Origin of the sequence: Phenylobacterium sp. (assembly GCF_036563385.1) — a bacterium.
GTDB lineage: Bacteria > Pseudomonadota > Alphaproteobacteria > Caulobacterales > Caulobacteraceae > Phenylobacterium.
Window position 1 is genome coordinate 1 of sequence record NZ_DATCML010000017.1, and the last position, 57671, is coordinate 57671.

The 57671-nt window shown below is 66.0% G+C and carries 48 protein-coding genes and 1 pseudogene; 18 read left to right on the forward strand and 31 right to left on the reverse strand.

The window, feature by feature from the left end; translation table 11 throughout:
* Together VIL67_RS18615 and VIL67_RS18620 are read right to left on the reverse strand one after the other, a co-directional pair.
* Positions 1 to 684: pseudogene (locus VIL67_RS18615) on the reverse strand (hypothetical protein); the annotation flags it as partial.
* 814 nt (positions 685 to 1498) lie between these two features.
* Positions 1499 to 1873 carry a hypothetical protein gene (locus VIL67_RS18620; protein ID WP_332050421.1) on the reverse strand — a complete coding sequence of 125 codons (375 nt, stop codon included), beginning with the start codon at positions 1871 to 1873 and terminating at the stop codon, positions 1499 to 1501.
* Between the two features lie 174 nt (positions 1874 to 2047).
* Between VIL67_RS18620 and VIL67_RS18625 the strand changes: the two genes are divergently transcribed.
* The gene (locus tag VIL67_RS18625; RefSeq protein WP_332050422.1) at positions 2048 to 3523 is read left to right on the forward strand and encodes a recombinase family protein; all 1476 of its coding nucleotides are present in this window, start codon (positions 2048 to 2050) and stop codon (positions 3521 to 3523) included.
* The gene (locus tag VIL67_RS18630; protein WP_332050423.1) at positions 3520 to 4866 is read left to right on the forward strand and encodes a recombinase family protein; all 1347 of its coding nucleotides are present in this window, start codon (positions 3520 to 3522) and stop codon (positions 4864 to 4866) included. The genes VIL67_RS18625 and VIL67_RS18630 overlap by 4 nt, the downstream gene beginning before the upstream one ends.
* Before the next feature lie 978 nt (positions 4867 to 5844).
* Here VIL67_RS18630 and VIL67_RS18635 read toward each other — a convergent pair.
* The 3 genes from VIL67_RS18635 to VIL67_RS18645 form a co-directional block, all read right to left on the reverse strand.
* On the reverse strand, positions 5845 to 7905 hold the full coding sequence (locus tag VIL67_RS18635; RefSeq protein WP_332050424.1) for a hypothetical protein: 2061 nt from the start codon (positions 7903 to 7905) through the stop codon (positions 5845 to 5847).
* Positions 7906 to 8550: 645 nt separating this feature from the next.
* Positions 8551 to 8979, reverse strand: a complete 429-nt coding sequence (locus VIL67_RS18640) for a response regulator (RefSeq protein WP_332050425.1) — start codon at positions 8977 to 8979, stop codon at positions 8551 to 8553.
* 139 nt (positions 8980 to 9118) lie between these two features.
* Positions 9119 to 11446, reverse strand: coding sequence for an ATP-binding protein (locus tag VIL67_RS18645; protein WP_332050426.1), 2328 nt, complete (start codon positions 11444 to 11446; stop codon positions 9119 to 9121).
* 538 nt (positions 11447 to 11984) lie between these two features.
* On the opposite strand from VIL67_RS18645, the gene VIL67_RS18650 reads away from it, so the two are divergent.
* The 3 genes from VIL67_RS18650 to VIL67_RS18660 all read left to right on the forward strand — a co-directional run bounded on the left by VIL67_RS18650 (position 11985) and on the right by VIL67_RS18660 (position 13401).
* Positions 11985 to 12620 carry a nucleotidyltransferase domain-containing protein gene (locus tag VIL67_RS18650; RefSeq protein ID WP_332050427.1) on the forward strand — a complete coding sequence of 212 codons (636 nt, stop codon included), beginning with the start codon at positions 11985 to 11987 and terminating at the stop codon, positions 12618 to 12620.
* Complete coding sequence (locus VIL67_RS18655; RefSeq protein WP_332050510.1) at positions 12572 to 12901, forward strand: HEPN domain-containing protein; 330 nt, start codon at positions 12572 to 12574, stop codon at positions 12899 to 12901. Before VIL67_RS18650 ends, VIL67_RS18655 begins: the two co-directional genes overlap by 49 nt.
* Before the next feature lie 254 nt (positions 12902 to 13155).
* Complete coding sequence (locus tag VIL67_RS18660) at positions 13156 to 13401, forward strand: hypothetical protein (RefSeq protein WP_332050428.1); 246 nt, start codon at positions 13156 to 13158, stop codon at positions 13399 to 13401.
* Between the two features lies 1 nt (position 13402).
* Here VIL67_RS18660 and tviB read toward each other — a convergent pair whose 3' ends face one another.
* Entirely contained in the window at positions 13403 to 14686 is a 1284-nt protein-coding gene (gene tviB / locus VIL67_RS18665; protein ID WP_332050429.1) for a Vi polysaccharide biosynthesis UDP-N-acetylglucosamine C-6 dehydrogenase TviB, read from the reverse strand.
* Between the two features lie 104 nt (positions 14687 to 14790).
* Between tviB and VIL67_RS18670 the strand changes: the two genes are divergently transcribed.
* The 4 genes from VIL67_RS18670 to VIL67_RS18685 all read left to right on the forward strand — a co-directional run bounded on the left by VIL67_RS18670 (position 14791) and on the right by VIL67_RS18685 (position 19557).
* Complete coding sequence (locus VIL67_RS18670; protein ID WP_332050430.1) at positions 14791 to 15801, forward strand: NAD-dependent epimerase; 1011 nt, start codon at positions 14791 to 14793, stop codon at positions 15799 to 15801.
* Between the two features lie 370 nt (positions 15802 to 16171).
* Positions 16172 to 16816: a class I SAM-dependent methyltransferase gene (locus VIL67_RS18675; protein WP_332050431.1), complete on the forward strand. Its 645-nt coding sequence runs from the start codon at positions 16172 to 16174 to the stop codon at positions 16814 to 16816.
* 12 nt (positions 16817 to 16828) lie between these two features.
* Complete coding sequence (locus VIL67_RS18680) at positions 16829 to 17722, forward strand: class I SAM-dependent methyltransferase (protein ID WP_332050432.1); 894 nt, start codon at positions 16829 to 16831, stop codon at positions 17720 to 17722.
* Positions 17723 to 18276: 554 nt separating this feature from the next.
* Positions 18277 to 19557, forward strand: coding sequence for a sugar transferase (locus VIL67_RS18685; RefSeq protein WP_332050433.1), 1281 nt, complete (start codon positions 18277 to 18279; stop codon positions 19555 to 19557).
* Positions 19558 to 19569: 12 nt separating this feature from the next.
* On the opposite strand, the gene asnB is transcribed toward VIL67_RS18685, so the two are convergent.
* The 16 genes from asnB to VIL67_RS18765 form a co-directional block, all read right to left on the reverse strand.
* Positions 19570 to 21507 carry an asparagine synthase (glutamine-hydrolyzing) gene (gene asnB / locus VIL67_RS18690; protein ID WP_332050434.1) on the reverse strand — a complete coding sequence of 646 codons (1938 nt, stop codon included), beginning with the start codon at positions 21505 to 21507 and terminating at the stop codon, positions 19570 to 19572.
* 43 nt (positions 21508 to 21550) lie between these two features.
* On the reverse strand, positions 21551 to 22783 hold the full coding sequence (locus VIL67_RS18695) for an O-antigen ligase family protein (RefSeq protein WP_332050435.1): 1233 nt from the start codon (positions 22781 to 22783) through the stop codon (positions 21551 to 21553).
* On the reverse strand, positions 22773 to 23903 hold the full coding sequence (locus VIL67_RS18700) for a glycosyltransferase family 4 protein (protein ID WP_332050436.1): 1131 nt from the start codon (positions 23901 to 23903) through the stop codon (positions 22773 to 22775). The genes VIL67_RS18695 and VIL67_RS18700 overlap by 11 nt, the downstream gene beginning before the upstream one ends.
* The gene (locus VIL67_RS18705) at positions 23900 to 25006 is read right to left on the reverse strand and encodes a glycosyltransferase family 4 protein (RefSeq protein ID WP_332050437.1); all 1107 of its coding nucleotides are present in this window, start codon (positions 25004 to 25006) and stop codon (positions 23900 to 23902) included. The genes VIL67_RS18700 and VIL67_RS18705 overlap by 4 nt, the downstream gene beginning before the upstream one ends.
* Positions 25003 to 26049 (reverse strand): glycosyltransferase, encoded by a 1047-nt coding sequence (locus VIL67_RS18710; protein WP_332050438.1) that lies wholly within the window; start codon positions 26047 to 26049, stop codon positions 25003 to 25005. The genes VIL67_RS18705 and VIL67_RS18710 overlap by 4 nt, the downstream gene beginning before the upstream one ends.
* 14 nt (positions 26050 to 26063) lie before the next feature.
* Positions 26064 to 27053: a glycosyltransferase gene (locus tag VIL67_RS18715; protein WP_332050439.1), complete on the reverse strand. Its 990-nt coding sequence runs from the start codon at positions 27051 to 27053 to the stop codon at positions 26064 to 26066.
* Complete coding sequence (locus VIL67_RS18720) at positions 27046 to 28038, reverse strand: hypothetical protein (protein WP_332050440.1); 993 nt, start codon at positions 28036 to 28038, stop codon at positions 27046 to 27048. The genes VIL67_RS18715 and VIL67_RS18720 overlap by 8 nt, the downstream gene beginning before the upstream one ends.
* The gene (locus VIL67_RS18725; RefSeq protein WP_332050441.1) at positions 28035 to 29738 is read right to left on the reverse strand and encodes an AMP-binding protein; all 1704 of its coding nucleotides are present in this window, start codon (positions 29736 to 29738) and stop codon (positions 28035 to 28037) included. The genes VIL67_RS18720 and VIL67_RS18725 overlap by 4 nt, the downstream gene beginning before the upstream one ends.
* Positions 29735 to 31072, reverse strand: coding sequence for an oligosaccharide flippase family protein (locus VIL67_RS18730; protein WP_332050442.1), 1338 nt, complete (start codon positions 31070 to 31072; stop codon positions 29735 to 29737). The genes VIL67_RS18725 and VIL67_RS18730 overlap by 4 nt, the downstream gene beginning before the upstream one ends.
* A gap of 146 nt (positions 31073 to 31218) precedes the next feature.
* Positions 31219 to 32436 carry a glycosyltransferase family 4 protein gene (locus tag VIL67_RS18735; protein WP_332050443.1) on the reverse strand — a complete coding sequence of 406 codons (1218 nt, stop codon included), beginning with the start codon at positions 32434 to 32436 and terminating at the stop codon, positions 31219 to 31221.
* 123 nt (positions 32437 to 32559) lie between these two features.
* Positions 32560 to 34797, reverse strand: coding sequence for a polysaccharide biosynthesis tyrosine autokinase (locus VIL67_RS18740; RefSeq protein ID WP_332050444.1), 2238 nt, complete (start codon positions 34795 to 34797; stop codon positions 32560 to 32562).
* Positions 34798 to 34904: 107 nt separating this feature from the next.
* Positions 34905 to 36299: an outer membrane beta-barrel protein gene (locus tag VIL67_RS18745; protein ID WP_332050445.1), complete on the reverse strand. Its 1395-nt coding sequence runs from the start codon at positions 36297 to 36299 to the stop codon at positions 34905 to 34907.
* A gap of 72 nt (positions 36300 to 36371) precedes the next feature.
* Entirely contained in the window at positions 36372 to 37022 is a 651-nt protein-coding gene (locus VIL67_RS18750; RefSeq protein WP_332050446.1) for a hypothetical protein, read from the reverse strand.
* A 91-nt stretch (positions 37023 to 37113) separates the two neighbouring features.
* Positions 37114 to 37692: a hypothetical protein gene (locus VIL67_RS18755; protein ID WP_332050447.1), complete on the reverse strand. Its 579-nt coding sequence runs from the start codon at positions 37690 to 37692 to the stop codon at positions 37114 to 37116.
* On the reverse strand, positions 37689 to 39029 hold the full coding sequence (locus VIL67_RS18760) for an O-antigen ligase family protein (protein ID WP_332050448.1): 1341 nt from the start codon (positions 39027 to 39029) through the stop codon (positions 37689 to 37691). Before VIL67_RS18760 ends, VIL67_RS18755 begins: the two co-directional genes overlap by 4 nt.
* Positions 39030 to 39058: 29 nt before the next feature.
* Positions 39059 to 39649 (reverse strand): transglutaminase-like cysteine peptidase, encoded by a 591-nt coding sequence (locus VIL67_RS18765; protein ID WP_332050449.1) that lies wholly within the window; start codon positions 39647 to 39649, stop codon positions 39059 to 39061.
* Positions 39650 to 40152: 503 nt separating this feature from the next.
* Here VIL67_RS18765 and VIL67_RS18770 point away from each other — a divergent pair.
* From VIL67_RS18770 to VIL67_RS18780, 3 genes are all read left to right on the forward strand, one after another.
* The gene (locus VIL67_RS18770) at positions 40153 to 40719 is read left to right on the forward strand and encodes a polysaccharide biosynthesis/export family protein (RefSeq protein WP_414696224.1); all 567 of its coding nucleotides are present in this window, start codon (positions 40153 to 40155) and stop codon (positions 40717 to 40719) included.
* Between the two features lie 205 nt (positions 40720 to 40924).
* Positions 40925 to 41293, forward strand: coding sequence for a nuclease (locus VIL67_RS18775; RefSeq protein WP_332050450.1), 369 nt, complete (start codon positions 40925 to 40927; stop codon positions 41291 to 41293).
* Positions 41294 to 41732: 439 nt separating this feature from the next.
* Positions 41733 to 42728, forward strand: coding sequence for an AGE family epimerase/isomerase (locus VIL67_RS18780; protein ID WP_332050451.1), 996 nt, complete (start codon positions 41733 to 41735; stop codon positions 42726 to 42728).
* 126 nt (positions 42729 to 42854) lie between these two features.
* Here VIL67_RS18780 and VIL67_RS18785 read toward each other — a convergent pair whose 3' ends face one another.
* The 3 genes from VIL67_RS18785 to VIL67_RS19650 all read right to left on the reverse strand — a co-directional run bounded on the left by VIL67_RS18785 (position 42855) and on the right by VIL67_RS19650 (position 45441).
* A complete protein-coding gene (locus tag VIL67_RS18785) occupies positions 42855 to 43220 on the reverse strand; it encodes a hypothetical protein (protein WP_332050452.1) in 366 nt (121 codons plus the stop codon).
* A 1001-nt stretch (positions 43221 to 44221) separates the two neighbouring features.
* On the reverse strand, positions 44222 to 44701 hold the full coding sequence (locus VIL67_RS18790; RefSeq protein WP_332050453.1) for a response regulator: 480 nt from the start codon (positions 44699 to 44701) through the stop codon (positions 44222 to 44224).
* A 509-nt stretch (positions 44702 to 45210) separates the two neighbouring features.
* Positions 45211 to 45441, reverse strand: a complete 231-nt coding sequence (locus VIL67_RS19650; protein ID WP_414696225.1) for a helix-turn-helix domain-containing protein — start codon at positions 45439 to 45441, stop codon at positions 45211 to 45213.
* A gap of 447 nt (positions 45442 to 45888) precedes the next feature.
* Between VIL67_RS19650 and VIL67_RS18795 the strand changes: the two genes are divergently transcribed.
* Together VIL67_RS18795 and VIL67_RS18800 are read left to right on the forward strand one after the other, a co-directional pair.
* Positions 45889 to 46128, forward strand: coding sequence for a hypothetical protein (locus VIL67_RS18795; RefSeq protein WP_332050454.1), 240 nt, complete (start codon positions 45889 to 45891; stop codon positions 46126 to 46128).
* Positions 46129 to 46380: 252 nt separating this feature from the next.
* Positions 46381 to 48225, forward strand: coding sequence for a M10 family metallopeptidase (locus VIL67_RS18800; RefSeq protein ID WP_332050455.1), 1845 nt, complete (start codon positions 46381 to 46383; stop codon positions 48223 to 48225).
* A gap of 846 nt (positions 48226 to 49071) precedes the next feature.
* Here VIL67_RS18800 and VIL67_RS18805 read toward each other — a convergent pair.
* On the reverse strand, positions 49072 to 49500 hold the full coding sequence (locus VIL67_RS18805; protein ID WP_332050456.1) for a Ros/MucR family transcriptional regulator: 429 nt from the start codon (positions 49498 to 49500) through the stop codon (positions 49072 to 49074).
* Between the two features lie 1337 nt (positions 49501 to 50837).
* Between VIL67_RS18805 and VIL67_RS18810 the strand changes: the two genes are divergently transcribed.
* Complete coding sequence (locus VIL67_RS18810) at positions 50838 to 51140, forward strand: nitrate reductase associated protein (RefSeq protein WP_332050457.1); 303 nt, start codon at positions 50838 to 50840, stop codon at positions 51138 to 51140.
* A gap of 32 nt (positions 51141 to 51172) precedes the next feature.
* Here VIL67_RS18810 and VIL67_RS18815 read toward each other — a convergent pair whose 3' ends face one another.
* Together VIL67_RS18815 and VIL67_RS18820 are read right to left on the reverse strand one after the other, a co-directional pair.
* Positions 51173 to 51310 carry an NAD-dependent epimerase/dehydratase family protein gene (locus VIL67_RS18815; RefSeq protein ID WP_332050458.1) on the reverse strand — a complete coding sequence of 46 codons (138 nt, stop codon included), beginning with the start codon at positions 51308 to 51310 and terminating at the stop codon, positions 51173 to 51175.
* A gap of 57 nt (positions 51311 to 51367) precedes the next feature.
* Positions 51368 to 51814: a hypothetical protein gene (locus tag VIL67_RS18820; RefSeq protein ID WP_332050459.1), complete on the reverse strand. Its 447-nt coding sequence runs from the start codon at positions 51812 to 51814 to the stop codon at positions 51368 to 51370.
* A 1078-nt stretch (positions 51815 to 52892) separates the two neighbouring features.
* On the opposite strand from VIL67_RS18820, the gene VIL67_RS18825 reads away from it, so the two are divergent.
* On the forward strand, positions 52893 to 53783 hold the full coding sequence (locus tag VIL67_RS18825; RefSeq protein WP_332050460.1) for a hypothetical protein: 891 nt from the start codon (positions 52893 to 52895) through the stop codon (positions 53781 to 53783).
* Positions 53784 to 53835: 52 nt separating this feature from the next.
* Positions 53836 to 54009 carry a hypothetical protein gene (locus VIL67_RS18830; protein ID WP_332050461.1) on the forward strand — a complete coding sequence of 58 codons (174 nt, stop codon included), beginning with the start codon at positions 53836 to 53838 and terminating at the stop codon, positions 54007 to 54009.
* Here VIL67_RS18830 and VIL67_RS18835 read toward each other — a convergent pair.
* The gene (locus VIL67_RS18835) at positions 54006 to 55715 is read right to left on the reverse strand and encodes an ATP-binding protein (RefSeq protein WP_332050462.1); all 1710 of its coding nucleotides are present in this window, start codon (positions 55713 to 55715) and stop codon (positions 54006 to 54008) included. The two genes, VIL67_RS18830 and VIL67_RS18835, sit on opposite strands and share 4 nt — an antisense overlap.
* Before the next feature lie 96 nt (positions 55716 to 55811).
* Between VIL67_RS18835 and VIL67_RS18840 the strand changes: the two genes are divergently transcribed.
* Positions 55812 to 56273, forward strand: a complete 462-nt coding sequence (locus tag VIL67_RS18840) for a response regulator (RefSeq protein ID WP_332050463.1) — start codon at positions 55812 to 55814, stop codon at positions 56271 to 56273.
* Positions 56274 to 56372: 99 nt separating this feature from the next.
* Here VIL67_RS18840 and VIL67_RS18845 read toward each other — a convergent pair whose 3' ends face one another.
* Both VIL67_RS18845 and VIL67_RS18850 read right to left on the reverse strand, forming a co-directional pair.
* Positions 56373 to 56513 (reverse strand): hypothetical protein, encoded by a 141-nt coding sequence (locus VIL67_RS18845; RefSeq protein ID WP_332050464.1) that lies wholly within the window; start codon positions 56511 to 56513, stop codon positions 56373 to 56375.
* 101 nt (positions 56514 to 56614) lie between these two features.
* Positions 56615 to 57448, reverse strand: a complete 834-nt coding sequence (locus tag VIL67_RS18850; protein WP_332050465.1) for a flagellin — start codon at positions 57446 to 57448, stop codon at positions 56615 to 56617.
* Between the last annotated feature and the right edge of the window lie 223 nt (positions 57449 to 57671).

Below are 57671 nucleotides of genomic sequence, written 5' to 3' on the forward strand. Positions count from 1 at the left end.
GCTGTTGAACTCGTCGTGGAAGGTGAGGTCGCCGAGCTTGGACGTATCCAGCGGGAGCAGGAACTGGCGGTCCTGGAAGCTCGACAGCGTCTCGTCGCGGAAGGTCAGGGTCTCGCTGGCGTTCAGGCGCAGCACCACGTCGGCGCCCTGCTGGCTCATGGCGGACTTGATCTCGGCCGCCGTCTTGAAACCGTAGCCGTGCAGCTGCAGCTGGCTGTTGCCGTTCCAGTTGTAGATGACGTCCGAGCCTTCTCCGGCCCGGACCATGAAGGTGGTCTTCTGGGTCGCGCCGCCCACCAGCACGTCGTCGCCGCCCGCGCCCCACATGAAGTGGGTGTTGTCGTCGACGATGATCAGATTGCCGAGGTTGTTGCCGATCGCATAGTTCAGCTGGCCGTTGACCTGCAGGTTCTCGACGTTGTCGGCCAGCTTCAACGAGGTCCAGCCGATCATGGTGTCGACGCCGCCGCCCGCCTGCTCCACCACCCGGTCCTTCGGGTCGGTGATCCAGTGGCGGTTGTCGAGGTTGTTGCCGATCAGCAGGTCGCCGCCGCCCTCGCCCGAGAGCGACGAGTGCCCGGCGGGCGCATTGATCGTCTCGTTGCCCACGGCGGCGCCCGCCACGCGCGCCTGTTCAGGCGCGCTGACCGGCATCGCGACGCCCCGCGAGCTGTAATAGGTCATCCACTGGCTCCACTGACCGCGGCCTCAACCCGGAAGAGGGAGCTTCGGTTCACAGCTGGGCAGCACCCGGCCCGCACTGCAAGCATCACCCAGGGGGCAGCGTAGCGCCTTTGCCAACGTGGGACTCGGGTCTACGCTCCATCGTCGACGGAGAGATTGCAAAACCTCCCCGCCGGCCCTCCGGCCCGGCGTCGTCGACCCACCGCCGGGCCGGAGCAGAGAGGTCTTAAGCGACAACCCGGCGCACGACGCGCTCCGGGCCGTTGTTCGGCGCGCAAGCAGGGAAATCCCGCGCGCCAAGCGCCGGCGACGTCGCACGCGATCGGGTCCTGATTTCGATGACCTTGGACTCGCCAGGGGCCAGGCCGAGCCTGGTTCTGCGGATAGGCGCAGTCCCGTTCCCCGGGTCTCACCCGGAAGCCGTTGCGAGGCGTGAGGCGCACGCGGCTCGAGCGGCCGCGTCGCCGGTTCTGGATCTCGCGAGCATGCCGCCGATGAGGTGGCGCTGGTCCTCTCCCGAGGCGGCAAGAGCAGGAGGCGCGGCCGACATCCCAGGCGCCGCCGCCTGCCGAACCTCGGACATGGGCTCGCCTGTCAGCGACCGAGGGGGCGGCCGCCTAGTCGGACGTAGGTCTCCCAGTTGAGCCGCTTCTGTCGCCAAGCCAGGAAACCCGCGATGTCATCCGGCGAGAGGTCAGGCCGCGCCAGTGTTGCGATCCAGCCGCGCGCCTCGCGCTCCGCAAGACGAACCGAGAAGGGGACCGGGTCAGTCACTTCGCTGGCCAGCCGCCTGCGCTCGAGAGACGCTGGCGGCTCACCGCCGTCCACCGCCGGCGAGCACGACCCCGGCGAGGAACAGCGTGCAGCCCACAAGGCAGATCATCATGCGGTTGCAGACCCATCGCAGGTCGTGGGCCGCGCCGCCCGCTGGTTCGTAAAGAAAGGCGATCACGGCGAGCGTGAGCCCCGCGCCGCTGAGGATCCAGGTCGCCGCCTCGCGAGGCGAGGGGATGTCAGCGTTGGAGCGCAAGAGCGTCGGGCGCTCGGCGGGACGGGGGGGCGCCTCGCGGCCGTTGGCCTTCACCCAGTCTGCGCTGAAGCGGTCGGCCGCCGCGAAGCTTCCCGCCTCCAGCAGCGCCTGATAGCGTCGCCAAGCCTCGTACGTTGAGAGTCCTTCAACCCGGTCCACGATGGTCCGCCGATCCTCCGAGCCGCTCCGAGAAGTCGGAGACCATGGGGGATATCGCGGATTTCGGGGCCGGAGGTCAACGGGGGGACGGTCGGCCGGCTCTGCGCCAGAGCCTGAGGCCTTGGCGGCGCGTGAAGCCCCCCGCGGCGCGCGCGTCCCGGAGGAGGGAGACCGATGGAGACGATCGCAGAGGTGCGCCGTGCGCGGCCCGCCGCGCAGTACCTCCGGATGTCCACCGAGCACCAGCGGTACTCGCTGGCCAACCAGAGCGCGCTGATCGCCCGTTTCGCCGCCGAACACGGCTTCCGGATCGTCGCGACCTATGCCGATCCGGGCCGCAGCGGCCTCACCCTTGAAGGCCGGCCAGGACTGAAGCGGCTGCTGGCGGACGTGATGGCGGAGGGCCGCAGCTTTTCAGCGGTGCTGGTGCTCGACGTCAGCCGCTGGGGGCCGTTCCAAGACCCCGACCAGGCTGCGCACTACGAGTTTCTCTGCCGCAGCGCCGCAGTACCCGTCATCTACTGCGATGAACCGTTTGGCCAAGACGGAAGCCTGACTGACACCGTGATGAAGCACCTGAAGCGAGTCATGGCCGCCGAGTACAGCCGAGAACTCTCCGAAAGGGTGCATGCAGCCCAGCTTCAACAGGCTGGCATCGGCTTCAAGCAGGGCGGCGCTCCCGCCTACGGGGTCCGGCGCGTGGTGGTCGGCCCCGCCGGCGACCGGCGCCGCGAACTGCGACGCGGAGAGCGGAAGGGCCTGCATGAGGAGCGCGTCGTGCTGGTGCGTGGGCCACCGGAAGAAACGCGCGCGATCCATCGCATCTTCCGGCTGTTCGTGCGGGAGCGGCTGAGCTTGAGCGCCATCCGGCGACGGCTGAATGCGGAGGGTACGCCCGCCGCCGAGGGCGCCCGGTGGTCCGACGCCCGGGTGCGCTCGGTGCTGACCTCCCCCCTGGCGATCGGCGTCTATGTCTTCAATCGCCGGACGCAGCGCCTGAAATCACTCTCCCGCGCGAACCCACCGGAGCGCTGGGTCCGCGTACGGGTCATGCCACCGGTGGTGAGCGTGAGTCTCTTCGAGGCGGCTCAGCAGAGGCTCGCCACGCGAAGGAGGCAGCGGTTCAGCGACGGGGAGCTCCTCGACATCCTCCGCGAGCTCTGGCGGCGCGAGGGGCATCTGAGCGATGCGCTGATCGACGGGAACCCCGACACGCCTCACTCGGCGACCTACCGGCAACGGTTCGGCAGCCTTGCGGCGGCCTATGAACTCGTCGGGTTCCGGCCGGCGCGGCGCTGGCGCGCCGGAGGCGATCGCCCGGCCACGGATGACGAGCTCCTCGATCGGCTTCGGCGGCTGCAGCGCGAGCATGGCCGCGTGACCGCGAAGCTGATCGCCGCCTCGCCGCTGACACCCAGTCCCGAGGTCTATGCGGCCCGGTTCGGCTCGCTCCGGCAGGCCTATGGCCGCGCCGGCCTGCCGCACGATCTCTTCAACCTGCTCAGCGCCGGGCATCGACGGAGCCTGGAGCTTCGGCGTGAGGCCGACGGACGAGGCGAGGAGGCCTCGCCGGCTGGCCTGGCGCCCGGGCAGACGCCCGCGCCCACAGGCGAGCCGGCGGAGCGCCGCTGTCGCAGGCCGGCCCGATGACGGCGGCGGTCCAGTATATCCGGACGTCCACCCGCGGCCAGTCGCAGTCCGGCCCGCATCAGAAGGCTCGCAATCTCGCCTATGCGGCCGCGCACGACCTGCGGATCATCCGCACCTATGAAGACATAGGCGCAAGCGGGCTGCGCCTGCAGGGGCGAACTGCTCTCGTGCAGCTCTTCCGTGATGTTCTGGCCTGCGCGCGCGCGTTCGAGGTGATCCTCGTGCACGATGTCAGCCGGTGGGGCCGCTTTCAGGACTGCGACGAAGGAGCGCACTATGAACAGCTGTGCCGTGAAGCGGGCGTGGCGGTCGTCTACACGGCGGAGCCCTTCCAGGTTGGCGCGGGGCCGGTGTCGACGCTGCTGAAGCAGCTCAAGCGCGCAATGGCGGCGGAGTACAGCCGCGTGCTGTCCGCGCGGGTTACGAGCAGCCGAGCCCGCCTCGCCACGGAGGGCTGCTGGCTTGGGGGCACATGCGGTTATGGCCTGCGCCGCGTGGCGCGTGCGGAGGCGGGTCCGTCCCTTGGAACGATGGAACTCGGCCAGCGCAAGGCGGTGCGCACCGCGCGCACCTTGCTGGAGCGCGGGCCCACGCAGGAGCATGGGATCGTGCTCCGGATTTACCGTCTGTTCGTGGACGAGGAACTCTCGCCCACTGCGATCGCCCGGATGCTCAATTCAGAAGGCGTACCTTCGGAGCTCAGAGGTCCATGGACCCGCGCCCAGGTGCGGCAGATCCTCGCCAATGAGAAATACGCGGGTGTGCAGGTCAGCGGGCGCTCGGCCACGCAACTGGGACGATCCGAGCGGCGGCCGCCGGCTGAATGGCGGCGATCCCACCTGCCGTTCGCGCCCATTGTGCCGCCCGGGCTGTTCGCGAGAGGCCGGCGGCGGCTGATAGCGCGGAGCCGCCGCCCCTCGGACGCAGAGCTGCTCCAGGACCTTGCGCGGGTGCTCGCCTGCCACGGCCGAATCTCGGCCGGATTGATCCTCGCCGATGCCGCGTGCCGGCATCCATCCACCTATAGTGATCGGTTCGGCGGGCTGATGGCCGCCTATGCCAGGATCGGCTATGCGCCTGACGCAGGCCAGGTTCGCGCCATGACATCGGCCCGGACGCACCGCCCGCATACCGCGCGCCGCTATCAAAGACCGTCGCGAGACCGGCTCATCAACGCTCTGCGGGTCCTGCTGGAAAGGCACGGCCGGTTGAGCGCCGAGCTGATCCGCGCCGCGCCCGGGGCTCCGCATCCGAACGCCTTTCGTTTGCAGTTCGGGAGCTTGAGGGAGGCTTATCGCCAGGTCGGCTACGATCCGCCACCACGGGGCCGGCGTCCCGTCTGACGGACCGCGGACGGCAGGCATCATGGTCCCTGTGCGCGCGCGCGGAGGTGAGAGGCGACTTGCAGCGGGTCGGTCGGGATGGCAAGGGCAGGATCCGCCGGAGGGTCCATCCTGTGACTGATGCGCCGCGACGACCGATCCTGTCGCTCAAAAGGCCCCCGGCGGCACGCCCAGACGCGCTGATCTCGCCGCCAGCGCGGGCCATGGCGCCGGTTTCGCCATGGAAATGCAAGCCCTGCGGCGCCCGGGTAGAGGTATCAGCGGAGGCCGGTCCGACCGAGATCATCCGCTGTCCCTCTTGCAACGCGCGGCTCGGGCGAGCTGCGCAGTTCTTGAGCGATCCGCCCGGCAAGGTTCGCGCGCGGCCCCTCTGACGCGATGGCTGTAAGCCAGGAGTGCTCCTTTGTCTGGCGATGATGTCGTCTTGAAGCGGGGCGGATCCAGCTTTGTCATCGACACCCGCGCTGGCGACAATCTGGTCTTCGGCGCCGGCTCTGACCGCGGAGCTCCTCAGCGCCTGCTAAGTGCGTCTGACGCAGCAGCAGCGGCGATCGGTGACGGTGCTGACAACCTGCAAGGCGGCAGCGGCACGGATGTGCTTCCTGCGCCCTTGGTCAGCAGGCCATAACCGCCGATCTGCAGGCGGGAACCCCCGTTGGAGACGGCATCGGGCAGGACAACGTCTCAGGCCCTGCGCTTTACTGAACGTAGTCTGTCTATGATCAGCGGCGGGACACTGGCTGCGGTGACGGCCGAGTTCGAGAACATCCTGCGCCGAGCACCGCCCTCCAGGCGTGACTTTCCTGAGCGGCCTGAGCACAGCTGCCGATGCTGGGATTAGGACCGCGGGAGGAGAGGCCATCAACAAACTTGTGACGGGCCTCGCCGACGACGCGGAGACAAGGGTTGGCCTTATTGGCAAGTCTGGGAGCGGCGACTTCGTGCATTATGGAACTGGCGCTTGACGGCCCCAGCCATCTACCCCCCGTAGACGAACTCCGCTCGCCCATAGACGCCAATTAGGTCCACCGCCCAGGCCGCTCCATCGGCGAGGTCCGTCAGGAAGGCGGCGTTCGATCGCGCGTAGGACCCGAGATCCGCTTTTTCCGCCTCGGCCAAGAGCCAGCCGACCATAGCGGCTTTTGTGCCGATGCCGTTGGGACCGTCGCGACCGTATGACTCAAAATACTCGGCTCGGGTCATGGTGACGCCGTTCAGCGTGAAAGCAGGGTCCAGCAGCGCGTCGACTTTGGCGTCGGTCGGAGCCGCTCCGAAGATCAGCGCGTAAGCCTTCTTGGTCGCCTCTTCCAGGGTAAGCGCCCCAAACTCCGCGCCAAATTTCTGCTGGCCTTCGCCGAGCTTCCCGAGATTGACCGCAAAGTTGATATAGCGGTTTTCCAGGTTGAAGCTCTGATAGTACGCCGAGTTGATGTTGTTGGGGTTTGGTCCTGTGGGCGAGACTAGGTAGTCGATCCCGCCGGGGCTCGGAATTTTGCCGGTGAAGAACTGGTAGCTGAGCGTCGCAACAGACGTCGTGGCGTCTGCGGCCTTTACGACTTCGGCCAGAGCGGAGGAGGCTGTGAGCGCGCCAGAGTTCACCAGCGACGAAAGCTTCGTCGCCAGGGTGGCGGCGGTAGCGTTGGAAAGACCCGCTCGCAGGATGTTCTGGACGGCGCCGTCGATGCCGACGGAGACGGACAACTCCACCGTGCGGTCACTGAATTGCAGCAGTTCCACCGCGGTGAGAACGTCGGCGCCGTCCACTCCGGACTGCTGAGCGCGCACTCGCCACGAGCCGTTCGACTCTCGCCACCACTCGTAGCTATTCGACGCGCCCGCGAAGGTCGCCACATCGGCGCCTGCCCCGCCGTCGAGAAAATCGTCCTCCGCCCCCCCTGACAGGGTGTCGGCGCCGGCCCCCCCCGCGAGCAAGTCCCGGCCGAGGCCGCCGCGGGCGAAACCGCCCGCATCCCCGAGGACGATCAGGTCGTTACCATCCTCGCCGTCCACAACCGCGCCCGGGGCGAATGCAACGGCGACATCGTCTCCTCCGCCCAGCCGCAGGTCGCGACTGTCATGGCTGTAGATGATCTGCTTGGCGGCATCGAGTTGAACCGGAGCGCCCCGGCTTTCGAAGATGATAGCCGGCCCTGTCGAGGCGGGCAGTTGCGTCACGCCGTGCACGGTATAGTTCTCGCTCCCGATGACCAGCGTCTTCTGGAAGCTTGTTTGCCGGAGGTCATAAAAGGCGACCCCGGTGGCGGAGGCCGCCGCACCGCTGACCAGGGCCTGAACACCGCTTTGCGGCGCGTAGCCCGGCGGCAGGTACTGGCGCCAGCCGTTATTCAATCCGGCGACTTCCCCTTCGAAGAGAGCCGCTAGCCCACCAGGGGGCGTAGTCGGCGCGCCATCGGTGCTGAGCCATTCTCTGGCAGGAGGGAAGAGCTTTAGAGCCTCGTAAGGCAGGGCCACCCCTGCAGCGCGCGCGGCGTCGAGGTTCAGCATGAAGTTCTCCCAGCTGCTGTAGTCGACCTGCTGGGATTGCACGCCGATGATGTACCTTTCGGCATCGCGCGCTTCGAGATTGTCTGATTGTGGATCGTTGAATGCCCCGCGGAAGTCCACGACCACAACGCCCTTCGCCTGCTGCAGGAATTGGGTCGTTTCATTGTTGGGATTGTAGACGTTCGCCGCGCTGCTGAACGCCGCTCGGATGTAGTCGTCGCGGCTGGAGCGGTCGAGGATCTTGATGTTCACCGTGTAGTTGGTGGTCTCGCCGTCATCCACCTCAATGACCGTGTAGGAGAGCGTTTCCGCTTTCTCGGCCTTGTGGTCCTGCGTCGCGAAGAAGGTCAGTTTTGACCCTAAGGGCGGATTATTCACCGTGCCCTCGTCGAAGGGCGTGATGTGAAAGTCCGCTCCCTTCGTTGCGGTCCCCCCGGGGTTCATCGACCAAGTGTACCGGGTGTCCACCGGAGACTCGACGACCAAGACGTCTCTAGAATCGCCTTCTTTGATAACGACTTCGATCGTAGGCATGAGGCTCCCCCCGCGTTGGCCTACGTTAGGCAGGACACCGGCGCGCCAACCAGCGTTTTCTCTAGTCAAGCTGCTCGCAAGGCCATCAGGACGTTCAGGACTGTTCACCGCGCCTCGGCGTTACGGGGGGCGCCGTCCAGTCCCCCCAGACCGTCGGGGCTCTCCGGAGCGGAGGCGGCGCGCCGGCTGGCGGCTTAGGGTCCCGACAAGATTGTGCAGCGCAGCGCCAGCGCTTGAATGCTGTGCTCAGATGCCCGGGTGCGTAACGCGCCTGCTGAACGGGCGGCGCAGAGCTCGGCGGTCGGGCGCGGCTGAAAGCCGCCTGCCGTCCTTGCGGTCGCGCTCAGCTTCCGGAGGACGCGACCCGTGGCAGCTCGCCGGTGCTCCGGGAAGAAAATGGGGCGAGCTGAAGTGGCGCGTGGACTGCGGGGAGACCGCGTCGTTCGTGGCGCCAGGAGCGGCCCCGGACATGCGGGAAGCGTGGCCTGAGGAGACTGGCCATTCTCCGCTCCAGACGCTGTCCCGCAGAGCTCCGCACAAGAACCGATCAGCCCCACCCGCCTGAGGAGTGCTGCCGACCTGGACGCTCCCGCACTTCCATGCGCGTGGGGAGGGCGGTCCCCCGCAGGGCTCCCGCGCGAGGGCTCAGGCCCTGTGCTGCGGACGCGTGGTCGTGGGCCCCGACCCGGAAAGCGCCTCGAGAACCCCACGGCTCAGGGTTTTGAGGCTGACCGGCTTGGCCACCAGGCCTGAGAACCCCATGAACCTGTACTGCGCGGCGTCTAGCCCGTCGTCCGCAGTCACGGCCACGACGGGGGTGCGGGCGTTCGGGCCGGAGCCCGCGCGGAGCGCCGCCAGGGCTGCGATGCCGTCCATGCGTGGCATTTGAATATCAAGTAAGACAGCGTCGTATGGCTTCGTCGCGAGCATGGTGAGGCCGCTGGCTGCATCGTCGGCGCAATCAACCTGCAGCCCCACGTGCGCCAGCATGTCCCGAACGACCCGCAGGTTCATCGGCTCGTCATCGATGTAGAGAACCCGCGGGGCGTCCCGCGCCTGATCCTGCCGTTCCATCTGCAGCCCGTCGCGCCCCCGTGACGCGCCGCGAAGCTGTCATGCGCCGGTTAAGCCTTCAGAAACGGGCGACCGCTGTCGAGCAGGCGGCGTACCGCGCGCTCAATTCGCGCCTGTACAGCGTTGCATCTCGGAGACGTCATGGCGACGTCGCCACGGCGATCGCGTTCAGCAGGGCGGCCAGATCGATAGGCTTGCCGACGCACCCGTTCATCCCCGCTGCTTCGTATTCGGCGACCTGATGCGCCATCACGTTCGCCGACAACGCAAGGATCGGGATCGGAACGCGGCCCTGCGCGTGCTCAATCCCCCGGATCACGCGGGTCGCATCGAGGCCGTTCTTTACCGGCATCTGCACGTCCATCAGGATCAGATCGAACGCGCCCTCGCGGTAGAGCATGACAGCCTCGGCGCCGTTGCTCGCGAACACCAGGTCAAGGTCGAGGGGCTCAAGGAGCGCGCGAAGGACCAGCTGGTTCGTCAGATTGTCCTCGGCGGCCAGGATCCGAAGCGGACGGACCTGCGCGCCTTGCGCGGCGATCCCTTCGACTCGCGCTGGCGGCTCCTGAACTGCGCGGCGCATCGGCAGCGTGAAGCGGAAGGTCGCGCCACGATCCGGAGCGCTCTCCGCCAGCAACTCGCCGCCCATGAGCTGCACGAGCCGTCGGCAGATCGGCAAGCCAAGGCCGGTGCCCCCGAAGCGACGCGTGATCGACGAGTCCGCCTGGCTGAACGGATCGAAGATAGAGGCGGCTGCCTCGGTTCCAAACCCGATGCCCGTGTCGGACACCAGGAAGCTGAGTCCCTCCGATGTGCGGGCGACGCGGATTTGTACCTTCCCCTCGGAGGTAAACTTCACCGCGTTGGAGACGAGGTTCGACATCACCTGCCGCAGCCGCACGTCGTCCCCGAGCCACACGCCTCGTGCTGCTTCCTCGACGTCGAGCTCCAGCGCCACGTCCTTCTGTGCTGCGATAATGCGGAAGGGCTCGCATGCGCCAGCCACGCAGTCCTGCAGATCGAACGGATGTTCCTCCACCTCCAGTCGACCCGCCTCGATCTTGCTGAGGTCCAGGAGATCGTTGAGGACCGCCATCAGGGTTCGGCCGCTTTGGGCGATCACATCCAGTCGCTCGCGCTGCAGCGCGCTCGGCGCATCGCGCTCCATCACCTGCACCATTCCGAGGATGCCGTTCAGCGGCGTCCGGATCTCGTGGCTCATATTCGCGAGGAACGTGCTCTTCGCCCGGTTCGCGGCCTCCGCCCGCTCCTTGGCGACGACCAGTTCGCGGTTGGCGAAAATCCGGTCGGTGATGTTCACCAGGGCTCCGGTGAGCCGCAAGGGACGCCCGGCAGCGTCGACCTCAAGGTGGGCGATGGAATAGGCCCAGACTTCCCGATCGTCCTTGCGGTTCATGCGGTATTCGGCACGAAGGGGCTGACCAGCTTGCTGCGCCGCCGCCCACTCCCCCCGAACGCGCTCGCGGTCGCGCTCGTCCACCAGAAGGAAGGGGTCGGCAGCCATGCTTTCGTAAGTCTGTGGCTCGTCGAAGAATGTGTCCTCCGCGCCATCCTTGATAAGGACCCGCGTTCTGTAGTCGAGCTGATAGACATGGAGCTGGGCCATCTCGGCGGCCATAGCCAGGCGGCGCTCCGCCTGGTGACGTTCGGCCGTGGCTTCCATCAGTTCGGTGATGTCCTGGGCTGCGCCGGAAAGGGCGACACAACGGCCCTCCGCCATCTCCGGCTCTCCGAAGACACGGATCCAACCCGGGGCGCCATCATAGCGAACGATCTCGGCGTTGAACGTCACCCGCTCCCCCGCGCGTCGGGAGGCCTCAAGGAGTTCAGCCACGCGCGCACGTTCCGGTTCGGGGTAGATGGTCATGGCCTCAGCCAGCGGCAGCTCAGGCGGCGCCCCACGCAACAGCGCGCAGGTCTCGGGCGACCAGCGCACCAGTCCCCTCTCGAAGTCGATCGTCCAGCCGCCGACCTTGGCGATCTCGCCCGCGGAACTGAGCGCCGCAGCGCGCCGCTGCAGCTCGGCTTCGCGTTCGTTCGCCTGTTTCTGCTCGTGAATAAGATCGGTGATGTCGCGAGAGGTGGAGAGCACGGCGACCACCTCGCCGGCAGCGTCCCGCAGGGGCGCTAGGCTGACGTCCCAGTGCTTGAGCGCGCCGCGCGCCGTCGGGCACCCACCTCGGAGGCGAGCCGTCCCTCCATTGAAAGCGTCTCTCAGGGCGCGCAGCAAAAGCGGCTGCAGGTCCTGCGGCCACAATCCAACCCAGTCTTGGCCGAGCACGTCCGAGGGGGCGGAGAGCTCCATGAGCGCACAGCCGTTCCGGTTGATGAAGAGGAGTTCGCCCTCACGGCCGATGATCTTGAGGCAGTCCTGGCTCGCCTCGAGCGCATCCCTCAGGAGTTGCTGAAGCGTCGGACTTGGTTCGATCGACCCGATATACGCCATGGTCATGCCTCTCGGAACTAACCCGACGAGCGCCGCTCCGCAGCGGACCGGTGTCGGGCGGAGGTCTCTGCACGCGGACCTCTCTTCAGGTCTGAACCCGTGCGATGGATTTACTGTTAAACGCTGGATCCCGGCACGTGGCCGCGATGTTTATGCGTACCGAATGCTTGGTTGCTTGCGTAACGATGATCCTGAACATCGAAGCTGGCGCAGAATAGTCGCGCCGGGCGCCGGCGCAGGCCACACATGCAGCCGGTCGATTAGAGGCGCGGCTCGGCTCAATTGGCTGCGTGGGAGGGGGCAGGGGCGCGTGCTCCCTGACGTGCAGAACCCGCGGCTCGCCGCCACGCTTTCCCGGCCGATGTGCAATCATCATCAGAGCGCGAGCAGCGTCAGCGCGGGACGTCTCGGATTACCCGACAGCTTGCGTCGAGATGAGCAGACTGGAGATCGTTGTGACTCCGCGGTCCCGTAGCGGCGCCACGTAGGGCAGGGGGCGGGCTTGCCACGTCACCGCGAACAGGGGAGTCTCGCCGTTGTGAGGACAACCCTGGATCATCTGCCGGAGGGCAAGCGCCGCGAGCTCGAGCGGATTGTGGAGATCCTGTTCGCCGAGTTCGAGGACGCGCTGAAAGGGCGGAATGCGCCACACCGCAAGGCGGGGCGGATCCTGAAGATCATCCTGTTCGGAAGCTACGCTCGCGGAGACTGGGTCGATGACCCGAAGGGCGGCTACAAGTCGGACTACGACCTGCTTGTGGTGGTGAACCATGACGAGCTGGCCGATGTCCTGGAGTACTGGCGTGAAGCCGACGACCACCTGCTGCGCGAGTACCAGATCAGCCATCGGCTGAGCGCGCCGGCGAACTTCGTTGTGCATTCCCTGACGGACGTGAACAAGGAGCTCCGGAAAGGACGCCCCTTCTTCGTCGACATCGTGCGGGACGGTGTGGCGTTGTACGAGGCGCCGCATCAGCCGTTCGAGGAACCGCAGCAGCTATCCGCGGATGAGGGCCTGAGGGAGGCGCAAGGCTACTTCGACCAATGGTTCAACACTGCTGTTGAATTTGCTGCTGGTGCGGCGTTCCACGCGAACGTGGCGTCTACAAGCTCGCAGCGTTCAATCTGCACCAAGCGACAGAGCGCCTCTACCACTGCTTCCTGCTGGTGCTGACGCTTTACAGCCCGAAGTCTCACAAGCTGAATTTCCTTCGTTCCCAGGCGGAGCGGCTCGCTCCTGAGCTGATCGAGGCTTGGCCTCGCAACACGCGGCAGGCGCAGCGTGCGTGGGAGCTTCTACGCCGAGCATATGTCGATGCCCGGTACTCGCCGCATTACAAGATCACCGGCGAAGAGCTGGAGTGGATCTCGGACCGGATCGAAGTGCTCGGCCGCCAAGTGCAGCAAGCCTGCCAAGCTCGGCTGCAGGAGCTTGCGTCGGAGACCTCCGCTTAGCCACGGGAGCCGTGGCCGCGCCCCAGCGTTCTCTTATCACGGAAGACACTCGGCATCGCGCGCAACGGGCCTGGCGGCAGGCCGAGCGCATCAAGCGCCTCTCCGACGGCTCCTGGGCGTGGGACCCTTGCGCCTGGGCGCGCACGGGCTGCTGGGCTGGGGCCCGGCGCTGGCCCGGTCTACGGCGCGGGAGCCGGCGGTCTCTTGATCTACTAGGCGCTGCAGGCCGGCGCCTCCAAGTCACCATCGCCCGAATGGCGGCCTACCTGCTGGCCGACACCGGCATGTCCGGCATCCGGTTCGCCTGCTGGGCCATGGACACCCTGTTCCCCGCCCACCTGATGGCGGCCAAGGCGCTCCAGAAGGATATCGAGCGTCGCCACGGCCGGAGCGAACTGGCCGAAGACTGGAGCGCCGAGGGCATCTGGTCGCGGGCGCGGGGCCGCGACAAGCGTGGCGGCGTGGTGGACCTGCCGGAAGGCGAGTGGCGGACGGAGTAGGCTAAAGCCGCAGGTCCGCCTGCCCGCGGGGCAGCAGGCTCTTTACGTCGAACAGCACCGCGCCGTCGCGCCCGAGCCTGCGGATCTCGGCGGCCCCCATCTTGGCGAACTGCTCGTGGGCGACCGCTAGGACGATAGCGTCATAGACGCCGGCGTCCGGACCCTCGACCAGGTTGAGCCCGTACTCGTGTCGGGCCTCGGCGCCGTCGACCCAGGGATCCCAGACGTCCACGGCCGCCTGGTAGTCCTGCAGCTCTTGGATGATGTCGATCACCCGGGTGTTGCGCAGGTCCGGGCAGTTCTCCTTGAACGCCAGGCCCATCACCAGGACGCGGGCGCCCTTTACCAGGGTGCCGCGCCGGATCATCTCCTTGACCAGCTCGCGGGCGACATAGCCGCCCATGCCGTCGTTGATGCGCCGGCCGGCCAGGATGACCTGCGGGTGGTAGCCCAGGGCCTCGGCCTTGTGGGTCAGGTAGTAGGGGTCGACCCCGATGCAGTGGCCGCCCACCAGACCGGGGCGGAAGGGCAGGAAGTTCCACTTGGTTCCCGCCGCCGCCAGCACCTCGGCGGTGTCAACGCCCAGGCGGGCGAAGATTAGCGAGAGTTCGTTCATCAAGGCGATGTTAAGGTCGCGCTGGGTGTTCTCGATCACCTTGGCCGCCTCAGCCACGCGGATGGAGCTCGCCTTGTGGGTGCCCGCCGTGATCACCGAGCCGTACAGGCCGTCGATGAAGTCGGCCGCCTCGGGCGTCGAGCCGGCAGTGACCTTCATGATGGTGGTCACCTTGTGGTGCGGATCGCCCGGGTTAGCCCGCTCGGGGCTGTAGCCGGCAAAGAAGTCCTGGTTGAACTTCAGGCCCGAGACCTGCTCGACGATGGGGATGCAGTCGTCCTCGGTGCAGCCCGGATAGACCGTGCTCTCGTAGACCACGATGCCGCCCTTCCCGAGGGCCGCGCCAACGCTGCGGCTGGCGGCGGCCAGCGCCCGCAGGTCCGGCCGCTTGTACTCGTCGATGGGTGTCGGCACCGTCACGATGAAGACGTTGCAGCGCTTCAGGTCGTCGGCGTTCGAGCTGAACTTCAGCCCCTTGGACGCCTTCAGCTCTTCCGGCGTGACCTCCAGCGTCCGGTCCTCGCCGCGCGCCAGCTGGGCCACCCGCTCCGCGCTGATGTCGAAGCCCACCACCTCGTACTTGCCGCCGAACGCCACCGCCAGCGGCAGGCCGACGTAACCCAGACCAATGACGGCCAGTTTCTCGGGGGTCTGAGTGAAGGGCTGCATGAACTCGTCTCGTGTCGCGCGGCCGACTCGTCATCGGATGGTCGACGCAGGCCGAGCCTTGCACTAACTCGGATCGGAAAGCTCAGTAAGGGGTAGGGCGCTTGATGACGATCATGGTCACTGGCTCAGCCGGCTTCATCGGCTTCCATCTCAGCCGCCAGCTGTTGGAGCGGGGCGACGAGGTGGTGGGCGTCGACGACATGAACGCCTACTACGACCCGAGCCTGAAGGCCGCCCGGCTCGCTATTCTGGAACAGCACAAAGGCTACCGCCACGCCCAGATCGACCTGGCCGATCGAGACGCTATGGCCAAGCTGTTCGCCGAGACCCGTCCCACGGCGGTGGTGAACCTCGCCGCCCAGGCCGGCGTCCGCTACAGCCTGGAGAAGCCCGAGGCCTACGTCGACAGCAACGTGGTGGGCTTCCTCAACATCCTGGAAGGCTGCCGCGCAGTGAACCCTGCGCACCTCGTCTACGCCTCCACCAGCTCGGTCTACGGCGCCAACGGCAAGCTGCCGTTCAATGTCCACGACCACGCGGTGCACCAAATCACGCTCTATGCGGCCACCAAGATCGCCAACGAGGCGATGGCCCACAGCTACTCTCACCTGTTCGGCTTTCCCTCCACGGGCTTCCGCTTCTTCACGGTCTACGGGCCGTGGGGCCGGCCGGATATGGCTCTGTTCAAGTTCACCCGGGCCATCCTCGAAGGGCGTCCCCTGGACGTCTACGGCGAGGGCAAGATGCAGCGCGACTTCACCTATGTGGACGACATCGTCCAGGGCCTAATCAAGGCGGTGGACAGCCCGGCCCAGGTGAACCCCGACTGGGACCCGTTGAAGCCCGACCCGGCCACCAGCGGCGTCGCCCCCTGGCGGGTGCTCAACATCGGCAACTCCCAGCGCGTCGAGCTGATGCGCTACATCGAGGTCCTGCAGGAAAAGCTCGGTCGCAAGGCGCAGCTGAACCTGATGCCCATGCAGGCGGGCGACGTACAGCGCACCGAGGCCGATATCGAAGAGACCCGTGCCGCCGTGGGCTACGAGCCCACCACGCCGGTGGAGGTCGGCGTTGGAAAGTTCGTGGACTGGTATCTGGAGTATTACAAGCTCTGAGCGCTCGCGGGACGACCTATAACGGATTGGGGAGCAGAGCGCAAAGGTGTGTTCTTCCGCAGTGATTCGTGCGGCGGAAACGCGCGATTACCTGGCTAACCTTTGTTCGCTTCGCTATGACACCCGACCAGGCCGCTCCGCGGAGCGACACTTGGAACTCACACCCCCGCGGGGGGATGCTCGAAAACATCCAATACTTGCGCGGTGTAGCGGCGCTGAAGGTGGTGGTTCACTAGGCGATCGGCCCAGCTCCTGGGCTCCCAATGCCTTTCGCCTGCGGCTATTCGTCGGCAGCGGGTTCAGAGATGTTATGGCACCCGTTGTTCCGTGGTAGGGCTTGCTGCCTATGAGACCGGAAGAAGCTGCTTGGGTGGGCGCCACCCTCTCCCGACTATCGCCGAACGAGCTGTCACCAGTTCTTGAAGTCGGTTCGAGCACCCTTGAGTTTCGCACATTGCGGCGTCCGTATATCGACGGAGCCATACATGCGCCACTGCGTGGCCGCGGTGTGCAAGTGGTTCATACTGATCTGCTCAATGCAGAAGGCGTGGACATAAGCGGGAACCTGTACGACCCGCACGTTCAGGCACGCCTTCGTGCGGTCGGTGCTGGATGCGTACTCTGCTGCAATCTGCTCGAGCACATCGAGGATCCCAAAGCGTTTGCGCGGGCCTGCGAGGGCCTAGTTCGACCAGGCGGCTACCTACTTGTGACTGTGCCTTATAGCTATCCAATCCACTTTGATCCGATCGATACGTACTTGCGCCCTTCACCGGTAGATATTGCAGACATGTTCTCAGGGTTCGATTTGGTGTCTTCCGAGGTCGTGGTGAGTTCGTCATATGGTGAAGAGTTGCTGCAAAGACCTTCGAATATATTCGGCGCGCTGCTGCGCCACATCTACGCGCTCTCGAAATTCTGGGTGTCGCGGCAGACTTACCTCGCGATGAATCATCGACTTCTATGGCTCTTCCGGCCTTACAAAGTGTCCTGCGTGCTTCTGAAGAGGGCATAGTGAAGCGGTCCCATGCTGGGACCCCTTCGAAGTCAGCAATCGGTCAGTTTCCATAATGGTGGCGCCATGAAGAATGTTGATCTCGCGACCGTCGCCGGCTTCGGTGATGAGTGGAGCCGCTTCAACCACGCTGACCGCGACGATGCGGAGTTAGTGAAGTTCCATGCCTCATACTTCCACGAGCTGTTCCCGTGGAGTGAGCTCCCGAAGAACGCGGTCGGCGCGGACATTGGGTGCGGCAGCGGACGGGTGGCTGCGGTCAGTCGGCGGTGCTTCTCCGGCCATTTCCATTTGATTGACCCTGCGCTGGCGGCGTTGGATGTCGCGCGCCGCCATCTCGGCCACCGTTCCGACGTCGAGTTTCATCATGCATCGGCAGATGATATGCCGTTTGCTGATGGAAGCTTGGACTTCGCTTACTGCCTCGGCGTCCTGCACCACGTTCCAGATACGGAATCCGCGCTCCGCAATTGTGTCCGCAAGCTCAAGCCCGGGGCCCCGTTCCTGCTCTATCTCTATTACAGGTTTGACGGATTACCGTGGTGGTTCAAGACCATCTGGAAGGTCTCTGACTTCCTGCGATTAGCGATCTGCCGCCTACCGCGTCCCGTGCAAAACGGCCTCACTGACGTGATAGCTGCGCTTGTCTATTGGCCACTCGCCCGTGGCGCGCGCCTCTGGGAGCGCGCATTTGGAGCACGGGGGCTCGAGAGGTGGCCTCTGAGCTTCTACCGCGACCGGTCATTCTACATGCTTAGGACGGATGCGCGTGATCGGTTTGGGACGCGGCTCGAAAAGCGCTACACCCAGCCTGAGATGCGAGTGCTCATGGAGCAGGCGGGGCTCCGGGACGTGCGGTTCCAATCGCGTGCACCCTATTGGACGGCGCTCGGATACAAAGCGTGAGCAAGTTCGGCTCCGCCCCTCTACGGCGCAGCCGAGTTGCCGCAGAGGTGATCTGGTCTTGGTGCCGTGAGCCATAGCCGCCGCGCTTCTTAAGGCTGACGCGCTTCAGTTTGCACCGGCGGGAGGCTTCAGGGCGCAATCTGAGTCTAGCTGGCAAATAAACGCCAAATCCACGCAGCGCCCGCGAGCCAGCAAAAGGCGCATGTAGCGACCACGAGCGTGCTCATAAGCGTGAATGTCACAACGCGTGACCATTTGACGCTCGCCTGGCTGAAGCTTGCCGCAAGGTCAGATTGCAGCTCCAAAGCGGGAGAGTGGACCGAAGAGTCCATTTCATTGGCCACTCTGGGGCGAAATCTGCCCCGCGGCGCTGTGAGCGGTGCGGACAGAGCGCGCGATTGCATACGTTACTCCCGCATGTCTCCCGAAAGTGACGCAGCGGGTTTAAATCTCTGTTACTAGGTACGGTTATTGCCACGCTTGGTCCGGAGCTTGCTTGGGTCCGCCGAGGCAGTGCAGGTCTGCTCCGAATGGAGACGAGGCGGGGGCGTGGTATGAGTGCGCAGGCGCTCGAAAGCAGGCATGGCGAGTTCGAAGGAGCAGCGGCGTCCAGATTTCGGACGCACGTTTCTGCTTTCGTGTTTTCCTGCGTGCTCCTCTTTCTCCTTCCCGCCGCCTACCTGGTCGGGATCTATCGGGTCGCGCTGGCGGACATCCCACTCGAACAGTTGCGGCATCTTTTCCTAAATTGGACGTGCAACCTGGTGGTCTTCGCTACGGCGTGGCGCGTGACAGGGCCACTCCCGGCACGCTTTGCTAAGGCCATTTACAGCCTCGTGCTTGCCCATGGTGTGTTGGCGTTTTTGGTGCTGGCCGGGCGAGACTTCTTCTCAAGGCCCAATCTGACGATTGCGGCAGGGGTCTCCGTCGTAATTGCCTGTGCGGTCGTTTGGCTACGCGGGCAACTCAGGGGCCACCGCGTGGCGGTGATTGGTCCGGGTGCCAGTGAGCTCGGCACGTGGATCCACGGCATCGCCGAGGTCGTCAACAGAGCAGATGCCGACCTTCGAGGTTACGATGTGGTGGTGGTCGACGTCTCTCGTGAGCTTCCGGCCGAATGGACCAGCGCTGTCGCTCGGGCGATGCTTGCAGGCTGCGAAGTCCGTCATGTAGCCGAGTATCTTGAGGAACGCCGCGGCCGTGTTTCCGTTGAGCATTTCCAAGTCGATCACGTATGTGACCGAAGTCCAGTATATGGTTTGGGCAAGAGGCTTCTGGACATTTCCGTCGCCGTGTTCTTCCTGCCTGTGGTGGTCCCGATCGTCGGCGTGGCGATGCTCGGTTCGCTCTTGGTGCTTGGTCGTCCCATATTCTTCGTACAGGACCGGATTGGCCTGGGCGGCATTCCTTTCCGGATGTGGAAGCTGCGGACTATGCGAACGCCAAAGCCTGGCGAGGTCTACGGCGAAACTGTACCTGGCGATGATCGAGTCCCGCCGTATGGACGCCTCATGCGCCGGCTGCGCATCGATGAACTGCCGCAACTTTGGAATGTGCTCTTAGGCGAGATGAGCCTTATCGGACCACGGCCAGAGGCGGCGAATTTCCACGCTGCGTATCTTCAGCAACTCCCCGAGTATGCATACCGCAACCTTGTACGGCCAGGGATCACGGGTTGGGCGCAGGTCTGCACGGGGCCATCAGCTAACGTTCATGAAGCTCGCGAGAAGCTGGCTTACGACCTCTACTACGTGAAGAAGGTTTCTCTCCTGCTCGACATGCAGATCGTCGCACGAACGATATGGACTCTCGCTGCTGGGTCAGGCGTCCGCTAGCACATCCTCTGCCTAGCTCGAGAGTGTTGGGCACCATTCGTCTGACCAAGCGGCGAACATGAGCACCGGCCACAGCTTCTTACTTAGATCGCGTTTTCCCAATTGGTGCTCTCGCCAGGCCGCGCCTACCGCCTTTACGTCGAACAAACCTTGCCGTCTGATCCGGCTCTCTGACAACAAGTCACCTGCCCACTCCCGCAACGGACCGCGTATCCAGCTCCCGATGGGGGCTGAGAAACCCGCCTTCGGCTGATTGACAATCGTTTGCGGCACGTACCGGTAAAGCACCTGCCGTAGAAGCCATTTGCCAGTCGAGCCTCTGAGCTTCATGTGCAGCGGAAGGCGCCAGGCGAGCGCGGCGACCTCCGAGTGCAGGAGCGGACACCGAACCTCCAGCGAAGCTCGCATCGAAGCTCGATCCACCTTGGTAAGAACGTCATCCGGCAGATAAGTGAGGTAGTCCCAAAGCATCATGTTAGAGTGAACGTCCGATCCCGGACGGAGCTCGGGTTCAGCCAGTTCAATGCAGGAATGCTTCAGCTCGACAGCTAGGGGAGGCACGGCCCAATTATGGATCGCGCCACGATACGCTGCATCTGCACTTTGGGCTCGCAAGATGCTCGGCAATGCCTCCGCTCGCCGCGCCGCTTGGCCCAGCGGCCCACGCATCTTGGCGGCAGCCTGAATTGCCACAGCGGGTGCCATGTCTACGCCCGTCGCAAGGATCTCCGCGACTACCGGCGGCAGCTTCGACGTCATGCGGAGCAATGCAGGCAGCCAGAGGTGCCGGTTATAGCCAGCGAACAGCTCATCCCCTCCGTCACCCGAAAGCGCCACCGTCACACGGGTGCGGGCGAGCTTCGCGATCAAGTATGTCGGGATCTGGGAGGCATCCGCGAAAGGCTCATCGTAAATGCGACCAAGTAACGGCACGACAGCCTGAGCTTCGGCTGGAGTCACATGCAGTTCGTGATGGTCAGTCCCCAGGAAGCGCGCGACTCGGTCTGCCACCATGCTCTCGTCATAGCCCGGGTCTCCGAAACCTACGGTGAAGGTTGTGACAGGCGTGGCCGATTGATCCTGCATCATGGCAACGACGGTGGAGGAGTCGATGCCGCCGGAAAGGAAGGCACCAAGGGGCACGTCGGCGGACATCTGCGACTTAACAGCTCGGCGTAGCGTCTCGTCGAGCATCTCTATTGCCAAAGCCTCGTCGTGGATCGGCTCGGCGGAGCCCGCATCAGCGATTCGGCGAATGTCCCAGTAGGGGCGTGGCTCGGGCCAACGGCGCGCCGCGATATCCTCGGCTCGCACTTCGATGAACGAGCCTGCTGTCAGCTTCCGGGCATTGCGATAGATTGAATAGGGTGCCGGCACGTAGCTGAGTTGGAGAAAGCGGGTCGCTGCTGCATAGTCAATGTCGGCCTCGAATCCGCGCGCGGTTCGGAGCGCCTTCAATTCAGACCCGAATACAAACGCGTCAGCCGCGAAGCCGTAGTATAGTGGCTTTTCGCCGCTGCGGTCTCGTGCCAGCAGTAGCTTCCTCGACGACCGGTCCCAAAGTGCGAAGGCGAACATGCCTTCAGCTTTCATCAGCGCCGCCTCGGCGCCCCACTGGTCGATTGCGGCAAGAAGCACCTCTGTATCGGAATGGCCTCGCCATTCTTGCTCGCCGGATGTTCGTTGAACTTCCGCGCGGAGTTCAGTGCTATTGTAGATTTCGCCATTGTAGGTGATGACGAACCGACCGCTTCGCGAAACCATGGGCTGTGCGCCCGTCGGCGAAACATCGATGATGGCTAGGCGGCTGTGGGCAAGACCGATGCCTGCCGGTTCATCGAGCCAAATTTCATGCCCGTCCGGTCCGCGATGCTCGAGGGGGTGAATCATCCGCGAGACGTCCTCGCGCGCGATAGCGCGTAAGGTTAAGAGGCCGGCTATGCCGCACATTGCTAGCGCTCTCCCTCAGGCGATCGGTGGTTTACGAGCCGTGTCAACCAGCACGCTGCATGGCCGGCGGCTGCCTTGCAGGCGCCCATCGCTTCGGCGTTGGCTGATTTCTGTAGAGTTGCGAGGCAGCGTAGCTGGTCGACGAGATCAGTAATAGCCACGCCAGCTGGGGGTGTCCGTGTTCAAACCAGCCTACAGACTGATAGGTGGTGATGAACGCGATCGTCCATACCGATCCAGCAACTATGATCCCGCGAGCGGCAGCGGATGGCGTGGATTGCACCCGTTCCAGTGCGACGAAGGCACGCGCACTTAGCAATACACAGAGACTTAGAAGTGCAATCAACCCCAAAACGCCAGTCTCGGCCATCGTCCGAATGAACGCGTTGTGGATTTGGCCGACAATCCAGTACCGCGTCATGCCCCGAGAGCCCGCCAGGGCGTCCGCCTGCGGAGCAAGGTTGACCATGCTCTGATTGATACCAACTCCGAAGACTGGACTCTTCAGGAAGAGCCTCCAGCCAAGCTCGTAGGAAAGTAGACGCGTATTCCACGAATATTGGACGGCCGGGCTGCCAAGCAGCGCCATAATCTTCGGAGAAGCGAACGCTCCTACGAAGATAAAAACGGGCAATGACGCGAGCCGCACGAGCCAGGGCGTCTTGGTTAGCAGCATGAGGCAGAGCGCCACAACCAGCATCACAAGAGCGGCCTTGCCGCCCGTTAGAAGCATTCCAAGCCCCATCGCGGAAACCCAGAGAAATTGTCTCCGAACCAAGAAGTAGAGGAGTGGGAAAGCCAAGATCGGCGAAATGGAGTCACCCAAGAACCCAAAATACCGCTGTCCTTGCATGCCGGATGCTATCTCGCCGAACCCAAAGAGGCGCGATCCTACTAGGTTTACAAGGAGAAAGGCGGAAGCGAGCCGAATAGCGAAATCCCAGCTAATCGCAAAATCTTGCGGGCGCCACTGTATAGAATGCACTGCCCATGCTGGAGCAAAGGCAAAGATCATGACCAGAGCATATTGAGCGCCAAACCTGATGCTGCCGTAGGTCAGGGCGAGTTGCTGGATTATCAGCAGCAAGGCATAGCCGCCCACAATGAACCATTCGGCTTGACGCCGCATGCGCAGCGGCGTGAGGAGCGCGAGCACAGCGATGGTGATCCCCACCGCAAGGACCTCGTAAGCGCGGTAGTTAGAGTTGTCGTTCGAATAGATGAACGGCGCGAGTAACAGGCAAAATGGAAGCCAGCCACGGAGATCAAAGGGCACGAGAAGAGATCTCCTTAGTCGTGGAGGCGGACGTCAGCAGAGCTTCCCATCGTTCTACGACGTCACACTGGCTCGACAAATGAGCGATCCGGTCGCGCCCAGCGCGACCAAGCTGATGCCGCAGATCCGCGTCTGCCATGAGCTTGCGCAGACCATCTGCAAAGCTGGTTACGCGTCCATGTTCCGGACCCACCAGGAGACCAGTGGCGCCATCTAGCACAACTTCATTCGTGCCCGGGCAGTCGTTGAAGCCAAGAACAGCCAAGCCGTGCGACATGGCCTCAGTGCTCACCAGCCCAAACGACTCGTAGCGGGATGGAAGTGCAAACAGGTGTGCGGATGCATACTCCTTGTTGATCATCTGTGTCACGCCGGGCAGGGTGACCCTTCCGTTCAGGTCGAGCTGTTGGACCAGCAGCTCGAGTTCCTGGCGCAATCCGCCCTCTCCGATGATGCGAAGGCGCCAATCCGGAAAGTCCGGTGCGACTAGAGCAAAAGCCTTGATTAGCGTTGCCTGATCTTTCTGTGGATCCAGCCGCCCGACATTCAGAATTGTGCGGTACCTGGTATCCGCATGACAGGCTTCCGCCTGAGGTGCTGCCAGAACCGGGTTCGGCAGTACGATCATGCGCGAGCGAAGATCAGCCGGGTAATCGTCGCGCAACATCTCCGAAAGAACTGTGACGCTGTCCAAGAGGGGAGCCGCCAGGCGGAGCAGCAGCAGTTGCAGAGGTTTGTCGTCATAGTGCGCCGTCGCCGCGTGTTCGCTACCTATCCGCGGCGTACGCGTACCTACGAGAGCGAATGCTAGCGGAACGAACATCGAGTGGCCGAAGCCCACGGCGACGTGCGGAGCGACAGCATTGACTGCGCGACGCAGGATCCACAGGCGCCGGATGAATTCCCAAGGTCGAGTCCGGCGCGCGCTGTCTCCTATCCCTAGGTTCAGGAAACGGACCCGTTGATCGAATGGGTAGAACGGCTGTGCGCCCGCTGCGTCCCACGTGAGAACGACGATCTCGTGCCCGCGGCTCGCAAGCTCGGAGCAAACCTTCGCCAGGACGCGCTCAGACCCGCCGGCTGCATTTTCAAGCCGCTTAATGGCGAATAACAGCTTCACCTCGTGCGCGCCACGTCAGAGAAGAGCGCTTCCCAGCGATCAAGGACCTGCTGCGGCGCATATGGGCCCATAGCCGCACGGGCAGCATTTCCCATCGCTCGCCGTACGTCTGGACTAGCCATAAGGGCGCTAAGCACGACCGCTAAGCCGTCCGCGCTGCTGGGTGCAAGTTGACCTGTAACGCCGTCTTGGATGAGTTCGTTTACGCCGGCGCACTCAATCAACCCGACGGCAGGAAGTCCGAACGCCATGGCCTCTGCCAACGCGTTCGGAAAGCCCTCCCACCGCGAGCTCAAGCAGAAGATGTGGCTTCTCAGATACCATTCCTCGACATTGGTCACTGCACCAATGAATTCCACCCGTTCCGAGAGTTGGAGGCTCCGGGCGAGCGCTTGTAGCTTTGCCTCATCCTCTCCGCCCCCAACCAGTGTCAGGTCCCAGTCTGGGAAAGCGTTGGCGATCTTGGCGAAGGCCTCAATCAGGAGGCTCTGGTTTTTCTGGTAGCTGAGGCGCGCTACGCACAGCAGCCGCTTGCGCGTGCACGCGTGTCCACCGGGCTCTGCGCCTCGCACCTGCTGCGGCACGGGATTGGGAATGCTGACGATCCGCCTACGGAGTACGGCCGGATAGTGCGACCGGTAGGACTCCATCTGTACAGTGATGCGGGCGGCGAATCCGAAACTGAGGAACTGGAACCATCGGCCGTGCCCGTCCTTCAGGTAATCGAATCGCTGCGGAGCATTACGCTCCGCAGCGATCACTGGAATTCCCAGACCGAGCGAGCTCAGGGCCAACAAGATGTACGCACCTTGTTGGAATCCTATCATCACATCCGGTCGTGCCCTCCGGATGGCCTGTCGGATAACGTGGAGCCTAGCGAGAATTTCCCGTGGTGTTGCCTTGCGGGTTGGGTCGCCGATACCTACGCGGTGCCAGCCGACTCTGTCGTCGAGCGGGTAAAAGGTTGAGGCGTGCGGCGCGTCCAACGACACGAGTTCCACTTCGTGTCCTCGAGCAACTAAGTCGTTCATCATTTCGATCGACATCCGCTCGACGCCGCCAGCTATGCGATCGAATTGCCGGTTGGCGAACATCACCTTCATGACTGCGGCCGCACTGGAGCATTCATAGCTCTCTCGTGGCGCAGTCGCGCTGGGGCGGACCGCAAGAGGTGCCGAGCCGCTCGAAATGGTCGATTTGCAGCGATGTTCAACAGACACAACAACGCTGAGAGGTAATGCTTGCTGAAGTAGCGTTCTCGGAACACGAACCAGTCGCGAGCGTACTCGTAAAGCCCGCGCTGCTTGAGGTAATCTCGGTACTTTTCGACGACCAGGAGCTCCGAAGCCAAGTTTTCGACCGGTGTCTTGTCGGCACCCAAAGTCGCGCGCTGGAGGTAGAGTTCTTCAGCGCACCCTATGAAATGGGCACCTGCAAGGCCCAGACGGATCGCCAGGTCGACATCTTCGACCCGCCGCAGTGAGGGATCGAATCCTCCAACCTCGCGCAATGTGGCGGTCCGTGCCATCAGGGCGCATGTTGGAATACCGGCACCATAGGACACGCCCGACTTCCGTTCATTGAAAAGGAGATAGTCCACTACCTCAGTGCCGACAGGCCCGCGCTCCCGCGAACCGATCGCCTGAGCCTGAACCCGGTACCCGTTCGGGTATTCTCGAGCCCCTGAACCATAGCAGGCGATTACTGACGCGCCTGTTTTGCACTCGTGCTGTCGGATTGCTTCGTATTGAATTGAGACACGGGTTGGAACGCTTTCGTCATCGTCGTCGAAGAATGCGATGAACTCGCCAGAGGCCATTTCGAGCAGGGTATTGCGGGCGACCGCGACGCCGCTGTTCTTGCGGTGGCGAAGCACCCGGGCGCCCGCGACACCCGCGAGCGCCCGGTGGATCACAGAACCTGATTCGTCGGTGGAGCAGTCATCGACCACCAATATCTCCAGGCTCGGCCATTCCTGAGACACGGCGCTTGCGATGGCCCTACTGATGGTCTCTGCAGCGTTGAAGCAAGTGATGCCGATTGTAACGAGCGGAAAGTCAGGAGCCGTGAGCGGCCCGGCTCCTTCCCGGCCCGGGGGAGCGTTGTGAGACATGAGCGACCCGGTACACGCAACGGTCGCACTCATCTTCGATGGCCGTTTCAAGCAGAGCGTCCCGCGGCCGTGGCTTTCTGAACCTGGTCGTGCAGGCGTCGAACCGAGGCCCGCGAAGCCGCCATGGGCAGTGCGTAGGCCATTCGTCTGACTGTTGAGAGCGGAAATGCACCGGCGAGGCGCAGAAGCATCTTCCAGAAGAGACGTCGATCTCCTGCCAGCCACAAGAACTTGAGCGTCAACCACTCCTGCGCAAAGGCATAGTCCTGCTTAGAGGTGAATGCGCCCTGGTGCTTGCGGAGAAGCGCCGCCGCGGATTGTCGCTCGGCGCCCAGCGACTTTTCGTCTGTTACGTGCATGGTTTGGGTGACGAGGGGCTCCGCGATCCCGAGGAAGTGAGCACCATTCAACGCGAGACGAACCGCCAAGTCCGTGTCTTCACTTCTGCGCAAAGTGGGATCGAAGCCGCCAACGGCACGGTAGGTCGACAACCGAGCCATTTGACTGCACGTGGCTAGCGAACCATAGCCGTTCCGCAAAGGCTTCCCCTGGAGTATCCGTGCAGCCACAGCCGGGCCGGATGGTGCCCGCACGTGCAGGCCGGTGCCCATCGTGGTCTCAATACGTGAGCTGCCATCCGGGAATAATTGGCGGCGGGCGGTGTGGCAGATGACCGGCGCTCCCTCAGGGAAAAGCCGCTCGTACGTGATGATTCTCTCGACTTGTGCGGCTAGGCGTTGAGGCGCGCTCTCATCATCATCATCAAAGAACGCTACGAAATCACCTTGCGCATGGCGGAGAATAGAGTTCCGGCTCTCCGCCACGCCCTTATTCACAGTATGGCTGATGAGTTGGATCCGCGGATCTTCCGCCTGAAGTGACGTGACCTTCTGTGGCGTAGCGTCCGTGGAGGCGTCGTCGACGACAAGCACCTCGAGGCACCGCCAATCCTGTGCGAGCGCGGAGCGTATCGCAGCCTCAATCGTGTCCTGAGCGTTGAATGCTGTCACGCCGACAGTCACGAGGGGCTCAGCCATAGGCACGCTCTCCCAACAGCGGCAGACGATATCCGCGCCGGTACACGCGACGGGCTGCCGTCCAGACTGCCCAAGTTATTACTGGCCCTAGAATGCCGACGAACAGTCGGACAACGGGAGCCTGAGCTTCGTCTTCCAACCCGATCAAACGCCCGAGACGCCACGTTCCCCAGAAGAAATAATAGTGAAGGAGGAAGATGAAAAGTGACGCTTGGCTGATCACGATGGCGGCGCGTGCCAGCAAACGAGGCGCAGAAATGCGGTCGAACCAAATAACCGGAAGAATAATCAGCGGCATGAATATAGCGCGGGTCTGACCATCGGCTGCGTTAACGCCAATGAAAAGCGCCAGAACGGATCCGGCTAATACGCCAGTTAGTAGCAAGCGGCCCGCCAGTTTGCCGACATTCGACGTCCGGACGGCCCAGCAAAGCCACCCTAGGACGAAGTTCCAGGCAATGAGATGTGGCAGCTTGTCTGCCAGATGCCGCGTGTCCCACAGTGAATAGGACATCAGGGCGATAGCGCACGAGCCAACGAATAGGGCTGAAGTCCAGAACAGTCTGTGTCGTTGAATGCGCGACCCCATGTCGGTCAGCGCGAACACGAGGGTCAGCGCTAGCAACATTTGTGCGATCGCCTGCGGATACCATATCGGGAAGAGAGCGACTCGTGACTTGTACATCCAGTTGCTCACGAACATGAGTTCGTGAGCGCTGACTTTGCCTACTGCCATACCCCAGAATAGTGCGATGATGAAGCTCGGCACCGCCAGCCGTAGGCCGAACCGGTAGAAGGCGCGTAGGGCCCCGGCGGTGCCGTCATTGAAGCCAAACTGCGCCATGGCCAGCCCCGAAACGAAGAGCAGCGCGTTCAGCCCGCCATGCAAGCTCACGCCGAACACGCAGTGGTTCGCCACGACCAGGGTGATGGCTGCGGCTCGCGCGAAAACGATGGTCTCCAGTGTGTTAGCTCGCACGGTCACTCCCGAGCGCCCCGCAGAGCTTCGAGCTCGTTGATGGTCATGAGATGCCAATTAGCGGGTAGGGGGCCGACGAGTTCTTCAAGCGCAATAGTGAGTCCAACGTAGGTAAGCGAGTCGCCACCAAGAGAGACAAAGGTATCTGCTAAGTCGACCGAGGTGAGCCGCATGACCTCACGAAAGACAGATGTGATGCTTCGGCTGCGGTCTACACTTCCCACCATTATGGCAACCGCTTCGCGTGCGACCTCGGCGACAAAGCGCAAGGGGTGGGCGCACAGGGACACACGTGCTGGGCTCAGAGCAAGACTCTGAAGAGCTGCGTAGTCTACTTTGCCGCTGGGAAGCCGCGGCAGCTCGTGGGAAATATGGATGTGGATTAGCGGCTTGGGAAGGTTGAGCAGTTCGCTCGCTCGGGCATGGGTAAGCGGTGGAGCGCCCTCGTGGAAAATCGCTACCGCTTCTCCCGCGGAAACTGCCGCGACTGCGAATCCTTCGCCGATAAGAACCTGCTCCACCTCGTCCAGGCTAACCCGAATGCCCAATGGCTTCACGAACCGTGACTTGCGTCCGGCGAGTACGAAAAGACCATTGGGCCTTCTGAACGCGAGGTCTCCCGTGGCCAGACGCTCGACGTGAGCGGCGTCTGCAAGGTCTTCCCTGGACGATGCGTATCCGGCCATCACGTTGGGGCCATAGTAAACGAGCTCCCCACGTCTAAACGGTTCCTCTATCGACCTGCCCTCCTCATCCACAATCTCGAGCCGCCCCCCAGGAACTGGCACGCCAATGGCGTCTGGATCAGAGAGGGCCATTTCAGGAGGGAGATAGGCCATGCGCGGCGAAGCCTCAGTTTGGCCGTACATGACATAGAACCGCCAACCGGAGCGTTCCCCGGCCGCCGCGAATTTCCGAACTAATTCTGGATGCAGTTTCCCCCCGGCCTGGGTGACAAAGCGCAACGACGGAAGAGTTTGCAGTGACGTGCCGCCCCTGGCGAGGGTCTCGAACGTATGGGGGACGCCGGCGAAGTTGGTGATTTGCCATTCCGATGCCAACGACCAGAACCATGGATCTTGAACTGAGCGGTCGGTTAGTAGAAGTGAGGCGCCAGAAAGCAGATGTGAATTAAGTACAGAGAGGCCATAAGAGTAGTGTGGCTTCAATACCGTAATTGCTCGATCTATGTTTTCAATCCCAAGATATCGTACGATTGATTGCGTGTTACTCAAAATGTTTCGTTGGGTAATCTTAACGAGCTTGCTGGCGCCGGTGGTTCCGGATGTAGAGAAAAGGATCGCGATCGCGTCGTGCACCTTTGGGGGTTCGTGTAAACTTGTTTGAACATGCCAACCTTCAGATGAACATCGGATGTGTGCATCCAATCCAAAGCGTTCCCGGATCGAGGCAAGCGCCCCTGGCTTATCGGGTTCAAGGAGGTGGACCGCATGACCTTTCAGGAGTGCGCCTACGTAGGCCGCGACAGTGGCTGGGTTGTTGCCGCCCTCAATGACGACGAGCGCCTTCCGATCCGGCAGGTGTGCCCCGATCGCACCAGCTTCCTTCGCGAGCTCCCCGTAGCTGACACTTCTACCGCTCTCCAGCACGAGCGCTGGTAGATCGGCGAACTGCGCCAAGGCGTTCGCCAGGGCGGTCTGCATTTCACCGTTGGGGCGCAGATCAGCCGGGTTCCGCACAGTCATGATGTATGTTCCTCAGACCCCGCTGGGTGAGATGCGGCGCGGGGCTGCTCGGATGAGGTCCCAGGTTGTGGGGGTTGATCGGATAAGGACCGTCTCGAGAGTACAAAGGATGTGGTGGCGCTAACACCGAGGCGGTGCGCGAAAATTCCGGCGACGGCACCCCAGAGTCCGAACGCGGGCACCAGTGCGAGGCACGCCAGGATGCGAACACCGGAGGTCCAGAGAACGACGTCACGGAAGGCGACGTCATTTGCTTGCGAGCGGATGAACCGGAATTGGAACTGCCCGACGTTGCCGATTGCAACCGAGCAAAGCAGCGCCTGCGCGTATGGTATCGATGGAGAATACTGCGGACCAAAGACCCCAATCAGAATTGCAGGTGCAAAAGTAAAAGCAAAAACGACGATTAATACACCTGCCGTTAGGCAGATGAGCTGAATGACGCGAGCGAGTTTGACGGAGTAGGAACTCATTCGCGCGAAACGTGGGGCTAGGACTGCTGCGGCGTCTTGAGCGACGCTACGCACCAGCTCTGAGAGGCGATCGCCAGCGAGGAAAACTGCCAGCGCTGCAGGGCCCACCACGAGGAAGATGAGGATCCGCTCCACCTGTTCGGACAGGGAGCCAACCACATTGATCGCTGACGTGCGCACGCCGTACCGGAATAGGTCGTCTCCTTCGTCACTCTTTCCTTCACCGCAACGTCGCCATGTAATGTACGTCATCGCCACGTTGATCAGAGATGTCGGTAGTAGGTAGAGGGTGATGAAGACGCCCACATCTTGAACATCGAGCAGCACCGCTGCGACGATCAGGCCGTGGGTCGCAAGCGCATTCGAAGACTCCACGAGGGACCAGACGCTGAAGCGCCCCTCCCCAAGGAGGACGCTCTTCCACTGGATCAAACCGGCATAGAGCGGGAAGCAAGCCGCTCCCACAGCGAGCGGAACGACAGCATCAGGTCGCAGCTCGCGACATAGCAGCGCTGCTGAACCAAGTAGGAGCCCGCCTACAGTGCTAGCCGCGAACCCTACTTTCAGCCCTCTACGGTACAGTCCGCGGCTTCCACGCGACACTGCCTGCATGATCGCGTTGTCAAGGCCGGTCAGCGCCGTGAACGCGATGGCAGCGATCGCAACGCCAGCGAACTGATATTGGCCAAGGAGCGTGGGGGCCAAATGCCTGGCGAGGAAATAGATGCTGACCAAACCCGCCGCGCGCTGGACAACGCGTTGCCCCAGCAGAGTTAGGATGTCGGCTGCGATCTTTTTATAGCGGGGAACGTGCTGCCTGAGCGCGCTCAGCGTGCCGGCGCGAAGAAGGCCGATAGGCATTACCAGAGCCCCGGCCCACAGGCGGGAACGTAGCTCACCATCGCGCGTGCCCCATCGAAGGCCGCTCTTGGACAAGCATTCTGAAGCGGCGGGTGCCTGTCACCCGACTCAGCGGACAGCCGTCACCCATGCGTAGGTGAAGCAGCTTAAGCATCATGGGGTCCTCGCCCCGCGACCTCATTTGCAGTCTCGGGCACCGGTTTAGCTGGCGTGAGGAGGGGGTAGGCAATTGAGAGGTCGCAGTTGCGAGTCTCGGCGCCGGTGACGTGCAGCAGCGTGCTGCTGGTGACGCTCCAGAGCTCGAAACGCTCGTGGCAGAGACGTCGGCCGGCTTGACCCATCGTACGTATCAGCTCGGGCGACCGAGCGAGAGCAATCATGGCGTCAGCGAGCGCTCCAGCATCGCGCGGCGGGATCAGGATCCCATTGTGTCCGTCGATCACCGTTTCGCGGCAGCCAGGCGAGTCTGTCGTGATGATAGGCCGGCCAGTTGCCATGGCCTCTAGGTTGGTCCGGGGAGTGCCCTCCCGATAGTACGAAGGAAGTACGAAGACGTGACAGGCGGCATAGGCAGGCCGGGGATCGGGGAGATGACCAGGCGCCTCGACTATTCCCTCGGAAACCCAGCTTTGAATCTCGCTGGCCAAAATTGCCGCCGGGTTCTCGTCTGGCGCGCCAACGAGGACGAAACGGGCGGCCGGCACCACCTGCCGCACGCGACGCGCTGCCTCGATGAACTCATACACACCCTTGTCGCGGATCAGGCGCGCCACCATCAGGAACGTCGGAGGACCTTCAGGGAGGTCGGTGAGTGGGAAGGCCTCCATGTCGACGCCGGAGCCATTCACGATCGCGCCTCTACTCTCACAGTCCAGCACGCCCAGAGAGAGCATCTCTGCTTGATCGTCAGGGTTCTGAAACAGAACTACGTGTGCACAGCGAAATGCGGCTGTGTAGGCGAGTCGTCCTAGTAAGGCCGTAACGCGGCGCTTGACGCTTCTTCCTTCCGTGAAGGCGTACCCCAGACCCGGGATCAGAGCTGCTCGCCGAGGTACGCGAGCAAACCAAGCCAAAACCATGGCATAGATCACAGGCTTGATCGTATGGGCGAACACAAGCTTGCACTGCCGATCCCGCAGCAAACCCCAAAGTGTTCGCAAGGCAGACACGTCTGCTAGCGGGTTCAGGCCCGCCTTGCGCAAGTTCCAGGGCAAGAACCGCGCGCCCTGAGGTAATTCACCCTCAGGCTGGAACCCCGGCACGGGCGTGGCGAGGATCAGCACATCATAGCCAGCGGCCTGAGTTGCACGAATGAGTGCGCCTCGGAAGGCTGCCATGTATTTTACGTCGGCGCCGACGAACAACGCCGTGCCTCGCGCGTCACACTTCGCACTATCTGCCTGACGCGGAGTGCGCTGCTGGGGGGGAGGTGCCGTCATGTAGCGGTCCGAGCTGTCCACACCCTTTGGCGATGGACGACTGCGGGATTAGCTCACGTAGTACTTCTTGTATTCGGCGTAGTAGTAGCCCGGGTCCCCGTAGCCGTACCGGGCCTGCTCCTTCATATCCATCTGGGTCAGGGCGACGCCCCCCAGGTGAGCGCCGGTCCCGGTCAGCAGCCGGAACGCCGACTCGATCGCCTGCTGCGGCGTCTTGCGCCAGCGTGCCAGGAAGACCACGGCGTCGGCCTTCGGCGCGAGCACGCGGGTGTCGGCGACCGGCAGGACCGGCGCGGTGTCCAGCACGACGAGGTCATACCGGTTGCGGAGCTCAGCCAGCAGCCGGTCCATGGCCTGGGAGCCGAAGACGTCCTTGGGCGTGAAGGCGCTCTTGGCGAGCGGCAGGAAATGGGCGCCCGTGGCCTTGTCGGTTTCGATGGCGTCCTGCAGCGTCGCCTCGCCGGCGAGCACTTCGAGCAGGCCCACCTTGGGGTCGGCGCCGAGCACGCGGTTCACAGTGCGGCGGCGCAGGTCGCAGTCCACCACGATGGTCCGGGCCCCCTGCAGGGCGGAGGTGCGGCCAAGGCAGATCGAGGTGGTCGTCTTGCCCTCGCCGGGGAGGGAGGACGTCACCGCCACGACCTTCACAGCGTCCCCCAGGCGCGCGTAGAGGATGGACGTCCGCAGATTGCGGAACGCCTCGGAGAAGCTGGAAAGCGGCTTCTCGACGACATAGTCGATCGGCGCGGACTTGCTGTCTTCCGCCACGGAGGCCAGCAGCGGCACGGCGCCCAGGTAGGCCGTTTCCAGCCTGCGTTCCACGTCCTCGGCCGTGGCGAGACCGGAGTCCAGCATCTCGGCCAGGACGACCGCGCCGACACCCGCGCCGAGCGCCAGCAGGAGGCCCAGCGCGAGATTCAAGGCCACCTTGGGCGAGCTCTGGCCCGTCGGGATCTTCGCCTTTGAAACGACGCGGGCGTCGGATTGCTCGATGCCCTGTTGGGTGCTCGTCTCCTTGAACCGGTTCAGATAGCTCTCGTAGAGCGTGCGCGAGGCTTCCGCGGTGCGCTGCAGCTCGTTGAGCCGGACCATGGCCCGGTTGTTGGCCTCCAGCGTGCCGCGGGCGCCGCCGAGGCTGCCGCCGATGGCGCCGGCCCGTTCGCGCGAGACCTGGGCCTTCGCCTCCAGGTTGGAGATGATGCGCTGGATCTCGGCTTGGATCTGGCCGTCAATGTCCTGCAGCTCACGCTTTGCCTTAAGCATCTCAGGGTGACGCTCGCCATAGCGGCCCTGCAGGTCCGCGACCCGGGCGCTCACCTCGGTCCGCTTGTTGCGCAGGTTCTGGATCACCGGCGAGCTCAGCGCTTCGCCGACGTCCTCACCGGTGGAGCCGCGGGCCAGCTGCTGCCGGGCGGTGTTCAGCCGAGCCTGGTCCTCAGCAACCTGCGCCCGGGCCTGGGCGAGCGTCTGGTTGTAGTTCGAGATCTCCTGCTCGGTCAGGTTGGTGCCCGAGGCGCTGAGCAGGTTGTTGGCGATCTTGAACTGCTGGACAGCGGCCTCGTCGGCCAGGACCTGGCCGCGGAGTTCGTCGAGCCGTGTGTTCAGCCAGCGCGTGGCCTGCCGGGTCGCCTCGAACTTCGCCTCCATCTGCTCGAGCAGGTAGAGCTCGGCGAATTTGTTGGCGATGCGGGCGGCCTTGGCGGGCTGTTCGGACTCGAAGCTGACGTTGATCACATAGGTGAGCCCGGCGCGCTTCACGGACAGGTGGCCCAGAACCACGTCGACGATCCGTTCGTGCTGCTTCTGCGCCTCGATCGGAGACAGCCGCGCCGGTCCCTCGTCTAGGCCCGTCGCGCCCTTCAGCGTCGCGATGACGGCCCCAAGCCCGGAGGGCTTGCGGATCGCGCTGTTGAACTCCGGATCCGTGTCGAGTTCGAGGCTCCGGACCACCCGCTCAGCGAGCTGCCGCGACCTGAGCACCTCAACCTCGGTGTCCACGACGCTGGAGTCGGCGGGCAGTCCCGACAGCACCTCCTCGACGTTGGTCACGCGCTCCTGCCGGGTGTCGAGCATCACATTTGCCGTCGCCGTGTACATGGGCGTCGCCGTCTGGGTCAGGAGGACGCACGCAAGCAGGACCGCCAGCAGCACGGCCCCGAACAGGCGCAGACGCCGCCGGAAGGCGGCGTACAGGCGACGGAGATCAAGCTGCCCGAACGGGAGCGACCGGGGCGACGTGAAACTCGCCTCGGGCTCCGGGCTCGGAGCAGGATTGTAGATGTTCATGATCGGCGCCCTGACAGTCCAGCAGCTGTGATCACTGCAGGAGTTGAGCCAACTAACCAAGGAGCCGCAGGCCCGCGAGCCTGCGACCTTTCCGCGCCCCTAGGTTGTCAGAACTGGGCGGTGAGGGTCGCCGCCACCTTGTTCTGGATGAAGTCAGTCCCGGTCCCGCGCACCGTGTCGCGCCGGTCGTAGCTGTAGCTGGCGGTGAGGCCGATGCTGCGGTTCAGCAGATAGGTCGCGCTGACGCCCGCGCTCTGCCGCTCGTCCTTGCGGTTGAAGAAGTCGTACTTGTCTTCCCCGTAGCTGGCTCGCCCGGAGATGATCACGTTGCGGAGCAGCTCGTGGTCAACCTGGAGGCCCAGATTGGACGAGAGATAGGCGCCGGATCCCGGCACCGAGCTGTCCTCGATGGTGCGGCTGCCGCTCGCAGTGACGGTGGTGAGCGGCGTGGGGAACCACTCCACCTGGGCCCGAGCGCCGAAGCCGTCCACGGTCCGCAGGCGCGGGTCTTCGAACTTCTGCTTGAGGTAGCCGACCGCCACCTCGCCGCGGCTGAGGCTGCCGAGCTCGAAGTTCGCGCCGCCGAGCACCTGCACCCCATCGGAGTCGCGGTTCACCGCCGTCGCGTTTCCTGGGAGGCGGTAGTCGCGCGTGTTGCCGATCACCTCGATGAAGAGGGCGCTCGCAGGGCTGACCGCGAAGTCGACGCGCCCGCTGAACATGTTCACGTCACGGTCGCGATACTGCTGGTCGATCACGCCGCCGCCCTGTCGGGGCGGGTTGTCGTAGTCGAATTGCTGGAAAGCGTACCGCCCGGTGAATCGCAGGCGGTTGACCGTATGCTCTGCATCCACGCGGAGGGACGTGAGCTCGTACTGTGTCGGCTCCAGCGCGCCGCCCAGCTGGCCCGGCGGGAGGGTCGGGTTGTTGGGCGAGGTCCGGGGCTCGGTGAGCTGCGCCCAGTCGAGCGACGTGCGCACGTTGGTGAAGCGGAGCAGGTCCAGCCGTCCGTTCACTCCGAGGAGGAAGTCGTCGGAGTTCTCGTCCTCGTTGTCCTGGAAGCGGTTGAACACCGCGCGCGCGTAGGCCGAGAGGCTGTGCCGCGACCAGTTGGAGGCGGCGCTGATCTCGGGGGCCACCCGCCAGACGAGGTCGTCGATCTCACTGTCCTCGGTGGCGTAGATGTTGTCGTTATATTCGGCCGTCGCCGAGAGCTTCGGATAGACGAGAAAGGCCCCAGCCCGGAGGCCGAGGGCCTCATAGCCGTCCTTGGGACGCTGCAGGACACTCACGTTGCGGTCCCGGGCGAACAGGTTGGCCGCTTCCGTCGGGAGCGCGAGACCCGCGCGTTCGGCCGAGGGGCCGGTGCTCGGCTGGCCCGCAGGGGCGCCGGGCATCGCGGCGCCCGCCGAAGGGCCGGCCACCTGCGCCATCGCCACGCCGGACGCCGCGCCGAAAAGCAGCGCGGCCGAACCGGCCGCGATCTTGATGGAATGAGACACGTCTGTTCCCCAAAACAGAGAGCATGCGCAGTCGCCCTGCGCATCGAGGGGCGGACCGCCGCCCCTGCGCCGTTACTGTGGCCGGTAATCCGGAATGGTCGTTGTGACCGTGGGCACAACAATCGCGGGCGCCGTCGTAGCGGTGGAAGCCGTGGTGGTCGAGCCGGTGGGCAGGGCGCCGGTCGCGCTGGCGGTCACCACGTTTGCGACCGTCGGAGGCATCGAGGTGGACGCCGTGGCGACGGCCCTGCTGACCACCGCGGCCGGAGCGCCGGAGGCCTGCACCACGGCGGCCACGGCGCTGGCCACGGCGCCGTCGCCCTGGCCCGCGCTCTGCTGCGCCACGGCGACGATCGCCCGCGTCACCACCGTCTCCTGGGCGGCCGCGAGGCCGTTGCGAAGCGCCGTCATGTTCTGGGTGTAGCCCCGTTGCGTCAGGATCGCCGTCACCTGGCCGAGGATCTGGTTGGCCTGCACGGGGTCCTCAGGCAGGTTCGCCATGATCGCCTGAACCACGGCGTCCGCCCGGGCTGCCGCGCTTCCCGACCCGGTCGCGGCCGCGATCGCCGCTTCGGCGACCTCGTCGGCCTTCGACCTCGCCGGCGCCGTTTGCTGGGCGATGGCGTTCATGGCCGCGCCCATGGCGACAGTCCCGGTCGTGATCGCCGCGAGGACCGCCATGCTGCGCAGCGCGACGCGCGCAGCCGGAATCTTCGAATTCATATGAGCCCCGTGAAGCGACCTATCCCCAGTCGCGCGGACAATAAGCTCAGCCGTGACTGGAACACAACCCCTGATTAAGATAATCTTGAGGTTACTGGACCTCAGGCCACACCGATCGCGACGAATAGAGGATCGGAAACAGTAGACTCCATTGCGCCGCAGCCACCTGACCGCTCGGATTCGTCACCCCTTGGGTGATTTCTTTGAGGGTGCGGCGTCCGCGCAGCCGGTAAAGGGCCAGCGCCTCACGCCGCACGGCGTCCCGGACGTCGGGCGTGAGCGCGTCCCAGGTCTCCAGGCCAAAACGGACCCGCCAAGCGGCGGAATCGGGATCCACGGCCACCAGGTCGTAGCTTGTCTTGATGTGCTGGAACCCCTTGGATGTGAGCCGGCCGTTCTGCTGGAAATCGATGTAGGCCAGCATCAGTCTCGGACTGTTCTCCATCGGAGACAGCCGAAGCGCCCGTGTGGCCTGGGCGCCGGCGGCGGCGACCGCCGCCGGGTCGTTCCCGGCTTCCATGAGGAGGCGGCGCGCGCCGAGGGCGTGGCCGGGGGAAAGCGGCAGGCCATGCCCCCCCTCCGTGTTGAGCGACAGGAGGCCAGCAGCGCTGAGGAAGAGGGTTATGGCGGCGAGCGTCGCAAGGCCGAGCCGGACCATCCCGCGGTTCACCGGGATGACCCCTGCGCGGCGGCGAACTGGAGGCCGAGCAGCCATGACCAGAAGGCCGCGACCGAGTAGGTTTCCAAGGCGAAGTCGCTCAGGCCGTGCACGAGAACCACCACATCGGCGGCCACCAGCGCGAAGAGCAGGGTAGTCATGCGGCTGCGGCGAAGCCCGGCGCGGAGCGTCAGCGCCATAACCGCAACGAGACTCCCGAACATGGCGGTTGCGCCCGCGAGGCCGGCCTGCTCGAGCCACCCGAGATAGACATTGTGGACGGCGCGGCTGGCCCAGAGCGCCTGCACATTCCCGTCATGCAACTGGATGCGGTTGACGAGGTCGAAGGTCCCGAGGCCGTAGCCCATGGCGGGGGCCGCGAGGAACGCCTCCCAATGGGTGGCGAAAAGCGCCTGGCGGTCTTGGACTTCGTGCGGGGCGGCCAGCGCGCGGTCAATGAGCTGATCGCCGAGCGCGGCGACCAGCAGAAGGACGAGCGCGACGCTCGCGAACGTTGCGACGAGGGCCCGCGGCGCCGTGACCCGTCCGCGCGCCATGAGCAGGCCGCCGAAGGTGATCAGCCCCGCCGCCGCCGCCGTGAAGCCTCCACGCGAAGCGGTGGCGATCAGGCAGCCGAAGCTGAGCAGGGCCGCGCACCCCTCGGGCGCCGCGGCCGTCCAGTGCCCGGGGCGCTCCCGCCGGATCTTCGAGAAGAAGGCGCCCGCGGCGAGCACCAGCAGGATGGCGAAGAGGGTGGCTGCCGTGTTGGGCGCGGCGAAGCTGGCGCCGAGCCGGTCGAACCCGGGCCCGAAGGCGCCGCTGACAAAGGTCAGCAGTGACCACAGGGCGTAGGCCGAGCCCAGCGCCAGCACCACGTTCAGCGCGATCCGCGCCCGTCCGTCCGAACTACCGGTGTAGAGGCCCCCCCCGAATGCGCAGCCAAGGCCCAGGAGTTTCACCAGTTCGAGCAGAGTCTGGGACCGGTCGATGGTGCCGGCCGGCGGCGAGACGCCCGCGAAGTCCCAGACGGGATGAGGGCCGCCGAGTGGGAACGGCGTCAGCGACCACAGCACCACGGCCAGGGTCGCGGCGAAAAACGTCGCCGGAAGCCTCAGCTGGCGCGCCGGCAGGCCCGCCTGGAGGCGGGGCGTGGCCGCGCACGCGAGCAGAAGCGCCGCCAGGGCCGCGGCCAGGCTCAAGGAGGTCTTCGGCGGCATGGCGCCGTAGGCGCCATGCGCGGCGAAGAGCAGGGCGGGGCCGCAGAATCCCAGCCAGCGGGCGTCCTGGGCCCACCACTGCAGCCTCCACCAGTGCGCCTCGTCCGCGCGCGCGTCGCGAATCCTCGCCATGTCCGCCCCTTTGGGGCGAGATACAGACCCTACCGGGCGGCGGCGAGCAAGAAGCTTGCTGCGGCGGGCGTGGGCTCGGCCCAGGCCCAGTGCTGCGAAGATCCAGCCACCTGGCGCTCGCGCCACACGTAAGCCGTGCTCGCCCAGGGCATGACCCATGGGCTGAGATTGTCGAGAACGTAGGCGCCGCTTTGCGTCTCGACTAGGAGCACCGCGTGGCTTTCCCCGCGAGCGGTCGTGACCACCGCGATCGACAGCGCTTCCCGCGGCACTCCGGCCGCCAGCAGAGCCCGGCGCTTCTCGAGCACGTAGTCCTCGCAGTCGCCGTACTTGAGGCCGAGCTCTATAGGGGTGTTCCAGATCTCGTCGACGCCGTAGGCCTCGAGGTCTGTCCGCCGGACGATGGCGCGGTTCACGGACGCATTCACTCGGTTCAGCGACGCCCACAGCTCGTTTGACAAGACCGGCAGGCTTTCTCTGGGGCTCTGGGGCGCAGCTGCGGCGGAACCCGACGTCTGCAGTACGCCGGCGGCCTCGCCCGCGGGCGGCAGGGCGCTCACCACCGCGGGGGCGATGGAACTCGTCTCGGTAAGAGAGGGCGCGCTGATCTGTAGGCTCACGCTCGCCAAAACGCTGCGATTTTGAGGGCCGCCGCCGGCGATCGAGTCGCCGCAGTCGCTTGGCTGCCGGCCGCAGTAATCCAGGAAACCCCGGGGAGCCGCCGCTAACGGCCCGAGCCTCATGGGTGTTGAGGTCTCGGGCGCGGTCGCGCAGGCCGTCGCGATTAGGGCGGCCGCCGCAGCTGCGGCTGGCCGAAGCAGAGCCAGGACTGTAGACACCACGCCACCGCGCAATTGTTATCGTTGTGGTTGGTGTATCCGTTGGCGCTTAAGCTTAGCTCTACTTGCTTGGTTAGCCGGTGTCTAAGTGACATGGTCACCAACATATTGAGATGGAAGTGGGTGAATTCACGGCGTGTTTACGGTAAACGCCGTCTCAAGCTGTAGTTTGATCTTGCGTGCTTCCGCGCTTCCAGCCTGACGGGGTGCGGCGGATCGCCGAGCGTATTCCGCCGGCCCGTCCCATGCGCTAGAAGCCGCCAGGGACGCGTGGAGCGTGGGTGATGAGCTTTCTGACGAGACGAGGGGTGGCCGTGGCCCTTCTTGCAGCCACCTTTTGCATGCAGGGGGGGGCAGCCGCCGGCCAGGCGGCGGAGGCCGTCCGCGAGGTCCCCGAGTATCGACTCGGCGCCGGCGACAAGATCCGCGTCATCACCTTCGGGGAAGAGGACCTCACCGGCGAGTTCCAGGTGGGCGGGGCCGGAAAGGTTTCGCTCCCATTGCTCGGCGAACTGGAGGCGAGCGGGCTAACCGCGCGGGAGTTCCAGGGCCGCGTTGAGGCGGCGCTGAAGCAGGGCTACCTGAAGGATCCGCGTGTCAGCGTCGAGGTGTTGAACTACCGCCCGTTCTACATTCTGGGGGAGGTGACCAAGCCCGGAGAGTACCCCTACACGAATGGACTGACGGTGCTGAACGCAGTAGCCACGGCCAACGGCTTCACCTATCGCGCCAACAAGTCCCGCGTCTTTATCAAGCGGGCGGACGGCGAGAAGGAGGAGGCCTTCCCGCTGACCAGCACCACCAAGGTCGCTCCAGGCGACACCATCCGCATCGGTGAGCGGTTCTTCTAAGCGAGGGATCCCCGCTTTGGCAGAAGGGCTCCCGGCTCGTTTCTGGATCCAACAGGAGCATTCCAGGTCGCCAAAGCTCCCTCGACCCTACCGTCTTCTAGCGGCCGCCGGCGTGGTGGCCGTGGCCCTTGCCGCCTGTGGGCAGCGCGAGCGGCGACTGACCGAGAGCCCGCGGCCTGCAGGCGCGCCCCTGACAGACCGGGTCATGGTGCTCAATGCGGACGTGCTGGTGGTGGACGGCCGGCACGTGCGCCTGGCCGGGGTTTGGGCCCCTCAGCCGATCCCGGAAGCGCGATGCTGGGCCGAGGCCCTGGCGGCCAAGCAGGCCACGGCGGAAGTGAAGGCTATGGTCCGGCAGGCGAACGAGATCTTCGTCGCACCGAGCACGAAGCGTGACGCTTACAACCGGAGCGTTACGCGGGTCGCGCTCGACCGGCTGGATCTCGGCCAGAGCCTTGCCGACCGGGGGCTGGTCGCGACAACGTGGGACGAAGCCTTCCCATGGTGCCAGCCGATCAGCCGCAACGCGCCAGGCGCCCCGCCGCTGCGCGCCCTGATGGACTTCAGCCGCTGAGGGCGCCAGCTGTCGGCAGCGGGCTGGGGCCGGCCCATCAAGCGTCAGGCGTTCGCCAGGTTGGACTTGCACAGGCGCCGCCAGGTGCAACGAGTGATCTGCAGTTGCGTAACGGCTTGGCGCGCCATCCGCCGCCAGGGCTCCGCCCGGGCGCATCGACTGGGCGGCTGTCGCACCGCGCAGACATGAGCGATCCTTAGGGTGGCGCTCCACTTTGAGCTTCCTTCGGCTGCTCGGGACGCATTCCGGGCGGCTGCGACCTTGAGGCAAGCTGCGCGGCATGGCGTCCGGCGTGGCGTAGAGGAAGCGCGTCGGTTACATCCACCTCCTCGTGTCGCAGCCTGCTCCTGATCTCCGCCCCCAAACAGTGCCCGCCGCTGCAGCCGTCTTCGAAAGGTGGCTACGCGGGGACGCCCTGCCGCTCTGGTCCACCGCTGGCGTGGAGGGCCGTTCGGGCGGGTTTCACGAGGCCCTGACGCTGGCAGGGCTCCCCATCGGCGGCGTCCGCCGGGCGCGCGTGCAGGCCCGCCAGATCTGGGTGTTCGCGACCGCCGCGGCGGCGGGGTTCGGTCACAGGTATGCCGCGGTGGCCGAACGGGGGCTTGCGCACCTGCTGGCGACCTACAAGCGCCGCGATGGTCTTTTCGTCTTCGCGATGGACTCAGACCACGAGGCGGGCGACGAGACGGCGGCGCTCTATGAACAGGCTTTTGTCCTGCTCGCCCTCGCCGCAAGAGGGCGTCTGGACGAGGCGCGGCGGCTGCGTGACGCGCTTCAGGCGCTGCGCCATCCCGCCGGCGGCTGGCGCGAGGCCGGCGACCGACCGTTCCAGGCAAATGCGCACATGCACCTGCTCGAGGCGGCGCTCGCGTGGGAGATGACCGGAGACGCCAGCTGGGCGAACATGGCGGACGAGATCGCGTCCCTGGCCATGCGCCGCTTCATCGACCCGGAGAGTGGCCTGCTGCAGGAGTTCTTTGACGCCGAGTGGCGCGCGCTGCCCGACGCCTCAGGCGGACTTGTGGAGCCCGGACATCAATTCGAGTGGGCTTTCCTCCTCGACGAATGGGGAAAGAGCCGGGGCGAGGCGCGGGCCCGTGCGGCGGCGCGGCGGCTCTATGCAAATGGGCTGGCGGGTGTTGATCACCACCGCGGGGTCGTCGTGGGCTCGTTGTGGAGCGATCTTTCCGTCCGTGATGCCGTGGCGCGGCTCTGGGCGCAGACGGAGCGGCTGCGCGCGGCCGTGAGCTTCGGGGAACCGGGCGAAGTCATCGCGGCGGCGCAGGCGCTTGGTCGCTTCCTGCGGACGCCGGTCGCCGGCGTCTGGCGCGAACGCATGGGCGTCCAGGGCGAGTTCCTAGATCAGCCGGCGCCCGCCACGTCGCTGTATCATCTGATGTCGGGTCTGCTCCCACTCCTGCAGCGCCAGGCTTAGCGCCGCCGCAGGGCGGCGACCGCAAACCTCCGCACGTTCGCCGCCTGCGCCCTCGGTCGCGGGGACCTTGCGGGCTTGCCGAAGGGCTCATCGGAGCGAGCGCTGATCCCCGCGCACGCTTGGCGCTCAAGGTGCAGCATCGGGCTTCGACGAGGTGGGGATGCCGGGATCCGTGGCATATCGCACCGCGAAACGGCTGCAGGCGGCCGGTCGGCCGTCGAGGATCGTATCGCGGATCGCTGTCCGATAGCCGAGCTCCACACGCAGTTCGCAGTATTGGAGCTCTCCGCGCAACTCCACCGCCCGACGCCAGACATAGTAGGATCGGCCGTCGATGTTCACGCGCTCGTCATGGCGGCCGTACAGATTGGTCGCGGTGGTGAGGTCCTTGCCTCGCAAAGCCTGGCGAGCGTCGAGCGTGCGTACCGTGCTGCATCCGGCAAGCAGGAGGAGGAGGGAGGCGGCAGTCCCGAACGATGTTGGACGCGGCAAGGGGCTCCTCCAACCGCCACCTTAGGCGCTCGTCGGGCATGCGTACAGCCACCGGCCCTTCGTCGGCGCGGGCGCTCAGCGGCCGCTAGGGCGAGTTGAGCAAGCGGCGCGAACTGGGCCGACGTCGGGCCTCGTCGGCGTGTGTCCCCAGGCCCCCACGAGGGGGAATAAACCATCCACGGGGCTGTGTGACGGCCGCCGGTTCCGCCTAAAGACGAGGTTGGAGGAGCGGACGCGCTGGTCCGCTCCTCCGGCCAAGTCGCCGCGCATTCGCCGCGCGGACCGCCTCCGCGCGAACCGGGCGCGGAGGCTTCATAGCGGTGCCGGCCCGGCCTGACCCTGCGACAAGCACCGACCCGCTTGGGGTGAGCTGCGCGCCTCCCCTGTCTACCGGGAGTGGTGGCGCCGGCCTGGATCCCACCGCCTGTCCGTGCGCAGAGGGGTGGGCTTGGGCCCGGGGCGGCGCATCGGCTTCTGAGGCCAGCCAGGAATGACAGCTGAACTGGGAGGCGGGCCCTCGCCCGGTGGCTGGGCTGCAACCTTCGCGTGGCGGCGAAGCGCCGCAAGCCGCGCAATGTGGATCGTGCGGTCCGAAGCCCAGCTTCGGCCGCCATGAACGCGACTGACGAGCGGCTGGTGAGGCGGTGGGGCGCCACGCGTGGCGCGCCTGCGCGAGTTCGTTGAGTTGCTGGACCGCGGCGAGGAATGTGGACTCGCGGGGCAAGCGAAGATCAACGCCGCCGCGCAGGTGGTCACAAGGACCGGTGCGAGCAAGAAAGCGAGGGCCAAGCTGGCCTCCCATTTCGGATCTTCGCCCGAGAATGGCGCGGAGAACGCCGCCAGCCTGGGCAGGTTCACAGCCGCCCGACCGCGGCGTTCAGAAGCCTCAGGTCCTGGCGCGGCGCGGCGTCCTGCCGGAGGCCCGCGAGCCGCCCCGGAGCGGCCCCCGCGCTGAGCTGAGGAGGTGCGGACGATCAGCCGCTGGCGCTTTCCCACCACGTCTAGCGGCGGCGGCGATCGAGCCCTTGATAGGCCGGGTCCTCGCGTCGGCGGCGGTCGGGGCCAAAATAGCGCTCAGCGTGGATGAAGGAGCGTGGGCGGTGAATGAGTGCGTTCAGCCTGTCGACAAGAGAGCTGACGGTGAACGGTTTCACGAGATATTCGCTGACTCCCGCGTCGCGGGCCGCCGAGACGACGCTTCGCTCCGCAGAGCCTGTGAGCATCAGGATAGGCAGAAAGGCGGCCGGGCTGCCGCCGGGGCGGCGGATCCTGCGCACCAGCTCGAGCCCATCGGCCCCCTGGAAGTTGCGGTCGACGATGAGCAGGTCAAACACGCAGGTCTCGAGAAGCTCCCACCCCTCGTCCACGGTGGCGGCCACCTCGAGGCTGCGGCACCCGAGGCTGGCGAGCACGCTCCGGATGAGTTCGGTCATCTGACGATGATCCTCGACCACGAGGATGCGAACGGCGCTGAGGTCCATGCCTGGGGGCTTATGGCGCTCCGGCTGCCGGGTCGCGACCCGCGCATTACCCAAAATGAGGGACTGAGAGGACGCCGCATCTGCGACCGGCCCGCCGCATAGTCGTTTCCCCCCTGGTGAACCACGCGACGCGCGCCAGGAAACGCTTCAGTAAGCGAGATCCAACAGCACGCCTGCGCGCTGGAGCTCCTGCTGAGCCTCCGGCTCGCCATGGATCGGGAAGGTCCGGGCTCGCCTCACGGCCGCGTGGCCTCGCGCGCGCTCGAGTCCCCGCCGGAGATGCGCGGGGTGCGAGCTGGCGCTCGGACTGCTGAGATCGGGCGAGCCGCTCGGCCTGATTGACGCCGTCGCGCGCCGTCGAGACGCTCGCGGGGGGACCCCGCCCTGCGAGCCCGGCAAACCCGCGCGCGGCGCGCCCGGGTCGCGGCAGCGGCGTTGTAGGACCTCGCCACTCTGGTCGCGACCCTCGGACCCGGTGGAAGAGCGGCGGGCCGGGTGGCCCCCATCCCTCAGCGCGGGGAGGATCTCAACCGGGCCAGGCCGTCTTCGCCGATGTCGACGCCAAGCCGCTCGAGACCTGCGATCATCCGAGCCTCGGTCTGTGGGAGCACCCGGCCTCCGTGCTCCACCTTCGCAAGGGTCGTAGGCGAAATTCGGAGGCGAAACGCGGTCTCGTGAGTCGTGAGCCCGAGCAGGTCCCGGGCGGAGCGCATTGCCGCTCCCGTCAGGCGTGAGGTCATCGCTCGGATCTCCTGCGGCGCCGGCCGCGAAGTGAAGCGGCCTGGCCGACGCTCCAGCGCTCGAGAATGCCCTGCCGTTGTCGTGCCTCGCGGTCAAGGCGCGGCCTCCCGGCCACTCTCCTCAGCGTGACGGGGGGCCGTTCGCACCAGCGTCGTGCGAAAGGCGGGCGAAAGACCTAGGTCCGGCGGCGCAGAACGCCGTACTCTCGACGGGTCGGCGAGGCGCTGGCGCCGGACGATTTGGAGGGGAGGAGGGATGCTCCGCCGCAGCGCTTCGCGCCGGACGGGCCCCGCTCCTTCGGCCGGTGCTAGCCGCATCCGACGGGTGGGCCTGGCCTCGCCGAGCGCTCTGCCGACAGGCGCCTTGCCGAGCTTGACCCCGCGGCTGCTAAGCTTGGTCGGCAACTGGAGTGACTCGCAGTGTCTGTCGGAGGCCCGGCCCAAGCGATGCAGGAAACCGCGGCGGCGCTTTCCTGGTACAACCGATTGAACGTCGCTGCGCCGAGCGCGGCGACGATCCGCGAGTTCAAGGCGTGGGCCGCCGATCCTGCGAACGCACCCGCGCTGGGGCATCTGCAGTGGGTTTGGCGGCTCACCTGCCGGGGCGCCACAAGACCCGACTTGCAGTCGCTGCTGCTCGCACGCGGGTCGGCGTCGGCTTGCCCGATCAGCCCCGAAGCGGGCTAGGCCTGCTGTCGTCCGGGATGGCCAGGGCGGCCGCAGCGTTGCGAGCCTGGGGCGGGCGGCTCCCGCTCCGCCAACGGTGCGAGCACGCGACGGCGGTCAGGCGGCCATAGCAGAACGCGGGCGTCTCCCGCGATCCGTGGCCGACCGGGTCTCGACGAGGCGGGTGTTTTCATCCCCGCGGCAGCGCGTTCTGTGAGACAAAGAACCAGCAAGGCGGCTCCTGCGCCGCGCCTCACCACCCGGTAGGTCCACATGCCAGCCCCTGCTCATGCCATCGACGCCGTTCAGACGCCGCTGCCTCTTGGCCTCGACCCGTGGAACGGGAGCTTGGGGACCTTGGTCATCACCTACGCCTTCGAGGACCAGCAGTCGGGCCAGTTCCTGCGCAGCTACACGGGCTGGACACCCTGGACGGCCGACCAGAAGGAGGCGGTGCGCCGCGGCTTGCGGGAGTACGAGTCCGTCGTCGACGTGCGCTTTGTGGAGGTGAGCTCGACCACCGCCGACCCGGTGATCGCGTTTGGTCGGGTGGACGTGGACACCGTCGCCGAAACGTGGTGGCGCATCGCCGCCACCGGCGCCGACCCCAATGGCCAGCCCGCCATAAAGCGTTGGGATGCGGGGGTGGTGTTCGACGACAACGTGGACCTGGCGAGCTCCGGCGCCCAATGGCTGATCCTGCACGAGATCGGCCACGCTATGATGCTGAAGCACACTGGCGACTACGACACCACCGGCAAGACAACCCCCGGGCCCTACCTGCCGGAGGCCGAGGACCACCGGGACTATACCGTCATGTCCTACGTCCGCAGGGACGGTTCGGCCGCGGCCTTGCAGCTGCAGCTCTATGACATCGCCGCCCTGCAGGCCCGTTGGGGCGCCAACACCCGCGAAGCCTCCGGAGATGACGTCTATACGTTCGCCGACAGCCCCGGGATCTTCGCGATCTGGGACACGGGAGGCGTGGACCGGATCGACGCCGGCGCGGCCGCGGGAGCGGTGGTCATCGATTTGGCGCAGGGCGGGTTCTCGCAGCTGGAGGGCCAGAACCGCATTTCGATCGCCTGGGGCGCGGAGATCGAGCACGCCGTCGGAAGCGCCTACAGCGATCGGCTCCAGGGCGATGGCCGCGGCAACCAGCTCACGGGGGGCGGCGGCGGCGACACGCTGTTTGGAGGGGGCGGCGACGACGTGCTCCTCGGGGGGCCGGGGATCGACACGGCTGTCTTCCAGCACGCCGCCTGGAGTCCGTCCGGATCGTACCGGATCGAGAAGGGCTCCCTCCTGCGCGTGCAAGACCATCATGCCGGCGGCGCGGAAGGTGAAGACGTCATCCAGGAGGTGGAACTCCTCAGGTTTTCCGACCAGACGCTGGTGGTCGGCGAGGTCGATCTGGCCACAGCCTTGCGCGTGGCTTGGGGCAACGTCCTGAGGACCGATCCCGACCATGCCTCGAACGCGGGCAAGTTCTCGAGCCTTCTCGCCAAGGCGCAGGCGGCGGTCAGCCTCCAGGGTGCGATGGCCGACCTCCTCGAGGCGGCCGGAACAACCACGTCGGTGGCCACGCTCACCTACCAGTTCTTCACGGGTCGAACGCCGCACGGCGGCGGCCTTGACTATCTGATCGCGCCGGGCGGACCGAACCCGAACAATCTCAATTCGCCCTACTACCAGAGCTTCGGGCTGGAAAACCGTTACATCAATTTCGCGTCCAATCTGGGCAAGGTGGGGCAGGGGAGCGCCTGGTTTCAGACGAACTACGGCGCGCTGACATTGGATCAGGCGCTGGCCAAGGCTTACACGGAGATCTTCGGCGCCGCTTTGAGCGAAGCTCAGCGCAAGGCGTTGCTGGGCGACCTGGTGCCGGATGGACTGGGCGGCTCATACTCCCGCGCCAGGTACTTCGAATATTACGGGCAAGATGGCGCAGGGGGGGTGGGTACGAAGGCCGCCATGGTAGGCTGGCTGCTTGCGGAGGCCGAGAAAGCGGAACTCGGCGCCTATGCGATGGCCAACGCCGCCTTTCTGATGGATCTCGCGGATGGGACGCGGCTGGGCGTGAACCTGCTCGCCGGGCCCGAGAGCCCCTTGTTCTGAAAGGCGGCCCGCCGAAAACGAGTCGCTCGCGGATCGCAGGCCAGCGTCGGCTTGGGGCGGATGGGCCTGCGCGTCGCCCAGTCCCGGGCTCCGCCGGCTGCAGCACGGGCGGCTAGGGAGCCCATGATCCGTGGCCGGCATTCTCGACTATGGTGCGGGCGCCGCTCTTCGGAGCCTTCTCCGCGGAGCAAGAAGGCCTCTGCGCGCTTGTGGCTGCTGCCGCAGCCGACGAACCGCGCGGGGGGCGGCGCGACGATTGATGAACCTCTCCGAGGGGCGCATGCCTGATCGGTGGAGATCGGCTTGGCCCCTAAGTCGATCTGGACGAGCGCAAAGCTGATACGGAGTCGCGAAAGGCCTAGGGGTGCAGTGAGCCACTGGGCAATCCTGCCGACGTAGGTTCCGGGGCCGTAGACCCCGACGAGATCCACTTCTGCTGCTGGAGGCTTCACGTGTGCCAGGGAAAGCCTCATAGCTGGAGGCCAAGCCGACCGCGAACGTGTCGTCTGCGCCTCCGTTCGTCACAGCACGCTCAAGCCAGTGGGCTCCTGAAAGACGCCTTGCAGGCTCACATGGACATAGTCGACCCGGCCCGAGATGGGGCCGCCGCTGTCTGGAACGCGACCATCGCATCGCTTGACGAGACAGGCGCAGGATCTCCCGAACTCTGGGGACGAGAGAGGTGGATGCTGAGACCAGGGTGGTGCCGCCTCGACGACGGCGTGCGAGCCGATCTGGGTCAGCAGGGGGGGCGAAGCGCTCGCGCCGCAGCACGGGCTGACCTGAGCGGCCACCCAAGCCGCCGGATCTGCGACAGACACACCCAGACCGCGCCGCGAGGCTCCCTCAAGGTTTGCGTTTCGCGGCCGTGGACTTCGCGTTCTGTTTGCCTATTCGCCTCCTTTGGCCAAGGCCCAGCGACTTGGCTAACTCCGAGCGCGCCGCGGAATAGGCGGGCGCAACCATCGGGTAGTCCGCTGGTAGGCCAAACCGTTCGCGATACTCGTCAGGCGTGAGCCCGTTCGCGGTGAGGTGACGCTTCAGGGCCTTGTAAGGCCGGCCATCGAGGAAGCTCACCAGGGCGTCACGACGGATCGATCGCCGGACCTCCTGTGGGCTGAGCTTGGGCGCGATCTCTGCGTAGCCTGCGGGCGTCCCAGCAGCCTCCAGGGCCTGGTGCACGCTGATCAGAAACTGCGGGAGTTCCGAGGCGGCGAGTTTGTTGTTCTCGAGGTAACTCGCAACAATGTCAGCGGCATACTTCAGAGTGCTCATGTTCCCTCCCCAACAGCAGTAGAACCACAAGGTAACCATGCTGCGCCACCTGCGCCACCTGCGCCACCTGCGCCACATGCTTGCGCACGCCGGTGCACGCATTCTGGCAGAGCTCAGGGTCGGAGCGCGGTCACTAGGCGAACATCGCAGATCGCCAGGTGGAATGGCTGTCCGTCCGGTGACAATCCCAGCCGCTGGAAAGGCCGAGCGGCTTGTGCGCGCAGTCGGCAGGGCCTAGGCGTGCGTGGGCCCCCCGCGCAAGAAGGCGCTTGCTGGATGCAGGCCGACGTGTCGATGGGCCAGGCGTCGCTTGAGCTGCGGCGCTCTCGCGGCTGATCAGGGGGGCACGCCTGTCCGTGCCTCCGCCGCGCCGCCTGCGGCAAGCCCGCCGCCGGCTGCCCGATGGCGCACGGCTGTTCGCGCGAACTCTGCGGGTCCACCCGCGTTCCTGCCCCCATGAGCGCGGTTCCACGCCAGCGTGCGCACCAGGCCTGGCGGTCGGCCCAGCGGATCCGGAAGCTCTCCGACGGGATGTTCAGGGGCGGGCGTGGGGCGTGGGCCTGAACGGGGTGCTCGCCTGGGTGCCGGGGTCGGCACCGCCTATTGGCCGGGCGCCCGGGGCCTGCTGCTCTATGACGCCGCGCGGTGCGGCGCGTCGAAGGCCACGCTCGGCAAGATGGCCGTCTGGTTGGCCCCCGACACCGCCTTCGCCGGCGTGCCGCTGGTCGGCTGGACGATCCGCACCTTCTTCCGCGGCCACCGGATGGCGGCCCGACGACAACGGTACGACCAACCGGCGAGATTGCGCTCATTCGGACTGGTACTGACGGGACTAGTTCACCTGAGCGACGGGCCGCCGGGGGCGCTAGCCCGCCATGCGATGCAAAGCATGGCCAAAGCGGCGGGGTGCCGGGGCACCGTCGTGGCTCGCTTCCGGCGACGGACTCTGCCCTTGTTGGGCCAGATCAGCCCTGGCGCGGCGCTCGCCGCTGAGATCGAGAGCGGCGAAGGCACCTTAGCGCTGACGGCCGCTGTGCGACTTGAAGCTCCGGCTCGCCTGCGAACGCTCGGTCAGGCGTATCCGCCGCGCCCTCGTGCGGTTGGCCGTTGACGCCAGAGAAGGCCTTGCCGCCTCCTTCGGATCTGCAGGCCGGAGAGGCCACACCCTTCCTCAGCCCGGTAGCGGGCATCTCTGGCCCAATGCGGGCTGGAGAACAGCGTGGACGGGGCAGCGGCGAGCGCATTCTTCGCGGTCCAGCGGCAGCCGGCCTTTCTTCCTGCCGCGCGACCGGGCGGAAACGGCGCCTGGCCGCCCAATCATCGACGAGGTCGACCACATGCGACGCTCAGCGCGCTGCCGACGAACGTGTGGGGCTCCGCCCTGGCGTTCTGCACGTCGACGGCACCCGTCTCTTTTCGCGCCAGGCCCTGCTCCAGCCGCCTGCGCCACCAATGCCGAGGACGCCGCCTGGCGCGACCATCTAGAAGGCGTCGTCGCCGGCCTCGGCCTGCCGCCGTCGTCCCCGGCGGCCCGGGCTGGTCTGCCGGCGCCCCGCCGCTTCGCCCTGGTGAAGCTCTCCCGCGACAACGACGACAACGTCAACTTCGCCCCGGAGCTGCGCGAGTTCGGCCTGCTCTGAGTGCCGGTAGCCGCGCGCTTCCTCCAGGATCTTCAGCCGCGCCGCCTTGAGGGCAGGGTCGTAGTAGCGTTCAGGTTGTCGACGCTTACGACCTCGTTCCCGCGCGCAAGGAGCCGCCTGGCAAGGTGGAAGCCAATTAAGCCGGCCGAACCGGTCACCAGGATCGCCATGCAATCTCCCTTGCAGGACGGCAGGTATGGCAGAGCGGCCCGTCTAGGCGAAGCCTGTTACGGCGTTGGCGCCCGGAACGCAGAGTCGAGCCGGTGCAGGCAGGTGCAAGATGGTCGCCCCGGTGACGGCCGAGGCCGCCTCAGCCGCATCGCGCGTGATCGTGCGCCCGTGGGCCACTTCCTGCTCGATCTTGCGGTGTGGGCGGCGATCACGAAGAGGCCGGAGTGGGCGGCGAGGCCCGCAGAACGGTGGCATGCGGCGGCGAGGTCCACGCTGTCGCCGGTCGCGAGCGCGGCCACCAGTTCCAGCCGCAGTCGCTCCAGCTGGGCCGGCACCCCGGTGAAGCTGTCGGCGGCGTCTGGGGCGAGCGCGGCGGCAAGCTCCTGCACCCCGGCGGTGAGCACACGCGGCTGCGGGGCGCTCTCCACCGCCGCCAGCCAGCTCCGCAGCAGCGGGCGGTCCACCGGCTTGCTCAGCACCGTGACGTCAGCAAGGTCCGCCACCTCGCCCCGCAGCTCGGGATCATCCCCCCCGGTGGCGAGGCGATGCGGCCGTCGAAGCCCTCCGCGCGCAGGCGCCGCGCCAGCGCCGAGCCGGTGAGGCCGGGCATCCGTTTGTCGGTGAGTACGGCCGCGAGGAGGCCGTGCTCCAGGGCGCAGCCGCTCAGGCGCGCCGCGTGCAGGGCGCGCTGATAGTGCAGCAGGACCTAGTCAAGCCGGCCTTTCACGCGCAGCGCCTCAGCGTCCAGCAGTAGGACTCTGTCCACGTGGTCGGTCGAATTGTGGCCTGCAAGGCGGCGCAGGACGACCATCCGCGAGCCCGCCGGCTTGCGGCCGGTGCGGACGAGAGCGGGCGCCGGTGGCGAAGGACCAGGCTGTGGCAGCAGCTGCATGGACAGAGGCCGGACGCAGGCTCGTGACCTGTCATGCAGCGCCGCGCCGGCCTCCCACGCGCCGTGCAGCGCGCGCGAGCAGGGCCTCCAGCACATGCACGTGCAGGGAGATGTGTGCGACACGCGTTGACCCGCGGCGGGCAAGCCGGACGCGCGCCCGCCATACCTTGTGGAAATCGCCACCCCAGCGGCAGCGCGCCTCGCTCGGCCGTATGACAGCGCCGCCGGCTTCCTTCACCCTGCACCGCGGAGGAGATGCGCACATGGCCCGTAGCCGGTCAGCACGCCGCCAGCCACCGACCCGCCGGCCTGGCTTTCCGAGCAAGAGCTCGACCTGGCCGAACTGTACCGGGAATACGCCAGGCACGCTAAGATTGAGGCCAAGGCCACAGAGGGCGATCTGGCGGAGATCTACCGTTCGAGGTCGCGCGCGTAGCGCGCGACGGCGCTGCGCCACGAAAGCCGGATACCTTGAAGTCTCTGGTCGCGCGGCGGCGGCTGAGGGGCCTGTCGGCGTAGGGCAGGCGGCGCCCCGCCGTGGATGTCGCGCGACCCGAGCGGAGAGGGGGCCAGCCATCCGTGCAGCTCGCTCGTCCGGAGGTCGCCGCCTGCAACCCTGACGAGGCGGCGAAGCGCCGCAAGCTGGCCTGCTTGCGACGGCTGGCGCGCAAAGCGCACCTTCCGCCGCTATGGACGCGGGCGACGAAGGGCTGATCGAGGCGGTGGGGCGTCACACCGTGGTGTTCGTGCACGACGTGGCGAACATCAGCCGCGGCGGCGGCCACGCCCTGGACACCCTCGTCCTGGTGGCGACCGTGCAGGCGAACCAGGCGGCGGTGCGCCGCGATCCGAAGCTGCAGCGGCGGTTTGGCGCCCCGGGTACGGTCCTTCCGGACTCCCTGCGTCGACCCATCAGCATTCACGCCCTGGCTCAATCCCTGGGCCTGCCCTTCGAAACCGTGCGCCGGCGCGCCCGGACCCTTGTGGCGGCGGACCTCTGCCGGATCGCGGCCGGCGGGCTGATCGTGCCGGAGGCGGTGGTTACCTCCAGCTGGTACGCCGCGCGCCAGGCGGAGCGGGTGGACCGGCTGCGCGGCTTCCTGGAGCTGCTGGACAGGGTCGGCGCGGTGGCTGCGACGCCTGACTTGGGCGGCTTCCTGGCCGAGAACGCCAGGGCGGCCGACCGCCTGCTGGGCGACTACATGCTTCGCGCCTGTGACAGGCTGCTTCGGCTCGCCGGGAATGCGCAGGACGGGCTCGTCCTTCTGGCGCTGTGGGCGGAAGGGGTGCGGCGGCTCGACCCCTGCGGCGCTGCCGGTCCGGTGAGCGGCGGCGGGCTTGGCCGTAGCCTGGGCATGCCGGCCGAGACAGCCCGCCGGCGCCTGCGCGCGCTGGCGGCGCTGGGTTTCGCCTGTTTCGACGACGCCGGCTGGCGGGCGGCCTGGCCGGCCGATCGCGCGGCGGACGTCCGGGCTGTGCGCACCGAAAGCCTCCCGGACCTGAGGCGGCTGCTGGCGGGGCTGGAGGCGGTGCGGAGGGCGGTTCCGTCGAGGCCGGCGCCGGGTCTGGTTCGCGCTTAACGTCGTGTTAGCCATGCTGCCAGAAGCTTAGCTAGCTAGAGGGGAGGGCGGCATGTATCGGGTGGAGGTTCGCTTCGCCGGCGAAGGCCTGTGGCGGCCGGCCGCCCTGCCGACCACCCTGCAGCTGGCCTTCGCCCGAGCGGGGGTGCTCTCCGGCAGCCGCATGGCCGACCAGGCGCGCGTGGTCCCCTCCGGACCCGCCCCCCTGCTGGATCGCCGGGTCTAGGCCTCCGCGGCGTGCGCGGCCGCTTGGCGTTCGGCGTGGTTCATCACCTCCGTGAGCGCCGCAGCCAGCTTGGGCAGCTCCACCGGCTTAGCGACCACGGCGTTCATCTGGCGCCGGTAGGCCTCCACCTGGTGGGGCAGGGCATTGCCGGTAAGCGCGATGATCGGGGTAGGGGGCAGCGCCAGCGCCGCCTCCTCGCGCCGGATCGCCAGCGCCGCCGACACCCCGTCCATCACCGGCATCTGGACGTCGAGGATGACGAGGTCGAAGCCGCCCTCCCGCCAGCGGGCGAGAGCCTGAGCGCCGTCGTCGACGATGGTCGCCTGAACGCCGAGTTGCTGGAGCAGCAGTTGCAGCACCAGCTGGTTCACCCGGTGGTCCTCGGCGACCAGGGCTCGCAGGCCCCGGGCCTCGGGTGTGTCGTCGGCCAGCGGGGGGGAGGGCGCCGCCTCCGCCGCGCGGGTCAGCGGGAGCGCGACGGAGAAGGTGGTTCCCTCGCCAGGGCGGCTCTCCACAGTGATCCGGCCGCCCATCAGCTCCACCAGGTCGCGGCAGATCGTCAGGCCAAGCCCGGTGCCGCCGTAGGCGCGGGTGATGCTGGCGTCCGCCTGCACGAAGGTGTCGAAGACATGCGGCAGGCGGTCCGGGGCGATGCCAACGCCGGAATCGGAAACGATGAGGCGGAGCTCGCCGTCGGCAGCGTCCGCCGCCAGCCGGACCGCGCCATGCTCGGTGAACTTCACGGCATTGGAGAGCAGATTCGAGAGCACCTGGCGCAGGCGCAGGACGTCGCCCGTCCAGGCGCCCCGGGCCGCCGGCGCCACATGGGCCTCGAGAATGACGTCCTTGTCCGCGCAGAGTGCGCCGAACACCTCCCGCAGGTCGCTCACCAAGGCCTCGAGGTCGAAGGGGGCCGGAATGAGCTCCAGCTTGCCCGCGGTGATCTTCGACTGGTCGAGAATGTCGTTGAGAATGGACAGCAGGGCCTGCCCCGAGCGCTCGATGACGGCGAGCCGCTCGCGCTGGCCGGGCTCCAGGGGCTCCGTCTGCATCACCTTGACCATGCCGAGCACGCCGTTGAGCGGCGTGCGGATCTCGTGGCTCATGTTGGCCAGGAACTGGCCCTTGGCCTCGCTCGCGCGGCGCGCCTCCAGATAGGCCTCCAGGGACAGGCGGCGCAGCACCACCGCGGCGATGAAGAGCAGGACCGCGCCGGCGGTGACAGCCAGGACGCCTTCCGCCGGCGCGCGGTCCCGGACCGCCTCCGCCACCACGGCCGCGCAGGTCAGGACAGTCGGGGCCACGCCGGCCAGGAACACAGCGTTGGAGGCGCGGCTCATGGCGACGGCGTTCAGTAGGGCGCCCGTCAGCAGCCAGACCCCCGCCATCATGATCCAGGGCTCCCCGGTGAGCACGGCGCGGGCGGCCATGACGTTGAACACCAGGTTGGTGGCGACCACGAGCGCCAGCGGCGGGAGGAGCGAGACCGCGGTTCCAGCCGCGTTGCGGGCGAGCGCACGCCGAAGCCAGGCTGCCTCGAGGCCCTGGATCAGGTACCAGGCAGCGAGCCAGGCGCCGACGAATGGCCAGCCTAGAGAAAGTCCGAAACACGCCGCGACAGCGAGACCGATGGCCAGGCGCAGCCTGAGCTGTCCCCGCCGTGTGCGCAGGCCGTCGAGAAGGTCCTGGGAAGCCACAAGCGTCATGCGGCGACTTTGGGGACAGTGTCTTAAGGAACGCTGCATTGCGAACCATGTCGTGAGTTAACGGTATGGTGACGCCGGCCGCCGAAGAGTGGCGGCATGGAGCCCAGCCCGACTTCTCCGCCTCTGCGGGTGCTCGCCGCGGACGACCACCCGACCAATCGTCTGGTGGTGGAAACCATCTTGGGTCTGGTGTCGGCGGAGGTCACCTCGGTGGAGGACGGCGCCCAGGCGCTACAGGCGGTGGAGGCGGCCGGCCCCTCGAGCTACGACGTCATCCTCATGGACCTGCAGATGCCGGTGATGGACGGCCTCGAGGCCACGCGGCGGATCCGGGCCTTGGAGGCCGCTGCGGGCGCGCCCCGCACGCCGCTGCTGGTGGTGACCGCCAATACCATGACCGAGCACCTTGAGGCGGCCATGGCCGCCGGCGCCGACGCGCACATGGCCAAGCCCGTCACGCCTGACGGCCTGCTGGGCGCCATCGGGCGCACCATGGCGCTGGTGGCCGCCACGGCCCGAGGCGCGGCGCCTTCGCCCGCGGGCCAGATCCAGGTTTGATCAGGCGCTACGAGGAATGGCGGGCCCTTCCGGCTGGAAGTGCCCGCCGCTCCATCGTCGGTCGGAGCGCCCCACAGACCAAGGGCGCCTCGTTCTGCCTCAGGACTTGTCGTCTGAGCAAGGCGCTTCCTGTTGGTATGTCTCGGCTCGCCGCGGCTGACGCCCCGGCTTGCCGGTGAAGACCAGGATGGCCGCGCAGGTCGTCACCAGCACGGGGGCGAGCAGCAGGGCGAGAGCCAAGCGAGTCTCCTTTTGAGCAAGCGGTCGGGACCATGGCCGCATCGGGATTGCCAAACCGTGACGGCCCGGCGGCGCAGCCGCGCCGCCGGGCGGGCCGGGGCTCAGCGGAACAGGCCCAGCAGGTTCGATGAGGCCTGGTTGGCGATGGCGAGCGCCTGCACCCCCAGCTGCTGCTTGGTCTGCAGCGATTGCAGCTTGGCGCTCTCCTTAGCCAGGTCCGCGTCCACCAGGTTGCCGATCCCGGCGTCCAGGGTGTCCTGCAGCTTGATGACAAAGGCGAGGTGGGACTCCAGAGATTTCGAGCCGGTGCCCAGCTTGGAGAGCGCGGCCGACACCCCGGTGATGGCGGTGTTCAGGGTGGCGATCATCGCCGAGGCCGTGGACTGCGTGCCGATGGAGGCTGTGGCGTCCAGGGAGCCGAGCACCGCGCCGCCGAGGGATAGGTCCTGCGCCACCACGGTGATGTGTGAGGTGGCGTCCGCATTCGCGAGCGCCTGCACCGTGGCCCCGCCGGCGTCGATCATGTTCGCGCCATTGAAGACGGCGTTCTCCACCGCCTTGGCGATCTGATCCCGGAGCGAGGTGAAGTCGTCGTTGAGCGCCTGCAGGCTGTTGGCGTCCAGCGTGGTGTCCGTGGCCGCCAGCGCCTTCTCCTTCATCAGGATGAGTAGGTCGGAGATGGACTCGCCGGCCGAGATGGCCACGTCCACTGTTGACTGACCCCGCTGCAGGGACTCCTTTACCGCGTTGAGCGAGTTGGACGTCGCGCGCTGGTTCTGGGCGATGGCCCAGACGGCGCCGTTGTCCTTGACGCTGGCCACGCGCTTGCCGGTGTTGATCCGCGCCTGGGTGCCCGCGAGATCGCTGTTGGTGGCGTTGAGGTTCTGGAGGGCGACCATCGCGCCCAGGTTGGTGTTGACGCTGTTCATCGGCATCGCCGGAATCCCTGTTCAAGGGGTGGCGGACGTCCCTTTTGACGACCGGGGCCTTCTGCCCGGCATAGCCATGGCAAGCCGCGCGCCAACCGGCGCATCGCCCTGATGTGCAATGGTAATCCTGCGAACCAGAGGCGCCGCGCCCGCTCGATCGGCGCGTTTTGCCGGGCAGGAACTGCCGGAGGGCGGCAAGTTTATCCGGTTCATCAACATCTTATCACAA

Excerpts from the sequence above, each read along its gene's own strand:
- VIL67_RS18625 (WP_332050422.1), top strand. The coding sequence starts at position 2,048 with ATGGAGACGATCGCAGAGGTGCGCCGTGCGCGGCCCGCCGCGCAGTAC.
- VIL67_RS18630 (WP_332050423.1), top strand. The coding sequence starts at position 3,520 with ATGACGGCGGCGGTCCAGTATATCCGGACGTCCACCCGCGGCCAGTCG.
- VIL67_RS18635 (WP_332050424.1), bottom strand. The coding sequence starts at position 7,905 with ATGCCTACGATCGAAGTCGTTATCAAAGAAGGCGATTCTAGAGACGTC.
- VIL67_RS18640 (WP_332050425.1), bottom strand. The coding sequence starts at position 8,979 with ATGGAACGGCAGGATCAGGCGCGGGACGCCCCGCGGGTTCTCTACATC.
- VIL67_RS18645 (WP_332050426.1), bottom strand. The coding sequence starts at position 11,446 with ATGGCGTATATCGGGTCGATCGAACCAAGTCCGACGCTTCAGCAACTC.
- VIL67_RS18660 (WP_332050428.1), top strand. The coding sequence starts at position 13,156 with ATGGCGGCCTACCTGCTGGCCGACACCGGCATGTCCGGCATCCGGTTC.
- tviB (WP_332050429.1), bottom strand. The coding sequence starts at position 14,686 with ATGCAGCCCTTCACTCAGACCCCCGAGAAACTGGCCGTCATTGGTCTG.
- VIL67_RS18670 (WP_332050430.1), top strand. The coding sequence starts at position 14,791 with ATGACGATCATGGTCACTGGCTCAGCCGGCTTCATCGGCTTCCATCTC.
- VIL67_RS18680 (WP_332050432.1), top strand. The coding sequence starts at position 16,829 with ATGCTGGGACCCCTTCGAAGTCAGCAATCGGTCAGTTTCCATAATGGT.
- VIL67_RS18685 (WP_332050433.1), top strand. The coding sequence starts at position 18,277 with ATGAGTGCGCAGGCGCTCGAAAGCAGGCATGGCGAGTTCGAAGGAGCA.
- asnB (WP_332050434.1), bottom strand. The coding sequence starts at position 21,507 with ATGTGCGGCATAGCCGGCCTCTTAACCTTACGCGCTATCGCGCGCGAG.
- VIL67_RS18705 (WP_332050437.1), bottom strand. The coding sequence starts at position 25,006 with ATGAAGGTGATGTTCGCCAACCGGCAATTCGATCGCATAGCTGGCGGC.
- VIL67_RS18710 (WP_332050438.1), bottom strand. The coding sequence starts at position 26,049 with ATGAGTGCGACCGTTGCGTGTACCGGGTCGCTCATGTCTCACAACGCT.
- VIL67_RS18715 (WP_332050439.1), bottom strand. The coding sequence starts at position 27,053 with ATGGCTGAGCCCCTCGTGACTGTCGGCGTGACAGCATTCAACGCTCAG.
- VIL67_RS18725 (WP_332050441.1), bottom strand. The coding sequence starts at position 29,738 with ATGACTGTGCGGAACCCGGCTGATCTGCGCCCCAACGGTGAAATGCAG.
- VIL67_RS18730 (WP_332050442.1), bottom strand. The coding sequence starts at position 31,072 with ATGCCTATCGGCCTTCTTCGCGCCGGCACGCTGAGCGCGCTCAGGCAG.
- VIL67_RS18740 (WP_332050444.1), bottom strand. The coding sequence starts at position 34,797 with ATGAACATCTACAATCCTGCTCCGAGCCCGGAGCCCGAGGCGAGTTTC.
- VIL67_RS18750 (WP_332050446.1), bottom strand. The coding sequence starts at position 37,022 with ATGAATTCGAAGATTCCGGCTGCGCGCGTCGCGCTGCGCAGCATGGCG.
- VIL67_RS18760 (WP_332050448.1), bottom strand. The coding sequence starts at position 39,029 with ATGGCGAGGATTCGCGACGCGCGCGCGGACGAGGCGCACTGGTGGAGG.
- VIL67_RS18770 (WP_414696224.1), top strand. The coding sequence starts at position 40,153 with ATGAGCTTTCTGACGAGACGAGGGGTGGCCGTGGCCCTTCTTGCAGCC.
- VIL67_RS18775 (WP_332050450.1), top strand. The coding sequence starts at position 40,925 with ATGGTGCTCAATGCGGACGTGCTGGTGGTGGACGGCCGGCACGTGCGC.
- VIL67_RS18790 (WP_332050453.1), bottom strand. The coding sequence starts at position 44,701 with ATGGACCTCAGCGCCGTTCGCATCCTCGTGGTCGAGGATCATCGTCAG.
- VIL67_RS19650 (WP_414696225.1), bottom strand. The coding sequence starts at position 45,441 with ATGACCTCACGCCTGACGGGAGCGGCAATGCGCTCCGCCCGGGACCTG.
- VIL67_RS18795 (WP_332050454.1), top strand. The coding sequence starts at position 45,889 with ATGCAGGAAACCGCGGCGGCGCTTTCCTGGTACAACCGATTGAACGTC.
- VIL67_RS18800 (WP_332050455.1), top strand. The coding sequence starts at position 46,381 with ATGCCAGCCCCTGCTCATGCCATCGACGCCGTTCAGACGCCGCTGCCT.
- VIL67_RS18805 (WP_332050456.1), bottom strand. The coding sequence starts at position 49,500 with ATGAGCACTCTGAAGTATGCCGCTGACATTGTTGCGAGTTACCTCGAG.
- VIL67_RS18810 (WP_332050457.1), top strand. The coding sequence starts at position 50,838 with ATGCGACGCTCAGCGCGCTGCCGACGAACGTGTGGGGCTCCGCCCTGG.
- VIL67_RS18815 (WP_332050458.1), bottom strand. The coding sequence starts at position 51,310 with ATGGCGATCCTGGTGACCGGTTCGGCCGGCTTAATTGGCTTCCACCTT.
- VIL67_RS18825 (WP_332050460.1), top strand. The coding sequence starts at position 52,893 with ATGGACGCGGGCGACGAAGGGCTGATCGAGGCGGTGGGGCGTCACACC.
- VIL67_RS18830 (WP_332050461.1), top strand. The coding sequence starts at position 53,836 with ATGTATCGGGTGGAGGTTCGCTTCGCCGGCGAAGGCCTGTGGCGGCCG.
- VIL67_RS18835 (WP_332050462.1), bottom strand. The coding sequence starts at position 55,715 with ATGACGCTTGTGGCTTCCCAGGACCTTCTCGACGGCCTGCGCACACGG.
- VIL67_RS18840 (WP_332050463.1), top strand. The coding sequence starts at position 55,812 with ATGGAGCCCAGCCCGACTTCTCCGCCTCTGCGGGTGCTCGCCGCGGAC.
- VIL67_RS18850 (WP_332050465.1), bottom strand. The coding sequence starts at position 57,448 with ATGCCGATGAACAGCGTCAACACCAACCTGGGCGCGATGGTCGCCCTC.